Raw genomic sequence first — 56,529 nt, 5'->3', positions numbered from 1 at the left:
ACGCCGATCTGCAGGCCGATGGTGGTGATGACCGGGATCATCGCGTTGCGCAGCGCATGGATGCCGACGACGCGGGCGGACGACATGCCCTTGGCGCGGGCGGTGCGCACATAATCCTCACCCATGACTTCCAGCATGGCCGAGCGCGTCTGGCGCGCAATCACCGCCAGCGGAATAGTGGCGAGCACGACGGAGGGCAGGATGAGATGCGAAAAGGCCGACGCGAAGGCGCCCTTCTGGCCCGAAATCAGGCTGTCGATCAGCATGAAACCGGTGACGGAGGGGAAGAAATACATCAGCGAGATGCGACCCGACACCGGCGTCCATTGCAGGATGCCGGAGAACATGATGATGAGCAGCAACCCCCACCAGAAGATCGGCATGGAGAAGCCGACGAGCGCGGTCGTCATGGAAATCTGGTCGAACCAGGAACCGCGACGGATGGCGGCGATGACGCCGACCGGCACGCCGATCAGGGTTGCGATGATGATGGCGACGAGACCAAGCTCGACCGTCGCGGGGAAGAGCGACAGGAACTCGGTAAGAACCGGCTTCTTGGTGACCAGCGAATTGCCGAGATCGCCTTGAAGCAGCCGTCCGAGGAAATGAAGATATTGCTGCCAGATGGGCTGGCTGAAGCCGAGCTGTTCGGCAAGCTGCGCATGCCGTTCGGGTGAAATGCCGCGTTCGCCCGCCATCAGCAGCACGGGATCTCCCGGCAGGACGCGCACGAAGGAGAAGGCGACAAAGGTGATCCCGAGAAATGTCGGAACGAGGTAGAGAAGTTTGCCGAGAATGAACCGGATCATGGCTTTTTCCTGAAAAGACGCGCGGAAGAACAGGGTCCTTCCGCGCGTCCGTTGTTTGGGATTATTCCGCGATGTCGACGTTTTCGAAGGTGAAGTCGCCAAGCGGGCTCATGGTGAAGCCGGAAACCTTGGCGGACATCGGAACGAACTGCGTGGAATGCGCAAGCGTCGCCCACGGAGCCTGTTCCTTGAAGATCACCTGCGCCTGCTCGTAAAGCTTGGTGCGCTCGGCAACGTCAGTCGCCTGCTTCGCCTTGGAAATCAGCTCGGAGAACTCCTTGTTGCACCACTGCGCACGGTTCGTGCCGCCTTCGCCTGCCGAAGCGCAGGAGAGCAGAACGCCCATGAAGTTGTCCGGGTCACCGTTGTCACCGGTCCAGCCGAGGATGACGGCGCCGTCGCGGTTCACTTCGGTCGACTTCTTGAGGTATTCACCCCATTCATAGGAGACGATCTCGGCCTTGACGCCAACCTTGGCGAAATCCGCCTGGATGAGTTCGGCGGTGCGGCGTGCGTTCGGCATGTAAGGACGCTGAACCGGCATTGCCCAGATCTTCATCGACAGATCCTTGACACCGGCAGCTTCGAGAGCCTTCTTGGCCGCTTCCGGATCGTATGCGTCGTCCTTGATGCTGTCGTTATAGGACCACATCGTCGGCGGGATCGGGTTCTTGGCGACCTGACCGGCGCCCTGGAACACGGCGTCGATGATGGCCTGCTTGTTCATCGCCATGTTCAGCGCCTTGCGGACTTCCGGCTTGTCGAAAGGCGCAACGGTGGTGTTATAGGCGAAGTAGGCGACGTTCAGACCCGACTGTTCATCGAGCTTGAGGTTCTTGTCGGCGCGGATGGCGGCAAGATCGGCCGGTGCCGGGTAAGGCATTAGGTGGCATTCGCCGGCCTTCAGCTTCTGCAGACGAACGGCCGCGTCCGGCGTGATCGCGAAGATCAGGTCGTCGATCTTCGGCGCTTCGCCCCAGTAGTCGGCGTTCTTCTGGTAGCGGATGACCGCGTCCTTCTGATAGGCGACGAACTTGAACGGGCCCGTGCCGATCGGCAGGTTGTTGAAGTCTTCCTTGGTGCCGGCCTTTTCCAGCGTATCGGCATATTCCTTCGACACGATGGAGGCGAAAGGCATGGCGATATTGGCGAGGAACGGCGCTTCCGGACGCGTCAGCACGAACTTGACGGTGTAATCGTCGACCTTGACGATTTCCTTGATCAGCGACGGCATTTCCATGGAGTTGAAATATTCGTAGGTAATGCCTGCGATATACTGGTTCCACGGGTTCTTCGCATCGCGCTGGCGGTCGTAGCTGAAGATCACGTCATCGGCGTTGAATTCGCGGCTCGGCGTGAACTTGTCGTTGGAGTGCCACTTCACGCCCTTGCGCAGGTGGAAGGTGTATTCCAGACCGTCGCTCGAAACTTCCCATTTTTCGGCAAGGCCGGGCTCAACTTCTGTCGTGCCCTTCTTGAACTCGGTCAGGCGGTTGTAGACCGGATGCGCGGAAGCGTCGAAGGTGCCGCCAGCGGTGTAGGGCGACGGATCGAAGCCTTCCGGCGATGCCTCGGAGCAATAAACGAAGGTCTTCGCCATGGCGGGCATGGCGGAAGTGATCGCAATCGCAGAGGCGATAAGCAAACTGCGGGTCAGCGTTTTCATCTGGTGGTCCTTTCCCTCTTTTTCTGAGTTCCTGCGGCCCCGTCCCGGGGCCTACCTCTTCTGGTCAGCAGCGACGCGGGAGCCCCGTGTCGCCGTTCGGTCCTTTGCCTCCCGACCAATTACCCGGCGACCGGTTGAAACAACCGGTCGAGGTTCTTCTCCGGTGGGCAGAACCAGCGCGGTCCCGCCTCCGTCATATAGGCTATATCCTCGAGACGGACGCCGCATTCGCCATAAACGCACAGCATCGGCTCGATGGAAAAACACATGCCCGGCTCCAGCGCCGTGGCATTTCCTGCAACGATATAGGGTTCTTCGTGAATATCCAGCCCAAGCCCGTGGCCGGTGCGGTGCGGCAGGCCGGGAAGCTGATAATCCGGGCCGAAACCGGCCGCTTTCAGGCTGTCGCGCGCGGCCCTGTCCACATCCGAGCAGGCAGCGCCGACCTTTGCTGCGGCAAAGGCCGCCGCCTGCGCGTCGCGCTCGGCGTTCCAGAGGAAACGCTGCCGTTCCGTCGGTTTGCCGAAGACGTAGGTGCGGGTGATATCGGAACGATAGCCGTGAAGAATGCCGCCGAGATCGACCAGCACCATATCGCCTTCGCTGAGCGTCTGCGCATGGGGCACGCCATGCGGATAGGCCGTCGCCTCGCCGAACTGCACCGCCACGAAAAGTGGCTTCAGGCCAAGGGCAATATGCGCCGCATTGACGAAATCGGCGACTTCCGTGGTGGAAACGCCGGGACGCAACCCCTCGAACACGGCCTTCTGTACACCGTAGCTCGCGTCCATCGCCGTCTGGATGATGGCGATCTCGGCTGCGGATTTGACCTGCCGCTGGGCGACGATCATCGGCTGGGCGGAAATGATGCGCCCTTCAAGACGCTGCATGAGAGCCGATGCAAAGACAAAGGGGGTGGCGGGATCGATGGCGACAAGATGGCCGGGACAGGTCAGCGCCTCAATGCGCCTTGCCATCAGGTCGAAGGGGCTTTCATCCTCTTCCCAGACGGCAACCTCACCCGCAATGCGGATGAGTGTCTGAAGCTTCGGCTCCTCGAAGGTCGGGCTGACATAGACCGGCACGCCTTCCGCCGGCACCAGCGCGCCGTGAATGCGCTCGGAAAGACCAAGCGACAGGCCGGTATAATAGGTCAGCGACGATGATGCATCGAGCCAGACCGCCTTGATATTTTGCTGGATCATTCGCGCCTGCAGGCCGCGTAGTCGCAACCTGAACTCGTCTTCAGCGATCGATGAAACCGCGATCGGCTGAAACCGCTTCAGCGCCTCTTGAAAGTCTGCCATTCTCTCCCCGCCGCTTTCGGGCCGCAGACACAGGCGTGCCGGCAACCTCCCAAGCGTTCTTTTGCCCATGCTTAAACACAGGGCGGGGGGTAAGCAATGGCCCGGCAAGGCACGCCACCACAAAACTGTGCAAATTTATCTAGACATAACGAAAATGTGATCGGCGCACGCCTGATTTCAACGCTCGTTGCCTTGACGCAGAAATTCAAAATCCCCCGGAAATCCAAGGGGAGACTGCGGACCGCCTTCAGCACCGAGCCGGTGCGCGGAAAGTCGGCGGCCAAAAATATTCAAGGAAAAGACGCCCAGAAAAGGAAAAAGCCTGCCGCGGGAGGAGGTGCGGCAGGCTTCAAACTTGATCGGTGATTGGGAGGAGGAGTACCACCGATCCACATCGAGCAACGCTGGGAGGAGGAGTGCGTCGCTTCGATGATTTGAATATAGCGGTATCCGTGATTTTTAACAGAGCAAGTCTCGCAATGCAGCATTGCATTTCTGCATAGCTCGAAAATTCCTGCCCGGTTTTTCAGCACTCCCCAAAATCGCGGGAAAATCAGCTTTCCCGATAGACCTGGAAACCGGCGAAGGACTGGTTGACCGGCATGAGTTCGAGGCTGTTGATGTTGATATGCTTGGGCTGCGAGGCGACCCAGTGGATGGTGTTGGCAATATCGTCCGCCGTGATCGGATTGACGCCCTTGTAGAGATTGTCCGAGGCTTCCTGATTGCCGCCGGTGCGCACCAGCGTAAATTCCGTTTCGCACATGCCGGGCTCGATGGATGTCACCCGCACACCCTTGCCATGCAGGTCGGAACGCAGGCCGAGCGAAAACTGCCGCAGGAACGCTTTGGTGCCGCCATATACATTGCCGCCCGTATAGGGGTAATGCGCAGCCACAGACGAGAGGTTGACGACAATACCCTTGCGCCCGATCAGCGTTGGCAGCAGATGGTGGGTGATGTTCAGGAGACCGGTGATGTTGGTGTCCACCATGGTCTGCCAGTCTTTCAAGGGCACCTGCGGTGCGGGGGCGGTGCCGAGTGCGAGACCGGCATTGTTGACGAGAACGTCGATGTCCCGGAAGCCTTCCGGCAATCCGGACAGCGCCTTTCCTGTCGCCTCCTCGTCGGTGATGTCGAAGGCGAGGCCATGAAAGGCGGAACCGAGTTCGGCGGAAAGCGCCTCCAGCCGTTCCGCCCGCCGGCCCGTGCCGATGACCTTCCAGCCTTCCTTGACGAAGCGCCGCGCCGTGGCCTGTCCGAAGCCGGATGTCGCGCCGGTGATGAGGATGGTTCCGCTCATGATGATGCCTCCACTCTATTGGTTTTTTCAGGGTCAATCGGTGTCAGTAATTTTTCGGCCGCCGCCGCGAGACAGCGCCTGTAGGCCTCGAGATCCGTATACAAAGCCTCTTCGGGAGCATCGCCAACGATGATGACGCCGCCGCGCCGCAAAATCCCGCCATGCAGCATGAGATTGTCGACCATGTCGAAATTCTCGATCGACAGCCCGTCCGGCCCGCGATAACGGCCCGTTTCATCCAGGGTGGCGACGCTGCCATAATGCGCCTTGATGCGGGTGAAGTGATTGGCCGCGACATTGGTATAGGCGAAAACCGGCTTGCCCAGCGCACACATGAAGCCCAGCTCATAGCTGGTTCCCGTATCGGCGGCGATGCCGCGGAACGGCGTGAGATTGGCAATCACCGCATCCGCTTCCAGCATCATCCGCTCATCGACGGCATTGATATTGCAGCCGTGACCGACCCTGGTATCCGCCGGCGGAATTTGCAGATCGCCCGGCGAAAGCGGCGTGAAACCGGCTTCCCGCGCCAGCGAGGCCTTGAGATCGAGCATTTCGCGCGCGTTCGGGAGGAAGACTTCCGGTCCGGCGAGATAGATTTTCTTTGTCATCGGGAATTCATGCGATTTGTCAGGAAAGGATTTCCCGACCCTAACCCGGGGACTTTCGCAAAGGCAAGTGCCAAGGGCATGCGGCGTGACGCACTGGGCGAGCCGATAAAACGGTATCGTCCCGCCGCTCTTTCCGTTATAGCCGGAGCAGGAAACTGGAATTTCTGGAGCAGGACATGGCAGCACCCATCCGTTACCACGAGGGCGATATTTCCGCCGAAGATGCCGCGCGTTACACCGGCGCCATCGCAATCGATACGGAAACGCTGGGACTGGTGCCGCGCCGCGACCGCCTCTGTGTCGTTCAGCTTTCGCCGGGCGACGGCACCGCGGACGTCATTCGCATCGCCGCCGGTCAGAGGCAAGCGCCGAACCTCATCCGGATGCTTGCCGACCCCGCCCGCCAGAAGATCTTTCACTATGGCCGTTTCGATATCGCCGTTCTGTTCCACACCTTCGGCGTGACGACAACGCCGGTCTTCTGCACCAAGATCGCCTCGCGGCTGACCCGCACCTATACGGACCGGCACGGGCTGAAGGATAACCTCAAGGAAATGCTGGAAGTCGATATTTCCAAGGCCCAGCAATCTTCCGACTGGGCGGCCGAGACCCTGTCTCCGGCGCAGCTAGAATATGCCGCCTCCGACGTGCTGCACCTGCACGCGCTGCGCGACAAGCTGACAGGTCGTCTCGTGCGTGACGGCCGCCTCGAGCATGCCGACGCCTGTTTCGCCTTTCTGCCGACGCGCGCCAAGCTCGACCTCCTCGGCTGGGAAGAAACCGATATTTTCGCCCATAGCTGAGCGAGCTCGCATCTGCTTTAAGCACTGATTTACCAGAATTGCCTATTCTCGGCCGCAACTTTGGGCGGCCGGGGACTTTGAGGGATGATTACTCCGCTACAGCAGACGGCGGGCATTGCAGTCAGCGGCCTCATGCGCTCGATGGTCGAGACCATCGAGGAACGCCAGCGCGAAGAGCAGGAAAAGGCCCACGGCACCAAAAAGGACGATGCGGTCAAGACGAACCCGCAGCCGGACGAAAGCCAGCGCGCCGCCAATGAGAAGATAAGCGCCTATCTCTTCGGCGTCATGAAGCCGGATGCCGATGCCTTCGCCTCGCTTGTCTCCCGTTTTTCCTCCGCGCTGGGCATCACACAGGAAAAGGACGAATCGAGCTTTTCCTTCGCGCGAAGACTTCAGGATGCGCTGACCCTGACCGACAGTTTCGAAAAAACCGATGCGCAGGGGAAAGCCACGAAGATTTCCCTGAAATCCTTCGGTGTTTCCGAGGCTGAGGTCGTGGAGGTGCTGAACAATGGCGTCAACAGCAAGACCGATCCGATGGCCGCCCTTGCCGCCCGCATCGCAAAGGGTGCAGGCCTCACAGGCACGGAAGAGGATTTCGGCGAGCAGATGTCGAAAGCCATCATGGCCGCGCGCGCGACCCTGCCGAAAAATGTCGACGATCTGGAAGAATCGACCGGCCTCAAACAACTGGGCGTCTCCGCCCGGCAGATGATCTCCGCCATCGCCAACCCCTATGGCGATGAGGCGCGCGCCGTGAAGGATGCCTTGGACGAACAGGCGCAGGGCACCCGCTTCATGACGCGTGAAACCCTGAAGGTCATCCAGCGTCTCGAAGATGTCGCCGATCCGAAAACCAGGGAAGAGTTGCAGGCCGAACGCGGCAAGGATCGTATCGGCGAAATCAACGATGCCGAGGTGAAGGCCGAGCGGGAACAGGATATCCAGGCGCGCGATGCGCAGGGCAAGCTTGAAGACGTGCAGGAGCTCCAGGACGTCGTGAAGGAGCATATCGATGCTTCCGGCGACGAGAAAACGGAAGGCGTCGATCCGCAGGCGCCGGCCGACACATCGTCGGAAACGGCCCTGATCTCCGTGCTTGCGGCTGCGCCTGCTGAGCAAGCCGCCCCGGCGGAAAACGAAAATGAGCCTGCGGAGACAGACGCGGGCACCAATCCGGCCGATGCAGAAGACGACGGCGAAAAACTGCTCGATGCGCAGGCGCTTGTCGAAGATACCCGCAACGCCATTTTGCCGATCTCGATCGACGACAATGGCCTTTATGAACTGCTGAAGAAAAAGGCGGCATGATTGCCGCTTCCGATCGTCGCTTGAGCGAAACATGATGTGAGTTCAGACATGACCGATATTTCCGGCCTATCCGGCAACGCCGTTTACGACACAGAACCCAATGCGGCGCAGGCGCTGCTATCCATGGCCGCCCCGTCGCTCGTTCCGGATGACGCGACCTTCACCGCGCCCGCTGAGGAAGACAGCCTCATCGACCCCGTCAACATTCAACCGGATCGAAATCTTCCCAAGGCAAGCTGGCTCGATGCCATGCCGCCGGGAGCTTTTGAGACGGCGCTCAGCGATCCCGACCATATTTCCTCGGTCAATTCCGACGATAACGGCCTTTACCGCATGTTCATCGGCGTTTCGCCCTGACCGGACGCGCAATTCCTTGGTTAGCCAAATCTTAATATCTGCAAGCCAAGATTGAGCCTGATGATTCTGTATGCGCTGCAACCGGCATTGCGGTGAGAAGCGTATACGGCGCTCCCGCATGAGCGGGCGAGATGACACCTGTCCATCACCGGCGCGGCGATTTTTCAACATTCAAGCCAGAAGCGGATCACAGAGCCAATGGGGATTGGCCCTTTCGCAGCCAGCGGCGGTCACCGATAGAAACGGAGCGCAGCATGTTACCGCCTGTACCGAAAATTGCGGCAACCGATGCCGCCTATGGAACCACGGTTTCACTGACACCGCGCGAGCAGGTGAAACAGACTACGCCGCCGCAACCAAACACTCCCGCCCCTGAAAACAGCAGCCTTTTTGCCCGCGCGGCAATCGCCTCCCTTACCAGCGAATTTCAGCTCTCGCGCAGCACCGCCGTTCTGGCGGAAGCGCTCGGCAAGCTGATGAACCTGCCCCGGCGGGACGGCGAAGCGATCGAAACCTATGTGACGCGGCTGACGGAGGCGCTCCGCACCCTGCCCGCGCCACAACGCCTGGCGCTGGAACAGCAGGTCGGCAAGGCCCTGCAGGGCCTGACCCTTTCGATGCTTGCCGAAATCCTGAAACAGCCGACCGGGCCGGATGCTGCCCGCCTCGCGCTGCTGATCGAGCTTTCCCGTTACAAAGGAACGGACCTTGCGGCAAAGGCGGTGGTTTCCTCCTATCAGCAGAACAATTCCTCCAATTCCGCCCCCACGCAATCGGCCCAGCCGAAACAGCAGAACGCACCGGGCCAGAATGCGGAAGCGCGCCCGTCGCCGGCCGCGACAGCGCAGGCGGCGAATTCCGCCACCGTCAGCCGGCTCTTGCCTCTGCTCATCGGGCCGATCGCCCTCAGTGGCGCAGCGATGAAAGCAACGGTGGCGGCGCTGACGGCGCAACTGGACCCCCGGCCCACGCTTTCTACTCCGCCTGCCGACACACATGATACGCAGACCAATGCCGCAAAGCCGGATGGAAGAGCCGAAAACGTGGCACGTCCGCTTCCGACACAAACCGGCAGCGCGATGAAGGAAGTATCGGCCGAGGCCCGCCCGGCAAATCCGCCCCGCGCCGAAACCGGCGAAGCCCGCCCTGCCCTTCCGCATCGGGAGACGATGAAGCCGGAGCAGAAAGAAATCCGCACGGGCCTTACCCCGCCATCCGGTTTGTTCGCAGACGAGGCCGAGACCGTGAACAGCCTGCTGCTTGCCGCCACCGCCGGCAAACTTCCGCTCAAGCCGACCGGCACGCAAGAGCCTCCGCCCGCGCCGCAGGGGGTTGCGCAGCAACCGCCCGATGATCAGCCCGCCGAAAAATCGGCCCTCGCAACAGCCGCCGCCCGCCCCTCGGGTGAGGAAACGGAAACTGCGGCCCATCGCCCCGAAACCCAGCCGCTGCCTCGGGCCATGCTGGACCCGGAAGCGAGAATGGCGATGCTGGAGCAATCGGCTTCGCAATCATTGATCGCCGCGGCTCTGGTAAAGGACGGCACACCGCTGCCGCTCGTCGCCTATCCGCCGGCGGATGAGGACTATGAATCGGAAACGCCGCCGCGCGGAGGCGGCCCGTTTTCCGAGGATGAGACGGACGGCGAGGCCGAAGCCGACGCTGATAATTCCGACGCTCAGGACGAAAAAGAAGAGCGCATCGCCGCCAATGACGGGATCGACACGCAGGAAAGCCTGACGGCGGTGGCTTCTGATGACAGCGCGGAAAATTATTATCTGAAGATGAGCGGCATGCTCTGAGAACCGCGCCGCTGCCCGTTCGCCGGTGCGAACTGAAACCAACAAAAAACCCGCCGGAAAATTCCGGCGGGTTCTTCATTTCAAAGGATCGAAGCGATTATTCGCCGCGGTTCTTCAGAGCCGCGCCGAGGATGTCGCCGAGCGAAGCGCCCGAGTCGGACGAACCGAACTGTGCGACGGCTTCCTTCTCTTCAGCGATTTCCAGAGCCTTGATCGAAAGCATGACCTTGCGGTCCTTCTTCGAGAAGTTGACGACGCGGGCGTCGACAACCTGGCCAACCGAGAAGCGCTCAGGGCGCTGCTCGTCGCGATCACGGGAAAGGTCAGCGCGACGGATGAACGAGGTGAGGTCTTCGTGGTTGACGAGCTTCACTTCGATGCCGCCATCGTTGACGCCGATGACTTCAGCGGAAACGACTGCGTTCTTGCGCAGGTCGCCGGAAGAAGCGGCTTCGCCGACAGCATCCTTGCCGAGCTGCTTGATGCCGAGCGAGATGCGTTCCTTCTCAACGTCAACGTCGAGAACGACAGCCTTGACGACGTCACCCTTGTTGTACTCTTCGATGACCTGTTCGCCCGGACGGTTCCAGTCGAGATCCGACAGGTGAACCATGCCGTCGACATCGCCTTCGAGGCCGATGAACAGACCGAATTCGGTCTTGTTCTTGACTTCGCCCTCAACTTCAGTGCCGGCCGGATGGCTGTAGGCAAATGCCTGCCACGGGTTTTCCAGCGTCTGCTTGAGGCCGAGCGAGATACGGCGCTTGGACGGATCGACTTCGAGAACGACAACGTCGACTTCCTGGCTCGTGGACAGGATCTTGCCGGGATGTACGTTCTTCTTGGTCCAGGACATTTCGGAAATGTGGATCAGGCCTTCGATGCCCGGCTCCAGCTCGACGAATGCACCGTAGTCGGTGATGTTCGTGACCGTACCGGAGATCTTCTTGCCAACCGGGTACTTGGCGGAGATGCCATCCCACGGATCGGACTCGAGCTGCTTCATGCCGAGCGAGATACGGTGGGTTTCCTGGTTGATGCGGATGATCTGAACCTTGACCTGCTGGCCAATGTTGAGGATTTCCGAAGGATGGTTGACGCGGCGCCATGCCATGTCGGTAACGTGCAGCAGGCCGTCGATGCCGCCGAGGTCAACGAACGCACCGTAATCGGTGATGTTCTTGACGACGCCGTCAACAACCTGGCCTTCTTCGAGGTTCTGAACGATTTCAGAACGCTGCTCGGCACGCGACTCTTCGAGAACCGTACGGCGCGAAACAACGATGTTGCCGCGACGCTTGTCCATCTTGAGGATTTCGAAGGGCTGCGGGTTGTGCATCAGCGGGGTAACGTCGCGGATCGGACGGATGTCGACCTGCGAACGCGGAAGGAAGGCAACAGCGCCGTCCAGATCGACGGTGAAACCACCCTTGACCTGGTTGAAGATAACGCCTTCGACGCGCTCGCCAGCTTCGAACTTGGCTTCGAGCTTGACCCAGCTTTCTTCGCGGCGAGCCTTCTCGCGCGACAGAACGGCTTCGCCGAGGGCGTTTTCGATGCGCTCGACGTAAACTTCGACTTCGTCGCCGACCTTCAGCGTGCCGTCCTTGGACTTCGCGCCGAATTCCTTCAACGGTACGCGGCCTTCAACCTTGAGGCCGACGTCGACGATGGCAACGTCCTTCTCGATTGCCGTTACGATACCCTTGGCAACATAGCCTTCGGCAAGATCGTTGGAGGCAAAGGATTCTTCGAGAAGCGCTGCGAAATCTTCGCGCGTGGGGGTAGATACTGACATGAAATCTCCTGATTGCATCCGCACTAGGGCGAATACAAAAGCGCCGGTGGGCTAGTGTTGTTGATACCCGAACCCATGCCCGCCTTTTCAAAAGGCTTTCCGGCGCAAGGACATGTCTTCGGGCAATTCCGGACTAAACGCGGACCGAAATGAAGCGGTTCCGCGAAAAACCTATTTCCTCAGGGCGGCGTCGATGATCGCCCGCGCGGCCTGAAACGCCGCCTCTATACTCATTTCCGACGTATCTAGCAAGTGCGCGTCTTCAGCCGGCTTCAACGGGCTGTCGGCGCGGCCCATGTCGCGCTCGTCACGTTTTTTCACTTCAGCGAAAATGGCATCATAATCGCCGCTGCCGCCATTGGCCAGAATTTCATCGTAACGGCGTCGCGCCCGCACATCCGCAGAGGCCGTGACATAAAACTTCACCGGCGCCTCAGGGCACACCACCGTGCCGATGTCGCGGCCGTCGAGCACCGTGCCCGGCTCCTTTGCGGCAAAACGCTGCTGCGCCTTCACGAGCGCGCGCCTCACCGGCGTCATCACCGCGATTTTGGATGCGGCCTCGCCAATATCGTGCCGGGAAAGAACGGCGCGATCCAGCCCCGCAAGATCGACTTCCAGCGCGATCTTCTCAGCCACGGCCTCATCATTGAGCGGCAGGCCAGCATCCAGAAGCGCCTTGGCGGTCGCCCTGTAGGTCAGCCCGGTATCGAGATGGTGGAAACCATAGGTCTCGGCAATCCTGCGCGACAGGGTTCCTTTGCCCGCCGCAGCCGGCCCGTCTATGGCGATCGTGAAGGTCATGAAGCTTTCCGCCTGTGCATTCGTCATTCATATAATAGAGTGCGCAACGCCTTCATATTTATATCAGCATCCCCGCATAGGGGTTGCGCCGAGGCGGGCGGCACCCGAAGTTTGTCTTTGACACGAAAGAGCGCAACGATTAAGGGGACCGGCTATAAATTTTACCGTCTATGCCGGTTTTACGGCGTACACACCGAAACTCATTCGACAATTTGAGGCTTAGACAGTGGCAAAAGCGGAACTTGGTACCAAGCGCACAGACCCCGATACCGGCAAGAAGTTCTACGATCTGAACCGCGATCCGGTCGTTTCTCCCTACACCGGCAAGTCCTGGCCGCTCTCCTTCTTCGAGGAAAGCACCGCCCAGGCCAAGATGGAACAGGCTGAAGAAGAGGAAGTGGCGGAAGTCGATACCGAAAACACGGAAGTCGAACTCGTCTCGCTGGAAGATGCCGATGGCGACAACAACGGCGACGATATCCCCGATCTCGGCGACGACGATGATGTCGAAATCGACGATGACGACGACACCTTCCTCGAAACCGACGACGAAGATGACGACGACGACATGTCCGGCATCATCGGCGTATCGGGCGACGACGAAGAAGCTTGATTTTACTTGATAATTCGGCCCGACGACAAAAAAATGACGCCGGGCCGTTTTTTATGCTTGCACTCGTCGGAAAGCCGCAGTAGTAAGCCGCCACCGAACGGAACAACAACCGCTTCGGTTCCCGGAACCGGAAGAAATGCCGGAACCCTTATGGGGCTATAGCTCAGCTGGGAGAGCGCTTGCATGGCATGCAAGAGGTCAGCGGTTCGATCCCGCTTAGCTCCACCAAACCTTCCCAGACAGAAAGTATCTTCCCTTCGGCCAGTCGCTCTCGCGCATCTTGCAAGCCGTTCGAGCCGATCGCCTATTGCAGCAACGCCCGCACATCCTGCCCGTTGATCCGGCACTCCACGGAACCGCCAGCACCACCCTCCTCCACCGTCCGACATTCCAGATATCTGCCGCGCAGCCGGTTCTCCAGCGCTTTGAAAGCGTTGAGGCCGCAGGCGAAACGGCGGCCGTCGGGGCCGGTGCAGACGCGGTTGCGCTCAACATCCTCCACGCCGGCGAGGCGGAATTCCTTACCCTTGAAGGTGAAGCGGCTGCTGGAAATCACGCGCAGACGCTGGTCCGCATGCATTTTCAGCGGATAAAGATCGGGAGGCATCGGAATGCGCTCGTAATTTTGGCTACGCGGATCGACCCGCACCGGTGAGGTCGTCCACAGCAGTTCCGTATTGGCCGCGAGGCCTGCTGGCGCCGGGGTCGCCTCGCCATTGACGAGCGAGGCGATGCGGATGCCGGCTATGCCGAGGCCGATGACCAGGACGATCTGAAACAGCAAAATTGCGATCTGCCGGACCATGTCACCGCAACATCAAAACAATGAACGACATAAAATAAATCGGCCGTCTCGCTACGAAAGAGACCGGCCGCATGTCACATCAACAAAACCTTGCCTGCACTCACATCCCGCACCGTACCCATGGCCATGATCGGAATCCGGTCGCTGTCCAGGATTACCCGTCCCGTTGTCCGCAGCCAGCGAAAACCGCCTGCCTTGAGCTGAATGCGGTATTCCTGATCATAAAACACGCCATTTGTCAGCGAATTATAAACCGCCTTGGCGACACGCGCCCGCGAGCCGCTTTCGATCTGCGCGATGAAATGTTCGACGGGAATGCCGCAGGCGGCCTTATCGGGTGAAACTTCGCGCAGGTGAGCGGCCACGGCATCGAGATAAATCAGGTTTTGCCCGATGTTCCAGCTATAATAACCTACAAGTGTCTCTTCCAGCGATATATTCTCCAACATCGGCCTTCTACCCGTCTGAAATGCTTGTGCGGGTCTGTAACATACCAGACGATAGACGGCTAACCACAAGAATTCATCCTTTTGTCTGATGCGACGCGGTTTTGCGGTCGGCGGATTATCGACAGCCCTTTTTGGTCGCCATGTTGGCGAAGCAACCTTCCTGTGCCAAAGAAGATTGATCTTGCGCCAACGACCAGAGGAGCCGCCGTGACCATCGGGCTTGCCCATGCCGAACTCATCGCCGTCGTCACCGCCATCACCACGGATGAGCCGCGGGTCATGACCGTTCGGGAAGGTGCAGCGCTTCCGTCGGGACCATTCGAATTCGGGCACAGAACGCTCCAGAGCGGCTTGCGGGAATGGATTCACGAACAGACTCATCACCCCGTCGGTTATCTCGAACAGCTCTATACTTTCGCCGATCGCGACCGCAACAACGACATTTTAGGCGGCAGAACCATCTCCATCGGTTATCTCGGGCTGGTTCGCGAACAGGAAGCCTCCGGCGGCAAACGCCCGCTCTGGCACGGCTGGTACGAATATTTCCCCTGGGAGGACCACCGCCAGGGACGCCCGGAAGTTCTGGACAGCATCATCGACAGGCTGCGCGCCTGGGCGGATTCCGATCCCGCCTCCAAAAGCCAGCGCCATTTGCGCGCCGATTTCACCTTCGGCCTCGATGGCGGCGGCTGGAACGAGGAATTGACCCTGCAGCGTTACGAGTTGCTCTATGAAGCCGGGCTGGTCGAGGAAGCGCAGGGCGAACCGCGGATCAATTTCGGCAGGCCGATGTTTGCCGATCACCGCCGCATCCTTGCCACCGGCATCGCGCGTCTGCGGGCCAAGATCAAATATCGACCGGTGGTGTTCGAACTGATGGCCGACGCCTTCACGCTCCTGCAGCTACAGCGCGCCATCGAGGCGCTGGCCGGGCTGACCCTGCACAAGCAGAATTTCCGTCGGCTGATCGAACAGCAGCAGCTGGTGGAAGAGACCGGCGACATGGCGACCGAAACCGGCGGACGCCCGGCAAAGCTTTTTCGCTTCCGCCAGACCGTTCTCGATGAACGCGCCCTTTCCGGAACGAAACTGCCCCTCTCCCGCAATTGACATATGCTCACGATGAGAATATGTCTTTGCCCTAGATATACTCAAAAAGAGTATAAATGGGAGAGCACCGTGAACGAGCAGATTTCCGCCGCAAGCCTTTACGACCGCGTTGCCCGCGTCATTCCCAAGGCCGAATGGATGGGCTTTGAGGACGATGTGGATGCGATCCTCGAGTTGAAGCGCAAGCGCAACGCCGTCATCCTCGCCCATAATTACCAGACACCGGAAATCTTCCACGGCGTCGCCGATATTGTTGGCGACAGCCTCGCCCTTGCCCGCAAGGCAATGGAGGTGGAAGCGGATGTCATCGTTCTGGCCGGCGTGCATTTCATGGCCGAGACGGCAAAGCTGCTCAATCCGGAAAAAACCGTGCTCATTCCGGATATGGCCGCCGGCTGTTCGCTGGCCGATTCCATCACGCCCGAGGACATCGCGCTTTTGCGCAAGGCCTATCCCGGCGTTCCGGTCGTGACCTACGTGAACACCTCCGCGGCGGTGAAGGCGGCATCTGACATCTGCTGCACCTCCGGCAATGCCCGCCAGGTGGTGGAATCGCTGGGCGTGCCGCGCGTGCTGATGTTGCCGGATGAATATCTGGCGAAAAACGTGGCGCGGGAAACCAATGTCGAGCTGATCGCCTGGCGCGGCCATTGCGAGGTGCACGAGCTTTTCACCGCCGATGACATCCGCGAATTGCGCGAAAGCCATCCGGGCGTCACCGTGCTGGCGCATCCGGAATGTCCGCCCGATGTCGTCGAGGCTGCGGATTTTTCCGGCTCCACCGCCGTCATGTCGGATTATGTCGGCCGCGAGCGCCCCGCCCGCGTGGTGCTTTTGACGGAATGCTCGATGAGCGACAATGTCGCCGTGCATCACCCGGATGTCGAATTCATCCGCCCCTGCAATCTCTGCCCGCATATGAAGCGCATCACGCTTGGCAATATCCGCACGGCGCTGGAGGAAAACCGCCACGAAGTGACGGTCGACCCCGCCATCGCTGTCGCCGCCCGCCGCGCCGTGGAAAGGATGCTGGAAGTATGAGCGAACGCCTCCCGTCGCATACGGGCTGGACGGTCATTGTCGGCAGCGGCATTGCGGGCCTGATGGCGGCGCTGACGCTTGCGCCGCAGCCCGTGCTGCTTCTCACACGCGGCGTTCTCGGCGGCGAGACGTCCAGCGCCTGGGCGCAGGGCGGCATTGCCGCCAGCCTCGGTCCGGATGACCGCGCGGCCCTGCATCTTGCCGATACGCTCGCTGCGGGCGATGGCCTTTGCGATGAAGATCTGGCAGTTGAGATTATATCCGCCGCCCCCGCCGTCATCGATGCACTGGAGCGGGCGGGCGTTCGCTTCGACCGTGACGCCTCAGACAACTATGTGTTCGGGCTCGAAGCCGCCCATAGCCGACGACGCATTCTCCATGCCGAAGGCGACGGGTCGGGTGCGACGATTGTGAGGGCACTTGCAGCCGCCGTTCTTCGCGCGCCGTCCATTACGGTTCTGGAAGGCACGGAGGTTCGCCGCCTGCTGACGGAAGACGGCGTCATCGCCGGTCTCGCCTGCATCGGGCCAAAAGGCTGCTTCACTTTGCCGGCAAGCCAGGTCGTTCTCGCCACCGGCGGCCTCGGCGGGCTTTATGAAGCAACGACCAATCCCTCCGGCAATTTCGGGCAGGGCATCATGCTCGCTGCCCGCGCCGGCGCCATCCTCGCCGATATGGAATTCGTGCAATTCCATCCGACGGCGCTTTCCTCGCCCAGACGGCCGCTGGCGCTGGTGAGCGAGGCGGTGCGGGGCGAAGGCGCGCTGCTTCTCAATGAAAACGGCGAACGTTTCATGGCTGCCGTTCCGGGTGCGGAACTCGCCTCCCGCGATATTGTCGCCCGCGCCATCGACCGCGAAATCCTGCGTGGCGGCAAGGTCTTTCTCGATGCCCGCAAGGCGCTCGGCTCCGGCTTTTCCGCCCGCTTCCCCTCGATCGACCTGCTCTGCCGCGAAGCCGGGATAGACCCCGCCCGTGAGCTCGTTCCGGTGCGCCCGGCGGTGCATTACCATATGGGCGGCGTCGCCACCGATGGCAGAGGCCAAAGCTCGGTGCCGGGCCTTTGGGTTGCCGGCGAAACCGCCTGCACGGGTCTGCATGGCGCAAACCGGCTTGCCAGCAATTCCCTGCTGGAAGCGGCGGCCATGGGCATGCGCGCGGCAGAAGACATTGCCGGCAGGCAGGCATATGCGGGAAAACAGGCAGCGGATATCGCAACGCTCCCCGTGCCCGATTTCCCGGTAGCCGACCTCTCCCCGGTCCGGCCCATCGTTTCCCGCCATCTCGGCATCGTAAGACATGCCGAAGGATTGACCGGCGCGATCCGCGATCTTCTGCCACTGGCTGAGCGGAACGGCCCGGCATCCGATCCTGCCCTTGTCGCGCTGGCCATCGCCGTCTTTGCGGCGCTGCGCACGGAATCGCGCGGCGCGCATTTCCGCGACGATTTCCCTGAAAAACATGCGACGGCCACAAGGCGCAGGCTGAACCTCAGCGACGTTCTCACCATCGCCCATGAATTTTCCTCTTCCAGCCATTCTTCGGCCAGCCTTGCGCGGAGCGCCTGACATGACCCTTTCACCCCTGCCACGCCTCATCATCGAACCGCTCGTGCGCAACGCCCTTCTGGAAGACCTCGGGCTGGCGGGCGACATCACGTCCGCCGCCGTCATTCCCGCCGATCATCGCTCGGTCGTCGTCATGGCCGCGCGCGAACCGGGCGTTATTGCCGGTCTCGACGCGGCGGAACTTGCTTTCCAGCTCGTAGACCCGGCCATCGCGATGAAACGGCATGTGCAGGATGGGGCCGCCGTGACGCCCGGCGATATCATCGCGACGATCGAAGGCCCCTCGCGCGACCTTCTGACGGCGGAGCGCACGGCGCTGAATTTCCTCGGCCACCTGTCGGGCATCGCTTCCGTCACCGCAAAAATCGTTGCCGCCATTGCCGGCACCAGGGCCTCGGTCGCCTGCACCCGCAAGACGACGCCGGGGCTGAGAGCCCTGGAAAAATATGCCGTGCGCGCCGGCGGCGGCACGAACCACCGTTTTGCGCTTTATGACGCTGTTCTCATCAAGGACAACCATATCGCCGTGGCCGGCGGCGTGCGCGACGCCATCCGCCGCGCCCGGCAGGGCGTGGGGCATCTCGTCAAGATCGAGGTGGAGGTCGATACGCTTGCGCAGTTGCGCGAAGTCATGGATGAGGGCGTCGATGCGGTCCTTCTCGACAATATGACACCCGAACAGCTGCGCGAGGCGGTGGGGATCGTCGCCGGTCGCGCCATTACCGAAGCGTCGGGCCGCATCAATCCGCAGACGGCCGCAGCCATCGCCGCGACCGGCATCGATCTCATCTCCGTCGGCTGGCTGACCCACAGCGCGCCGGTTCTCGATATCGGCCTCGACTTTCAAAGCCAGAGCTAAAGAATATGCGGCGCATGGTTCGCCGCACGGAACCAATCGCCCATATCGTCGTTATTGCTCCGCCTGAGGTCTATTCAAGGCGGGGGGATCAGTGCGCGCAAAAGCCTGTCCATATGCCTGCGGACCTCTCTCACAAAGGAAAGGCTTGTTATGGAAGACGCACAAGTTGGCTGGATTGCAGCAATCATCATCGGCGGCGTAGCCGGTTGGCTCGCCGAACAGTTCATGAAAAGCAATATGGGTCTTTTCATGAACATTATCCTCGGCATTGTCGGCGCCATCGTCGCCAATTTCCTTCTGGGGCTCGTGGGCATTTCGCTCGGAGGCTGGATTGGCTATCTCATCGCCGGTTTCATCGGCGCCTGCATTCTCATCGCCGTCGGGCGGGCATTTCGCCGCTAAGGAGAGGACACCATGAGCTTTTTCGACAAGATCAAGAACGCTATTTTCGGCAAGGCCGAGGCCGCACCGCAGACTTCGGCTCCGGCCGGCACGCCGGCACCCACGGCAAGCCCGGCCGCACCGGCAGCACCTGCTCCGACAGCCGCGGCTCCGGCTCCCACCGGCAATGTCGACGTCGCTTCGATTCTGGATGCGGCGGTCAAGCAGAACGGCCAGAAACTCGACTGGAAACATTCGATCGTCGACCTTCTGAAAGCGCTCAATCTCGACAGCAGCCTCAGCGCCCGGAAGGAACTGGCTGGCGAACTCGGCTATACCGGCGACACCTCGGATTCGGCGACCATGAACATCTGGCTGCACAAGGCCGTCATCAAGAAACTGTCCGAAAACGGCGGCAAGGTTCCAGCCGACCTTCTGGATTGAACCGATAAACGGGAGCGCCGCGATGGACGACTATTCCAGCCTTCGAGAGCAGATCGGCCAGGACCTCGACACCCTGCACAGGACCGAGAATCCGAAATCGATCTTCGAGATCGCCGACGACTATCTTCTGGGAAATCCAAATCTCAAGAGGGCCATCGTTGAAGACATCATCAAGGAAGAAGCGGACAAGCGCGGCATCGCGATCCACTGACGCCGCGCATCGCACGCACGGCTGTTGTACCCAAAAGGGCGGCATCCCAACCGGATGCCGCCCTTTTTATATCTGGCGGAGTTACATCATCCGAACTCCGTCACCCCGGATCCAGTCCGGCATGACGGAGGAGAGGCTTCCGCCAAAGCCCTATTTATCCAGCTTCGCTTCGGCCTTTTTCGCGTTTTCTTCCATCAGCTCATACCACATCGCGTTCATGACGGCGAAGATGGCGGCGAGAGGCAGGCCGAGCAGCCAGGCGAAATACCACATGTTCGATCTCCTTCTTTCTCAATCAATAAGCATGACCGCTGTCGTCGCGGATCGCCTTTTCATCCACCTTGCCCCACAGCACGCGATAGACCCATGACGTATAGGCGACGATGATCGGGATGAAGATGAGGGCGACGACCAGCATGATGAACAGTGTCATATGGCTGGACGATGCATCCCACACCGTCAGGCTCGATTTCGGATCGACCGAAGACGGCAGGATGAAGGGAAACATCGTCAGCCCCACCGTTGAAATGATGCCGAAAATCGCGAGCGAGCTGGAAAGCAGCGCCAGCACTTCCCTGCGGGCCCGGAGCAAGACGAAAGCGACGAGCGGGAAGACAAGACCGAGCGCCGGCGCCAGCATCATCCAGGGATGCGCCGCATAATTGGCAAACCAGACACCGCCCGCAACCTCGACCGTCTTCGACAGCGGGTTGGACGGGCCGTCGGTCACGACCTCCGAGGTGAAGCGATAGCCATCGATACCGAGCCACAGAAAGACGCCGCCGAGCGCAAAAAGAACGGTGGTGGCAAGCGCCGCGATGCTGCCGAAACCGCGGGCACGGGCTGCGACCGGACCATCCGTCTTCAGCACCAGCCATGCCGCACCGTGCATGATGAGCATGCAGACTGATACGAGGCCGCAGAGGATGGCGTAAGGGTTCAGAAGCTCGAACAGCGTCGTGCCATCGTAGAAAATCCTGAGGTCGTCATTGAGGTGGAAGGGAACGCCCTGCAGCACATTGCCGATGGCCACGCCGAAGATCAGCGCGGGAACGAAGCCGCCGATGAACAGAGCCCAGTCCCAGCCGGTGCGCCAGGCGGCGCTTTCACGCTTGGAGCGATATTTGAAACCGACCGGCCGCAGGATCAGCGCAAACAGGGTGGCGAACATCGCCAGGTAAAACCCTGAAAACGACACCGCATAAAGCGGCGGCCAGGCGGCGAAGATCGCACCGCCGCCAAGGATGAGCCAGACCTGATTGCCTTCCCAGACCGGGCCGATGGAATTGATGACGACACGCCGCTCGATATCCGTTTTCGCGACGAAGGGCAGGAGCGCGCCGGTGCCGAGATCGAAACCGCCGGTCACGGCAAAACCGATCAGCACCACGCCGAGCAGCAGCCACCAGATGACGCGGAGGATTTCGTAGTCGATGAGTTGGTGCAATATCATGATCGTTTACTCCGCAGCGACGAGTTTTTCAGGAACGAGCGGCGCTTCCGGCTCATGGTCCGGCTCGGGGCCCTTGCGGATCGCCTTCAGCATCAGCCCCATTTCGACGATGAACAGCACCGTGTAGATGGCGATGAAACACAGGAGCGTGATGAGGACCGTGGAGGCGCTGAGGCTGGAGACGGCGGCGGCCGTGGGCAGCACGCCTTCGATGATCCACGGCTGGCGGCCGAATTCGGCCACCACCCAGCCCATTTCCGCCGCGATCCACGGCAGGGGAATGGCGAAGACCGCCACTTTCAGCAGCAGCGGATAATGATCCAGCCGGCGGCGGGCCGAAAGATAAAAGAACGTCGCCGTCAGCAGGATGAAGAAGATGCCAAGGCCGACCATGATGCGGAACGACCAGAACAGGGTCGGTACATGCGGAATGGTATCCGCCGCCGCCTTGGCGATCTGCTCTTCATTCGCCTGGCGCGGATCGTCGACATATCGTTTCAGCAGCAGGGCATAACCGAGCTCATGGCCGAGTTCGGCAAAGGTGCCGCGCACCTCTTCGGGCAACTCCGCGCCCTTGCCGGTGGCGCGTATCTGCATCAGCGCGTCATAGGCCTTGATACCGTCACGGATGCGGGTCTTGGCCTGCTCAACCAGATCGTTGATGCCCGGAATTTGCGTGTCGAGCGAGCGGGTGCCGATGAGGCCCATCACCCACGGGATCTTCACGGCGAAATGCGTTTCGCGCGCTTCCTGATCGGGAAACCCGATGGCCGTGAAGGGGGCCGGGGCCGGCTCGGTTTCCCACATGGCCTCGATGGAGGCGAGTTTCATCTTCTGGTGTTCGGTGGAGAGATAGCCGCTTTCATCACCCAGCACGACGACCGACAGCGCGGACGCCAGACCGAAGGAGGCGGCAACCGTCATCGAACGCTTGGCGAGATCGACATGACGGCCCTTCAGCACATACCAGGCCGAAACGCCGAGCACGAAGATGGAGGCCGTAACATAACCCGCAGACACCGTGTGAACGAACTTCGCCTGCGCCACCGGGTTGAACAGGACCTCGAAGAAGTCAGTCACTTCCATGCGCATGGTCTGGGGATTGAAGGCGGAGCCCGTCGGGTTCTGCATCCAGCCATTGGCGATCAATATCCATAGCGCCGAAAAATTCGAACCGAGCGCCACGCACCATGTCGCGACGAGATGGCCGAGTTTCGACAATTTATCCCAGCCGAAAAAGAACAGCCCGACGAAGGTGGCTTCCAGGAAGAAGGCCATCATGCCCTCGATGGCCAGCGGCGCGCCGAAAATATCGCCGACATAGTGGCTGTAATAACTCCAGTTCATGCCGAACTGGAATTCCATGACGATACCGGTGGAAACGCCGAGCACGAAATTGATGCCGAACAGGGTGCCCCAGAATTTCGTCATCTGCCGCCAGACCGTGCGGCCGGTCATGACATAGACCGTTTCCATGATGGCGATCACCACCGATAGTCCGATCGTCAGGGGAACGAACAGAAAGTGATATAAAGCCGTCACTGCAAATTGCAGGCGCGACAGCGCCACTATGTCGAGTTCCATAGTCCTATCCACCTTTTCCGGAAGGCCGGCCTTCCATTTCAAAGACGACGCCGGCTCTCAAAAAATCTCAGTCCGGGCGCAGTGTCTCCAGCACTACGCCGTATTCCGGGGTGCCGCTTTGACATTCATCAAATTGACGCCCCTCTTTCAGCACGATGACGCGATCGGCAAATTCCGCCTCGCGGCGATTATGGGTGATCATCACGACTGTCTTTCCCGCTGCCCTCGCAAACAGCCGAGCGAGCACGTCACGGGCGGTCTCGCCGTCCAGCCCTTCCGTCACCTCGTCGAGAAGCCAGAGCGGCCGGTTAGCCAGCAGGAAACGGGCGAGCGCCAGCCGGCGCGACTGACCGCCGGAAAGCCCCTGGCCCGCCTCGCCGAGCCTTGTCTCCAGCCCGGCGGCCAGGGATTTGACGTGTTCGGCAAGGCCTGCCGCATCGAGCGCGTCCCATAACTCGGCCCCGGTTGCGGCGGGTTTCGCCAGCCGCAGATTGTCGGCGATGCTGTCGCGGAAAAGCTGGCTGCGCTGCGTCATGAGAGTGGACGGCAAGGCGTTGACCGTGCCCGCAGCCGGCCGCAATTCACCCGCCAGAAGCTGGATGAGGCTTGTCTTGCCCGCACCGCTCTGGCCGATGATGGCAACCCGTTCCCCGGAAGCGATTGCAAGGCTGATATTCGTCAGGACGGGGTTGTCGTTCCCTTCCCGCTCCAGACGCACGTTTTTGAGCTCTGCCGCCATGCCGTTGACCGGCGAGACGGGACAGCGGCCCTCAGCCGTTGCTGAAAGACGCGGCGCGATGCGCCTTGCGGAAAACAGCGTGCGCCCAAGCTCCATCGCCCCACGACGAAGCGCCGTGAAAGGCTCCAGCGCGGCAAAACAGACGAGCAGCCCGAGCGCCGCGGCCGGCGCGCTCACCGCCCCCTGTTCCGCAAGCCAGGCCATGCCGAGAAGGGCTGTACTCAAAAGAACGGCCGCTGAAACCCCGAAGGAAAAACCGGCACTGGTCTCGATGCGGTTCAGGGTATCATCGCAGGCAGAGAGGTAATCATCCGCCCGTTTCACCGCCGCGACCTGCGCGGAAAGGCGGCCGGTGGTCAAGAGCTCCGTCTGCCCGCTCACGAGGTCGGCCGTGCGGGCACGAAGGGCTTCCAGCCCGATTGCCCGGCGGCGCGAGAATGTTTCCGCCCGCAAGGCGGCGCGAACCGAAATTCCAAGCCCCGCCGCGACGAGGAAAACCGCCGCCAGAATGCCCGCCAGAGGATGGAGAAAAGCAAGCCCGAGACCTGTCGCGATTGCGGCAAGGATCGCGACAGCGGCGGGAACCAGCACGCGCAGATAAAGCGAATCCAGCGCATCGATATCCGCCGTAAGCCGGTTGAGCAGGCGCGCAGGCCTCGCCTCCAGGGATTTCGCGGCCTGCGGCGCGGCAAAGCCGCGAAACAGCTTTTCCCGAAGGGCTGCAAGCACGGAAAGCGTGGCGTCATGGGTCGTCATGCGTTCGCCGTAACGGGCGGCGGTGCGCGCCAGCGCCAGAAGGCGAATGGCGGCCGAAGGCGCAAAGACATCGAAGGCATAGGCCGTTGCCGGCAGAAGACCGGCAATCGCCGTTGCGGTGATGAACCAGCCGGAAACACCGAGAAGGCCGATGCCCGCCAGCACCGTCATTACCGCCAGAGCCGCACCCGCCATCAACATGCCGCGCCGTGCCGACCAGAACAGGCCGATAATGGGTTTCAATATCGCAAAACGTGCGATCATGGCTGCCCCCTCGAATGGATCGCCGTCATATCCACGATCCTGTCCATGCGCGCCGCAAGCACCGGATCATGGGTCGCGACGATCAATGTCCTGCCATTTGCCAGTTGCAGCAGGTTATCCGTGACGAGAGCCGCCGTTTCCCGGTCGAGGTGGGCTGTCGGCTCATCGGCCAGAACAAGCTGCGTTGCGGGGTCAGCGAAAGCACGCGCAATGGCAAGCCGCACCGCCTCCCCGCCCGAGATTCCATATCCGCCATCGCCGATCTGCAGATGCCGGCGCGCATGTGACAAGCCATCGAGCCCGGTGCGGCGCAGCGTCTCTTCCACCATGCCCTCAGTGACAACCGAACGGCCGAAGCGAATATTCGCCTTCAGCGAACCGGCAAAAAAGAACGGCTTCTGGCTGACCCAGCCAATCGTCCTGCGCAGCCCATCCGCCGTCGCATTATCGAGCTTGACGCCGCCGATCCTGATCGAGCCCTCTCCAGCCTCGGCCAGCCCGGCAATCAAGGAGAGTACAGTGGATTTGCCACAACCGGAAGGCCCAAGAATTGCTACCCGCTCACCCTGTTGAACGGTCAGGTTGAGATTTTGGATGACAGGTGGGTTGCTCGGATAAGCGAAGGAGAGATTATCTATCTCCAGCAGGCCGGGCGTCGGGGCTGCGACAGACGCCACATCCACGCCCTCGCCTGCGATGGCCGCACCGCCGGCCGTCAATTTGCCGAGCGCATCGAGCGCCGCTTCACCGGCCGCGCGGTCGTGCCAGACGGCGGAGAGTTCCCGCAGCGGTTCGAAAAAGGCCGGCGCCAGCAGCAGGATGAAGAGGCCTTCGGCAAGCGTCAGCTTGTGACCCCAGGCTCCGAAATCGAGAAAACCGAGCAGATGAAAACCGATATAGACGGCGGTCATGGCAACGCCGAGCGCTGCGAAAAGCTCCAGCACCGCCGAGGAGAGAAAGGCGATCCTGAGCACCGCCATCGTCCGCTTCTTCAGGTTCTGCGCATCGGCGTTGAGACGCTCCGCCGTCAGATCGACGGCTTCAAGCGTGCGGATTGTCTCCAGCCCGCGCAGGCGATCGAGCAGGAAGGCATTCATATTGCCCGTCTCGGCAAGCTGCTTCTCGCTGGCGGCCTTGGCCTGCCAGCCGATGAGCGCCATGAAAAGCGGGATGGTTGGCATGGCGAGCAGCAACACCAGCGCCGCAATCCAGGTAAAGGGCAGGATCGCCAACACAAAAACCAGCGGCACGACGGTCGCCTTCATCCGCGCCGGCTGGAAACGGGAAAGATAAGGCACCAGCGCTTCTGCCGCCTCGGCCACGACGCCTGCCGCCTCACCGGAGGCGGTGCGCGACAGATCGAGCGGGGAAACCTTCGCCACGGCCTGCAGCGCTTCCAGCCGCCGCTGCGACAGCGCCGCGCGAGCGGCACGAAACGACAGCCGCGCCGCGATCTTTTCCAGCCATGCCTTGATGAGGCCGAGGATGAGAACCGCCGCCGCAGCCGGCACGATCACCATCATCGGCGCGCCATCGGCAATTCTTCCGACTGAAAAGGCGAGCAGACCTGCCTGCGGCAACCAGAGTAAAGCCGCCAGCACATGCAGCAGGGCAACGGATCTCCCAACCGCCGGCGGGCGTGTCATTTTCGCCCGGCCGGCAGCCCTGTCGTGGGGGGTTTTGCGATTGGCATTGCTGAAGAAGCGCCGACTCGTCGCGTCGGATGAGACTCCAACCGGAGCGGGACAGACTGCCCCGTCACCATTGGCCCCCTGGCGGATTTCCACGGACACGCTCACGGTAGATCTCCTCACCCGTCCTTCTTCGCGCCACGGGGTCTGGCGAGGGAGACGATCTTGTCCTTGGCCTCCAGAAGCTTCGTGACCTTCGAACCGAGCGCCAGAAGCGAAGCCAGCCTTTCCGTCTCCAGCCGCTTCACATCGTCATACCAGCCGGTCAGTTGCTCGATCAGCGTCCTCATCTCGTCGATGCGCTTTTGCGCATGCCGCTCATCTTCGTTTTCCGGCGTTTCCATCAGAATTTCGCGCAGCACGCTGAGCGTCGGATCGATCTCGCGCTTCTTGCGCTCTTCGGCAAGGGTGCGCAGAATTTGCCAGACATCGTCAGGCGTCGTGAAAAAATCGCGCCGGTCGCCGGGAAAATGCTTGAGAATTGCAAGGTTCCACGCCTGCAACTCCTTCAGGCTCATCGACACGTTGGAACGGGAGATGCCGAGCGCCTCCACAATCTCGTCCGCACACAATGGCTGCGGCGAAATATAAAGCAAAGCATAGACTTGGCCGACAGTGCGGTTGATGCCCCAGCGGCTGCCCATCTCACCGAAATGCAGCACGAAGGACTGAACGAGCGGGGAAAGGCTGGTTGGCATTTTTACGTTTCCTGAATTTTCAGTAATTTCTGAAATTTCGATAACGCAAAAAACGACGAGCGGCAAATCACCTTTTTGACCTGCGTCAAAATGTGCAAATGGACAGAGACGACCTCGGTAAAGACGGTCGTGGACGCAGCCAGGAGCCAAATATGCGGCGATCGTGTTAGGGGGTATGACAGGCTGGGGCGTTTGCTGGCGTCCGTCACTTTCCCTCCGTCATTCCGGCCTTGAGCCGGAATCCAGCCAGCCCAAGTCCTTGGGCTGAAAGGACTCTCTCGCCGCGCAGACGCGCGTCGGCTAGATTCCGGCTCAAGGCCGGAATGACGTACCTAAAGCAGTTGATGATATCGATAACATCTTCACGAGTCTCCACGGGCAAGAACCCGCCGAAAAAATCGGCGGCGGGAGGACCCGCCGCCGATCGAAACGTCGGCGCATTCGCGCGTAGAAACCCTGCTTACGAAAAAGCGATCTGCACCTTCATTGCGCGGCTGCGGTCCGAGGCGAATTCGAAGGCCGAGATGGCGTCGGCGAGATCGACGGTCTGGGTGATGAACGGCTTGACGTCGATCAGGCCCTTGCGCATCAATTCCACACCGGTGGCGAATTCCTCGTGGAAGCGGAAAGAGCCGCGCAGATCCAGTTCCTTGGCGGTGATCGCCATCATCGGCAGGCTCATATCGCCGCCAAGACCGAGCTGGACGATGATGCCGCGCGGACGAAGCGCCGCAATGCCGCCGGCAAGCGCCACGGCCGCGCCCGAGCATTCATAGAGAACATCGAAGGTTCCCTTGTTCGCGCCATAGGCGGCAAGTGCGTCGGGCTCATGCTTGCTGTTGATGACACGATCCGCACCCGCTTCTTTCGCCTTGGCGAGCGTGAAATCCGAAAGGTCTGTGGCGACGATTTCAGCGGCGCCGGCGCGGCGCGCGGCCAGAATGGACAGAATGCCGATAGGGCCGCAGCCGGTGACGAGCACACGTTTCCCCAGCAAATCACCGGCGCGGCGCGTGGCATGCAGCGTCACCGCCAGCGGCTCCGCCATGGCGGCCTCGCCGGCGCTGAGCCCATCGGCCGGCACGCATTGCAGGGCGTCCGCCACCAGAACCTCGCGAAAAGCGCCTTGAATATGCGGGAAAGGCATGGCGCTGCCATAAAAGCGCATGTTGAGGCACTGGTTGTGCAGGCCTTCCTGGCAGAAACGGCAGGTTCTGCAAGGGCGGGACGGCGAAACGGCCACCAGGCCGCCGACCTTCAGCCCTTCCACGCCCTCGCCCATTTCTTCGATGACGGCGGAGACCTCATGGCCGAGCACCATGGGTTCACGAAGCCGCACCGCGCCGAAACCGCCATGGTTGTAATAATGCAGATCGCTGCCGCAAATTCCGCCCCGGACCAGACGAAGCCGCACTTCTCCCGGCCCCGGCGCTTCCTCCGGCCGCTCCTCGATGCGCACATCCTTTGCCCCATGGGCAACAATCGCTCTCATAAATATCTCCCGTTCGACATCGTGCCTGAGCGGCGCGACAAAATAATCCGCATCCCTGTCACCGCCGCCTGCCGCGCATTTGCACGTCGTGCGGCCTCCCCGCCCGCCCGATCCGTACCGAAACCGGGCGTTTAAGCCTTGACATCCACGTCTGAAAGGGATGAATGTTATCGATAACATAAACCTGTATGAATGCAATGTCGAGAGACTGGAGGAAACAGTGGGCCTTAAATTGTTCGATCTTTCCGGCCGCCGCGCCCTGATCACGGGTTCGTCCCAGGGCATCGGCTTCGCGCTTGCGCAAGGGCTGGCGGAAGCGGGAGCGGAAGTGGTGCTGAACGGGCGCGACGAGGCGAAGCTGAAAGCCGCCGCCGCCGGCATCAAGGGCGCCAAAACGCTTGCCTTCGACGCCACCGATCATGAAGCGGTACGCAAAGCCATCGACGGTTTCGAGGCGGAAGTCGGCCCCATCGATATTCTGGTCAACAATGCCGGCATGCAGCACCGCACGCCGCTTGAGGATTTTCCGGCGGATGCCTTCGAGCGCCTGCTGCAGACCAACATCGCCTCGGTGTTCCATGCCGGACAGGCGGCCGCGCGCCATATGATCAGCCGCGGCCGTGGCAAGATCATCAACATCGCCAGCGTTCAGACCGCCCTTGCCCGCCCCGGCATCGCGCCCTACACCGCCACCAAGGGCGCCGTCGGCAACCTGACGAAAGGCATGGCGACGGACTGGGCCAAATACGGCCTGCAATGCAACGCCATCGCACCCGGTTATTTCGATACGCCGCTCAACGCGGCCCTGGTGGCGGACGAGACCTTCTCGGCATGGCTTGAAAAGCGCACGCCCGCCGGTCGCTGGGGCAAGGTCGAAGAGCTTGTCGGCGCCTGCATTTTCCTGTCGTCCGATGCCTCGTCCTTCGTGAACGGGCATATTCTCTATGTCGACGGCGGCATCACCGCTTCGCTTTAAAAACACCGAAACGACGACACCACGACACTTTGGGAGGAGGCCGTGAACACCATGACCGAGAAGAACAAAGTCGCCCTGATCGGCGCCGGCGCCATGGGCGGGGCAATCGGCACACGGCTCATCGAGACCGGAAATCAGCTGACGGTTTTCGATCTGGATGCGGAAAAGGTGGCGGCGCTGACGAGCCTTGGCGCGCAGAGCGCGGGTACGGCGGCGGAAGCGGCTTCGGTTTCCGATGTGGTGATCCTCAGCCTCAATTCGCCGAAAATCGTTCGCATCGCCGTCTTCGGCAAGGATGGCGTGGCGGCGGGGGCGAAGCCGGGCACGCTCATCATCGACATGTCCTCCATCGACCCGGAAGCGACGAAGGAACTGGCTGCCGATGCTGCCGAAAAAGGCCTGCGCTGGGTGGACAGCCCGCTTTCGGGCGGCGCGCCCAAGGCGCTCATCGGGCAATTGACGCTGATGGCCGGCGGCAGCGAAACGGATGTGGCCGATGCGCACCGCGTGCTGCAGCATGTGGCCAGCAATTACACCCACATGGGACCCTGCGGTGCGGGGCAGACGACGAAACTCATCAACCAGGTTCTGTGCGGGCTGAACTTCCTTGCGGTGGCGGAAGCAACGCAGCTTGCGCTGGATGCCGGCGTCGATGCCGCCAAAATCCCGCAGGCGCTGAAGGGCGGCCGCGCCGACAGCGCCATCCTGCAGGAATACATGCCGCGTTATGTGGCCAAGGATTACCGCCGCACCGGCCGCATCGACAACATGGTGAAAGACCTCAACGGCGCGCAGGATCTCGCCCGGCGCACCAACACGGCCATGCCGCTGACGGCGGTTTGCGCCGAGGTGCACCGCATGCTGACGGCGGCCGGGCTGGGTGGAGAGGACCAGGCCGCGCTGATGGAATATTTCAGCGGCGCGAAACGGACCTTTCCGGACTGATTGCCCGACAGACATGGGATGGCAGGAGCCTGTTGATACAGCCCTTGCGGACCCTTAACGGCCATTGCGAAATTGTCCTTCACCGAAGATGATCGGGCGAATCGGCACGGCAGCTGCCCCGATGACCGCAGACGCATGCATGCAAAGGACAATTTCCCGATGACACCCTCCACCACAGGCACGGGGATTGCCGGTCTGACCGTTTCTGGAAACGGTTTCATTGCCGAAATCGCTTACGAGGGCGCGACGCTTCTAAGCTGGCAGCCGGTCTCTGCCCATGGCGGCGAAGGCGAAAATCTTGTCGACGGATATTCGACGCCTGCCGAAATGCAGTCGCAAAACGGCGTCAGAAACGGCATTCTCGCACCCTTCACCAATCGCATACCGGATGGTCGGTTCAGTTTTGGCGGGCAGATGCACCGCATTGAGCCGGTGCTTGCCCATGAAGCCCTCGTCTTCCACGGATTTGCCAGAGCCCTGCCCTTCGCGCTTGCGCAGTCTTCCGAGAAAAACGGCGCTCACATTCTCGTCTTCCGCGCCGAAATAGCGCCTGCGGATTTCAAGGGTTATCCCTACCGTCTCGCCATCGAGGTGGAATATCGTTTCGCCGGCCATGAGATCACCATCGACATACGCGGCATCAATCGCGACGACCGGCTCCTGCCTTTCGCCGCCGGCTGGCATCCCTATTTCCGCCTGCCCGGCACGACGTCTATCGACGATCTTCTCCTCACGCTGCCCTCGCGAACGGCGATTGAAACAGACGAGGACCTGATCCCCCTGCGCAACCCACAGGGCGGGATAGTCAAACGGGACGACACCCGCTTTCTCCATGCGCCGCTGGCAGGCCATGTGCTTGATGTCTGCTTTACCGACCTCATCGCATCCGAAAACGGGCTTTACGAGACGAGGCTCGAAAACCGGCACGACGGTTCGAGCCTGACGGTATGGCAGGAGCGCGGGCACATGCATGTCTTCACCGGCGATACGCTCGCCCGCAACAGGCGGCAATCCATCGCGCTCGAACCGGTGGAAACGCCGACCAACGCCTTCAACCAGCCGGAACTCGCGGATGCGATTGCGCTGCAACCGGGCGAGACGCGAAGCTTCCGCTTCGGTGTTCGTTTCGTGGCGGGGCGCTGATCAAGGCTCTAGATATGTGTCGTCGGCAGCGAAGACGACAACTTCACGGTCTCCATGGAGATATAGGCGGACATGTCGTAAAGCTCGACGCGGCGCAGGATCTGTTTGTAGATCGTGTCGTAATATTCGACATTCGGCAGCACGAGTTTCAGAATATAGTCGAAATTGCCGGTCAGCCGGTGAACCTCGACAATTTCCGGTATGGTGCTGACGGCGGCATGGAACCGGTCCAGCCAGTCCTCCGCATGCAGGCCGGTTCTCACCAGCAGGAAAACCGTGGTCGGCAGGTTGATCTTGCGCCGGTCGAGCAGCGCCATCGTACCCGTCACATAACCTTCCGCCCGCAACCGCGTGATGCGCCGCGAACAGGCCGATAGCGACAGCGACACTTCCTCCGCAATGTCGGCAAGCGGCGTTTCAGCATTTTCCTGGAGAATCGCAAGGATTCGGCGGTCCCGATCATCAATCATCGGTGAAGAATGCACAGGTTAACGCAATGGCGCAAGAAGTTTGCGATATTTTGACAAATAGCGCCTCAACTTTGCATATATGCCGCGAAATCCCTGCAAAAACGCATGCCGTTTTCGCCCCGACGATGGCATTCTTATTTCCAATCAAACTTGATAAGGGAACTCTTATGAAACGGATCGGCCTGATCGGCGGCATGAGCTGGGAATCCACCGCAACCTATTACCGCATGATCAACGAGGCCGTGCGCGACAGCCGCGGCGGGCTGGTTTCGGCCGACATCGTCATGCATTCGCTCGATTTTTCCGAGGTCGTCGCCCTTCAGAAGGCCGATCGCTGGGATGAGGCTGGTGCGCTTCTGGGTGCGGCCGGCGCGCGCCTTGCCAATGCGGGCGCCGATTGCGTGCTGATCTGCACCAACACCATGCATCTGGTCGCGGACACCGTGGAGAAGATGTCCGGCGTGGCGCTGATCGACATCATCGATGAAACCGCCGCAGCCCTGAAGGCGGACGGACGCCGCAAGCCGCTGCTGCTCGCCACCCGCTACACGATGGAACACGGTTTCTATACCGACCGCATGCGCCGCCACGGCGTCGAGGTGGTCGTGCCCGATGCGGAAGACCGGGTTGCGATCCACGACATCATCTTCGGCGAACTTTGCCAGGGCGAAATCAAGTCCTGTTCGCGCGAGCGCTATCTCGCGGTCATCGAGAAGGCCCGCGCACTCGGTGTCGATTCCGTCATCCTCGGCTGCACCGAGATTTCACTGCTGATCGACCCCGACGCGTTGCCGCTGCCGGGTTACGATTCGACCGCCATTCACGCGAAGGCCGCCGTCGGCTTCGCGCTCGGAAACAAGGCCCTGAACAGAGCCGCATGAATGTGCCGCCTCTTTGCCTATTCCGGTAAACCGGACTGGCTCGACAGTCTGCTGATCGAGCCGGAAGCATCGCTGGTCAGCCAGTCCATGGCCGCAAGGGAAGCGAAAACCGTCGTCAATGGCGATGGTTGCGGCCTTGGCTGGTATGGCGAACGCGGAACGCCCGGCGTTTTTCGCGATACGAGGCCCGCGTGGTCCGATGCCAATCTGGCGGCGCTTTGCCACCAGCTCCGCTCGGGCATGTTCATGGCCCATGTCCGCTCCGCCACGTCAGGCGAAGTGTCCCGCGCCAATTGCCATCCCTTTGCGCATGAGCGATACCTGTTCATGCATAACGGCCAGATCGGCGGTTACGAGCAGATCAGGCGCGATATCGATTCCCTCATTCCCGACGATATCTATGCATCCCGGCGCGGCACCGGCGACAGCGAAGCCCTTTTCCTGATTGCCGCCGGGCATGGCCTCGACACCGAGCCGGTTCGCGCCATTTCCACCGCGCTGCGGCTCTGCCAGGAAAAGATGACGGCGGCAGGCGTGTCTTCCGCGCTGCGATTCAGCGCCGTTCTTATGGATGGCGATTGCCTGCATGCCTTCCGCTGGTCGAGCGACGACAAGCCGCCGACACTCTACTGGCGAGGGCTCGATGACGGCATCGCATTGAGTTCCGAACCCTTTTCCTTCGATTGCGCACCCTGGTGCGCCGTTCCCCCGAATACCAGGGTGACGATCCGCGCCGGCGAGATGGCGATGGAGCCTTTTCTCCTGCCGTAAACAGCGCCATTGGCGACAATCGCAGCCGGTTTTTACGCCCGCGCCACCACGGGTCGGCGCAGCAGTGGCGCTGCCCTGTTTATTTTCCCTGTTTATTTTCATTGAATTTTCGCAACCGCGAAGGCTAGTGTGTGATCCGATAGTTCGAAACAGATTTCAGGACCGGTGAACCATTTCAGAAGTATTGCAGCCTCTTCCCCTTTTCCGCGCGATGCCCGGCATCGCAAGGACCAAGAAAATCCGCTGAAGAACGGCGCAGACAGGGCGATCAATGCCTTCGGCGATCCTTTGGACGCCGAGAAAAACACTTATTTTTCATTGCGCTAAGCTGTTCAATTTTCCGAAAAAATTGCTGTTGCCACGCCTCCATATCGATGCATAAACTGGCATCAGCAAAGGCAAACCGGATCGACCTCATCAGACCCTCTCCTCCCACCAAGGTGCTGACCGACCAATGATCAATAATCTTAACGCCGCCGATCTTCCCCGTCCCGCCCCGCGCAGTTCCAACCCGGAAATCATGGCGTCGGAAATCATCGAACGCCTCACCTACCGTATCGGCAAGGATGTCAAGGTTGCCAAGCCCCATGACTGGCTGACCGCAACCATCCTCGTCGTGCGCGACCGCATCATCGACAAGTGGATGGAATCCACCCGCAAGGCCTATGCCAACAATTCCAAGCGCGTTTATTACCTGTCGCTCGAATTCCTGATCGGCCGCCTGATGCGCGACGCCATCTCCAATATCGGCCTTATGCACGAAATCCGCGATGCCCTGTCTTCGCTCGGCGTCGATCTGGATGTCATCGCCGGGCTGGAGCCGGATGCGGCGCTCGGCAATGGCGGTCTCGGCCGGCTTGCGGCCTGTTTCATGGAATCCATGGCAACGGTCGACATTCCCGCCTATGGCTACGGCATCCGTTACGTGCACGGCCTCTTCCGCCAGCAGATGGCGGATGGCTGGCAGGTGGAACTGCCGGAAACCTGGCTGGCGCACGGCAACCCCTGGGAATTCGAGCGCCGCGAAAGCTCCTATGAAATCGGCTTCGGCGGCTCGGTGGAAACCATCGGCGGTTATGAAGATCCGCAGCGTTTCGTCTGGAAACCAGCGGAACGCGTGATCGCCATGGCTTACGATACGCCGGTCGTCGGCTGGCGCGGCACCCGCGTCAATACGCTCCGCCTGTGGTCGGCGCAGCCTATCGACCCCATTCTGCTGGCCGCCTTCAACGCCGGCGACCATATCGGCGCATTGCGGGAAAGCAACAAGGCGGAAAGCCTGACGCGGGTTCTCTATCCTGCGGACGCGACGCCCGCCGGTCAGGAACTGCGCCTCAGACAGGAGTTCTTCTTCTCCTCGGCCTCGCTGCAGGACATTCTGCGCCGCCATTTGCAGCAATATCCCGATTTCACCTCGCTGCCCGAGAAGGTCTCGATCCAGCTCAACGATACGCATCCGGCCATTTCCATCGCCGAAATGATGCGTCTTCTGTGCGATGTGCACGGGCTGGAATTCGAGGAAGCGTGGAAGATCACGCAGGGCACGTTCTCCTATACCAACCACACGCTTCTGCCGGAGGCGCTGGAAAGCTGGCCGGTGCCGCTGCTCGAGCGTCTTCTGCCAAGACATATGCAGATCGTCTATGCGATCAACGCCAATACGCTGGTCTACGCCCGCAAGGAAAAGAAGATGGCCGATCAGCAGATCCGTTCGATCTCGCTGATCGATGAAGGCGGCGAACGCCGCGTGCGCATGGGCAACCTCGCTTTCATCGGCTCGCATTCCATCAACGGCGTTTCCGCCCTTCATACAGACCTGATGAAGGAAACGGTCTTTGCCGACCTGCACAGCCTTTATCCTGACCGTATCAACAACAAGACCAATGGCATCACACCGCGCCGCTGGCTGATGCAGTGCAATCCGGGCCTCACCAGCCTGCTGCGCGAGGCGATCGGCGACGATTTCCTCGACGATGCGGAAAAGCTGACTGCGCTCGACCGTTTTGCCGACGATGCCGGTTTCCGCGAAAAATTCGCCGAGGTGAAGCGTCTGAACAAGGTGCGGCTTGCCAATACGGTGGCGCAGCGCATGGGCATCCGCGTCGATCCCTCGGCCATGTTCGACATCCAGATCAAGCGTATCCATGAATATAAGCGCCAGCTTCTGAACCTCGTGGAGACGGTCGCGCTTTATGACCAGATCCGTTCTCACCCGGAACTGGATTGGGTGCCGCGCGTTAAGTTCTTCGCAGGCAAGGCGGCGCCGAGTTATCACAACGCGAAGCTGATCATAAAGCTTGCCAACGATATTGCCCGGGTCATCAACAACGATCCGGCCGTGCGCGGGCTTCTTAAAGTGGTGTTTGTTCCGAACTATAACGTCTCGCTTGCGGAAATCATGGTTCCCGCCGCCGATCTTTCCGAACAGATATCGACGGCCGGCATGGAAGCTTCCGGCACCGGCAACATGAAATTCGCACTCAACGGCGCGCTCACCATCGGCACGCTCGATGGCGCCAATGTCGAAATGCGCGATCATGTCGGCGCGGAGAATATCGTCATCTTCGGCATGACGGCGGATGACGTGGCCAAGGCGCGTGCCGAAGGCCACAATCCCCGCGCGATCATCGAAGGATCGGCCGAGCTGTCGCAGGCGCTGTCTTCCATCGCCTCCGGCGTCTTCTCGCCGGATGACCGCTCCCGTTTCGCCGGCCTGATCGACGGTATCTACAACAGCGACTGGTTCATGGTCGCCGCCGACTTCGACGCCTATGCCAATGCGCAGCGCGAGGTGGACGCGATCTGGAGCGATCCGGACAGCTGGTATGCCAAGACAGTGCGCAACACGGCGCGCATGGGCTGGTTCTCGTCCGACCGGACAATCCGCCAATATGCCACCGAGATCTGGAGAGCCTGATGAAAAAACCGCTCAATTCGGCCGAAGAGAAAAAGACTGGCGAAATCACGAAGGCTGAAATCGAGGCGATCAAGAGCGGTTTGCATTCCAATCCCTTTGCCCTTCTCGGCGTTCACGAAACGCCGGAAGGGTTTTCCGCCCGCTGTTTCATTCCGGGCGCCGAGGAGGTTTCCGTCCTGACGCTGGACGGAAATTTCGTGGGCGAATTGAAGCGGCTCGATCCGGACGGCTTTTTCGAAGGCCGGATCGATCTTTCGAAGCGCCAGCCGGTGCGGTATCGCGCCAGCCGCGACGATGCCGAATGGGCGGTGACCGACCCTTACAGTTTCGGCCCGGTTCTCGGCCCCATGGACGATTATTTCGTCCGCGAAGGATCGCATCTGCGGCTCTTCGACAGGATGGGCGCGCATCCGCTGAAGCTCGAGGGCGTCGAAGGCTTCCACTTCGCCGTCTGGGCTCCCAATGCGCGGCGCGTTTCCGTCGTCGGCGATTTCAACAATTGGGATGGCCGCCGGCATGTCATGCGGTTCCGCAAGGATACCGGCATCTGGGAAATCTTCGCGCCTGACGTCTATGCCGGCTGTGCCTACAAGTTCGAAATCCTCGGCGCAAACGGAGAGCTTCTGCCGTTGAAGGCAGACCCCTATGCACGCCGCGCCGAGTTGCGGCCGAAGAACGCCTCCGTTACCGCGCCGGAACTCACCCAGAAATGGGAAGATCAGGCTCACCGGGAACATTGGGCGCAGGTGGACCAGCGCCGCCAGCCGATCAGCATTTACGAGGTGCATGCCGGCTCCTGGCAGCGCCGCGAGGACGGCACGTTCCTGAGCTGGGACGAACTCGCCGCCCAGCTCATTCCCTATTGCACGGATATGGGCTTCACCCATATCGAGTTCCTGCCCATCACCGAACATCCCTATGACCCTTCCTGGGGTTACCAGACGACCGGGCTTTATGCGCCATCCGCCCGTTTCGGCGATCCGGAGGGCTTTGCGCGTTTCGTCAATGGCGCCCACAAGGTCGGCATCGGCATCCTGCTCGATTGGGTTCCGGCGCATTTTCCAACCGACGAGCACGGCTTGCGCTGGTTCGACGGCACGGCGCTTTACGAACATGCCGATCCGCGCCAGGGTTTTCACCCCGATTGGAACACGGCCATCTATAATTTCGGCCGCATCGAGGTAATGTCCTACCTCATCAACAATGCGCTTTATTGGGCCGAGAAATTCCATCTCGACGGCCTGCGTGTCGATGCGGTCGCCTCGATGCTCTATCTCGATTATTCCCGCAAGGAAGGCGAGTGGATCCCCAATGAATATGGCGGCCGCGAGAATCTCGAATCCGTCCGCTTCCTGCAGAAGATGAATTCCCTCGTCTACGGCACCCATCCGGGTGTCATGACGATTGCCGAGGAGTCCACCTCCTGGCCGAAAGTATCGCAGCCCGTCCACGAGGGCGGCCTCGGCTTCGGCTTCAAATGGAACATGGGCTTCATGCACGACACGCTGAGTTATTTCTCGCGCGAGCCGGTGCATCGCAAGTTTCACCATCAGGAACTAACCTTCGGCCTGCTTTACGCCTTCAGCGAAAATTTCGTGCTGCCGCTTTCCCATGACGAGGTGGTGCACGGCAAGGGATCGCTGATCGCCAAGATGTCCGGCGACGACTGGCAGAAATTCGCCAATCTGCGGTCCTATTACGCCTTCATGTGGGGTTATCCCGGCAAGAAGCTGCTGTTCATGGGGCAGGAATTCGCACAATGGAGCGAATGGAGCGAAAAGGGCTCGCTCGACTGGAACCTGCGCCAATATCCGATGCATGAGGGCATGCGCCGCCTCGTGCGCGATCTCAACCTCACCTACCGTTCAAAACCCGCTTTGCACGCCCGCGACTGCGAACCGGAAGGTTTCCGCTGGCTTGTGGTGGATGACCACGACAATTCCGTCTTTGCCTGGCTGCGCATGGCGCCGGGTGAAAAACCGGTGGCGGTCATCTGCAATCTCACGCCGGTCTATCGGGAAAATTACTATGTGCCGCTTCCGCTTGCGGGGCGGTGGAGGGAGATTCTCAACACCGATGCCGAAATTTATGGCGGCAGCGGCAAGGGAAATGGCGGACGCGTTCAGGCGGTCGATGCCGGGGGAGACATCGGGACAATGCTCGTGCTGCCGCCACTCGCAACGATCATGCTCGAGCCGGAAAACTGACAGACAGAGAGGGAGGACACCATGTCGGAAAAAAGAGTTCAGCCTTTGGCACGCGATGCAATGGCCTATGTCCTCGCAGGCGGCAGAGGAAGCCGCCTGAAGGAATTGACGGACCGCCGGGCAAAACCCGCCGTCTATTTCGGCGGCAAGGCGCGCATCATCGATTTTGCGCTCTCCAACGCGCTCAATTCCGGCATTCGCCGCATCGGCGTCGCCACGCAATACAAGGCGCACTCGCTCATCCGCCACCTGCAGCGCGGCTGGGACTTCTTCCGTCCCGAGCGTAACGAAAGCTTCGATATTCTGCCAGCCTCCCAGCGCGTTTCCGAAACGCAATGGTATGAAGGCACGGCCGACGCCGTCTACCAGAACATCGACATCATCGAGCCCTATGCGCCGGAATATATGGTCATCCTCGCCGGCGATCATATCTACAAGATGGATTATGAATACATGCTGCAGCAGCATGTCGATTCCGGCGCCGACGTGACGATCGGCTGCCTTGAAGTGCCACGCATGGAAGCGACCGGCTTCGGCGTGATGCATGTGAATGAAAAAGACGAAATCATCGATTTCATCGAAAAGCCGGCCGATCCGCCGGGCATTCCCGGCAATGAAGGCTTCGCTCTCGCCTCGATGGGCATTTACGTCTTCCACACGAAATTTCTGATGGAAGCCCTGCGCCGCGACGCTGCCGACCCGACTTCCAGCCGCGACTTCGGCAAGGACATCATTCCCTATATCGTCGAGCACGGCAAAGCCGTCGCCCATCGCTTCGCCGATAGCTGCGTGCGTTCGGATTTCGAGCATGGCCCTTACTGGCGCGACGTCGGCACCATCGACGCCTATTGGCAGGCCAATATCGACCTGACGGATGTGGTGCCGGACCTGGATATCTATGACAAGTCCTGGCCGATCTGGACCTATGCGGAAATTACCCCGCCGGCGAAATTCGTGCACGATGACGAGAACCGCCGCGGTTCGGCCGTGTCTTCGGTCGTCTCCGGCGATTGCATCATTTCCGGCGCCTCCCTGCAGCGCAGCCTGCTGTTTACCGGGGTGCGCGCTAATTCATACTCCCGCCTTGAGAATGCCGTAGTACTGCCGAGTGTGAAGATCGGGCGTCATGCCCAGCTCAGCAATGTCGTCATCGACCATGGCGTGGTCATTCCGGAAGGACTGATTGTAGGAGAAGACCCAGAACTGGATGCCAAACGTTTCCGCCGCACCGAAAACGGCATTTGCCTTATCACCCAATCGATGATCGACAAGCTGGACCTGTAGAGCCCATGAATGTCCTTTCGGTTTCATCCGAAATCTATCCCCTGATCAAGACCGGAGGGCTCGCCGACGTTGCCGGCGCGCTCCCCATCGCGCTGGAAGCCCATGGCGTCAAGACGCGCACATTGATACCCGGATATCCGGCGGTAAAAGCCGCCGTGACGGACCCCGTCAAATGTTTCGAATTTACCGATCTGCTCGGCGAAAAAGCCGATGTGCTCGAAGTGCGGCATGAGGGGCTCGATCTCCTCATTCTCGATGCGCCCGCCTATTACGAGCGCTCCGGCGGCCCCTATCTCGACCAGACCGGCAAGGATTACCCTGACAACTGGAAGCGTTTCGCGGCGCTGTCGCTGGCTGCGGCCCGCATTGCCGCCGGCGCGCTTCCCGGCTGGCGGCCGGATATGGTGCATGCCCATGACTGGCAGGCCGCCATGGCGCCGGTCTATATGCGTTATGCCGAAACGCCCGAGATTCCGAGCCTTCTCACCATCCACAACATCGCTTTTCAGGGCCAGTTCGGCGCGAATATCTTCAGCAAACTTGCATTGCCCGCCCATGCCTTCGGCATGGAAGGCATCGAATATTACAACGATGTGAGCTTCCTGAAGGGCGGCCTGCAGACGGCAACGGCGCTCAGCACTGTCAGCCCGTCCTACGCCGAGGAAATCCTCACCCCGCAATTCGGCATGGGGCTGCACGGCGTCATCGGCAGCCGCGCCCATGTGCTGCACGGCATCGTCAACGGCATCGATGCCGATGTCTGGAACCCGGCGACGGACCATCTGATCCACGACAATTATTCGGCGGCCAATCTCAAGAACCGCGCCTTGAACAAGAAGGCTGTCGCCGAACATTTCCGCATCGACGATGATGACAGCCCGCTTTTCTGCATCATCTCCCGCCTCACCTGGCAGAAGGGCATCGATCTCATGGCGGAAGCCGTGGACGAGATCGTTTCCCTCGGTGGCCGCCTCGTGGTGCTGGGCGCAGGAGAAGTGGCGCTGGAAGGCGCGCTTCTGGCGGCCGCGTCCCGCCACCATGGCCGCGTCGGCGTTGCCGTCGGTTATAACGAGCCGCTGTCGCATCTGATGCAGGCGGGCTGCGATGCGATCATCATTCCCTCGCGTTTCGAGCCCTGCGGGCTTACCCAGCTTTATGCGCTGCGTTATGGCTGCATTCCGGTCGTCGCCCGCACCGGCGGCCTTGCCGACACGGTGATCGACGCCAACCATGCCGCCATCGCCAATAAATCGGCGACCGGCGTGCAATTTTCACCCGTCACGCTCGATGGTCTGAAACAGGCGATCCGCCGGACCGTCCGTTATTACCACGACCCGAAACTATGGACACAAATGCAGAAACTCGGAATGAAATCCGATGTTTCCTGGGAAAAGAGCGCCGGTCTTTACGCCGCGCTTTACAGCCAGCTTATTTCGAAAGGCCATTGAAACAATGATCAAGACCGTTCAGACGAAGCCCTATCAGGACCAGAAGCCGGGCACATCCGGCCTGCGCAAGAAGGTGCCAGTCTTCGCCCAGGAAAATTACGCCGAGAACTTCATCCAGTCGATCTTCGACGCGCTTGAGGGCTTTGAGGGCCAGACGTTGGTAATTGGCGGTGACGGCCGTTATTACAATCGTGAAGTCATCCAGAAGGCGATCAAGATGGCCGCCGCCGCCGGTTTCGGCAAGGTTCTGGTCGGTCAGGGCGGCATTCTCTCCACGCCTGCCGCCTCCAACGTCATCCGCAAATACAAGGCCTTCGGCGGCATCGTGCTTTCCGCCAGCCACAACCCCGGCGGACCGAACGAAGATTTCGGCATCAAATACAATATCGGCAATGGCGGCCCCGCACCGGAAAAGATCACCGATGCGATCTATGCCCGCTCGAAGGTCATCGACAGCTACAAAATCTCCGACGCCGCCGATATCGATCTCGACAGGGTGGGCAGCTTCAAGATGGACGACCTGACGGTCGAGGTGATCGATCCGGTTGCCGACTACGCCGCCCTGATGGAAGAGCTGTTCGATTTCGCCGCCATCCGTGCGCTGATCGCCGGCGGTTTCAAGGTCGTAGTCGATTCCATGAGCGCCGTCACCGGCCCCTATGCCGTGGAAATCATCGAAAAACGCCTCGGCGCACCGAAGGGCTCCGTCCGCAACGCAACGCCGCTGCCGGATTTCGGCGGCCATCACCCTGACCCGAACCTTGTCCATGCCAAGGAGCTTTATGACGACGTCATGAGCCCGGAAGGCCCCGATTTCGGCGCCGCTTCCGATGGCGATGGCGACCGCAACATGGTGGTCGGCAAGGGCATGTTCGTCACCCCGTCCGACAGCCTCGCCATCATCGCGGCCAATGCCAAACTGGCCCCTGGCTATGCCGCCGGCATTTCCGGCATCGCCCGCTCGATGCCGACCAGTGCGGCAGCCGACCGTGTTGCCGAAAAACTCGGCCTTGGCATGTATGAAACGCCGACCGGCTGGAAATTCTTCGGCAATCTCATGGATGCCGGCAAGGTAACGATCTGCGGCGAAGAAAGCTTCGGCACCGGCTCCAACCATGTGCGCGAAAAGGACGGCCTGTGGGCCGTGCTCTACTGGCTGAACATCGTCGCCGCGCGCAAGGAAAGCGTGAAGGACATCGTCACAAAACACTGGGCCGAATATGGCCGCAACTATTATTCCCGCCATGACTACGAGGAAGTGGATTCGGACGCCGCCAACACGCTGGTCGCAACCCTGCGCGAAAAACTCGCCACACTTCCCGGCACCAGCTACGGCAATCTGAAGGTCGCGGCGGCGGATGATTTCGCCTATCACGATCCGGTCGATCAGTCGGTGAGCAAAAATCAGGGTATCCGTATCCTGTTCGAAGGCGGTTCGCGCATCGTGCTGCGCCTCTCCGGCACGGGTACTGCGGGCGCCACGCTTCGCCTCTATGTCGAGCGTTATGAGCCGGATGCGGCCCGTCACGGCATCGAAACGCAGGAGGCGCTTGCCGACCTGATTTCCGTTGCCGATACGATCGCCGGCATCAAGGCCCATACCGGCCGCAACGCACCGAGCGTTATTACGTAAGGGCTTGCCGCCCGCTCATGAGGGACGCACTGAAAGCGTCTCTCACTCGGCCTTGCCTCCCTTTCCATTCTGGAAGAGAAACACCATTTCCCGGAGAGACAGACCATGCAGACACCTTCCGTTTTCCCCAAAGGTGCAATCCAGACGGAAAACGGAACGGAATTCACGGTCTATTCCCGGCACGCCTCGCAGATCGATCTCTGCCTTTTCGATGCGAAGGGCGAAAAAGAAACGGCCCGTTTGCCGATGACGCGCGGTGAAGATGACGTTCACCGGTTGGCCGTCTCCGATGCCGGCCCTAGCACAAGATACGGCTTCCGCGCTCACGGCATTTACGCCCCCGAACACGGCCTCTGGTTCGATCCTGCGAAACTGCTGCTCGACCCCTATGCCACGGAGATCGACCGCCCCTTCCGGCACGATCCCGCGCTTTACGCCTTTGGTGCGGAAACCGGCGGGATCATGCCGAAGGCGATCCTTTCGCAGCATGAGCCGGTCCGGCGTCAACCGCCGCTTTTTGCCGAAGGCGGGCTGATTTACGAACTCGCCGTCAAATCCTTCACCCGGCTGCATCCTGAAGTGCCGGAAGAGATCAGGGGCACCGTTGCCGCCCTTGCCCATCCCGCCATTGTCGCGCACTTAAAAAAAATCGGCGTCGATGCGGTGGAATTGATGCCGATCACCGCCTGGATCGATGAGCGCCACCTGCCGCCGCTCGGCCTTTCCAATGCCTGGGGTTATAATCCCGTCGGCTTCATGGCGCTCGATCCACGCCTCTGCCCCGGCGGCGTGCGGGAATTGCGCGATACGGTTGCGGCACTGCATGCGGAGGGCATCGGCGTCATTCTCGATCTGGTCTTCAACCATACCGGCGAAAGCGATATCGAAGGTTCTATCCTGTCGTTGCGCGGGCTCGATAACCTCACCGCCTTCCGCCATCCGCCGGGAAAGCCGGGTGTGCTGGTCAACGATACCGGCACCGGCAACACGGTTGCCTGCGATCATCCCTATATTCGCCAGATCATTGTCGATTCCCTCCGGCATTTCGTTCTGAATGCCGGGGTGGACGGCTTCCGTTTCGACCTCGCGCCCGTGCTCGGGCGAACGGCCAATGGCTTCGACATGGCAAGCGAAACGCTCGCGGCCATGCATTCGGACCCCTTGCTTTACGACCGCCTGCTGATCGCCGAACCATGGGATATCGGCCCCGGCGGATATCAGCTGGGCAATTTCCCCGAAAGCTTTCTGGAATGGAACGACCGCTCCCGGGACGATATGCGCCGCTTCTGGCGCGGCGACGCCGGCACCACCGGGGCGCTGGCCGACGCGCTTTCCGGGTCTTCGCCGATATTTTCCCGCCATGGCCGCTTAAACAGCCGCAGCGTCAATTTTCTCGCCGCCCATGACGGTTTCACCCTGTTCGATCTCGTCAGCCACGAACACAAGCACAATGAAAAAAACGGCGAGAATAATCGCGACGGCCACAATGAAAACCACTCCTGGAACAATGGTTTCGAAGGCCTGACTGATAACCCTGCCATTGTCGCCGCCCGCATTGCGGATGTGAAGGCGCTGCTTTCCACCCTGTTCGTCAGCCGCGGCGTCTTGATGCTGACCGCCGGCGATGAGGGCGGCCGCAGCCAGCATGGCAACAACAACGCCTATTGTCAGGACAATGACATCACCTGGGTCGACTGGTCTTCGCTTGCCCCCGAACTGATCGATCACACCGCATTTCTCGCAGCGCTTCGCAAACGCTTCGGCGTCTTTTCCGAGACCGGCTTCTTTTCCGGCAGCGGCGATGTGACATGGCTTGCCCCGGGCGGGGAACCCATGACGGTTGCGGACTGGGAAAACCCGAATGGACCGGCCTTCGCCATGGTGCTTTCAACATCGGACCGGGAAACGGGCGACGAGGTCGAGCTTGCGGTTCTCATCAATCGCGGTCGCGAAGTCGTTCCTTTCACGCTGCCCGGCAATGGCTGGCATGCGATCGGCACGGATTTCGGCAATCCCGCCTTCCTGCCAGCCCGCTCCGTGGTGTTTTATCTGCGCAGTTGATCCCTTCGCGTCGCCAGCCGTATAAGTCCCTGGAAACAATGCGGACGAGGTAACATGACAAAAGAAATTGCGCTGGCGGAGATGAAAAATCTGGTCGGCACGGAAATGGGCGTTTCCGACTGGATCACCGTCGATCAGACGATGATTGACGCCTTCGGAAAAGCGACGCTGGACGAACAGTTCATCCACACCGACCCGGAGCGCGCCAAAGCGGAAAGCCCCTTTGGCGGCACCATCGCGCATGGATTCCTGACGCTGTCTCTGCTTTCGGCGTTGAATTACGATGCCCTGCCCCGCATCCGCGAACAGACCATGGGCATCAATTACGGCTTCGATGCGGTTCGTTTCGTTACGCCGGTCAAAAGCGGTGCGCGGGTGCGCGGCCGCTTCACGCTGGCGGAGGCGCGTTTTCGCGGCGCGGCCATGTTGATGACGACCTATGACGTGACGGTGGACATCGAAAACGAGAAAAAGCCGGCGCTTACCGCCCGCTGGACCACCATCAGCCAGTTCAACCCGGAGGACAGGCCGGAAGACGCCTGAAACCGCAGCAAGGGAGAGACCGCATGCATGACGAAGCCGTAAGGAATGCGTTTCTCGTGCAGGCAAGAGCCTGCGACAGCCTCGGCTCGCCCTTTACCGCGCGGCTCTGCCGCGCCATGGCAGCAAGACTCGACCGCGATACCGAGGTGGGCGAGCGGATTTTATCCTGGCCCGGCGATGTCGGCCCCTCGGGCGATTCCGTTCCCCTGCGGCTGGCAGGCGCCCTGCATGCGCTCGCCATCGAAGAAAAGATCGCGCCGCTTGCCGATATCCCGCCGGAAGACGAAGAAGCGCTCTGGCAGGCCTGCGCCAGCGCCCTGCGGTTTCATTCCGCCTTCATCCTCGAAAGGTTGAAATCACCGCCGCAGACCAACGAGGTTCGCCGTTCCGCCGTTCTGCTGCCGGGCTTTCTTTCGATTGCGGCACTGACCGGCAAGCCGCTGGTGCTTTCCGAAGTCGGAGCGAGCGCTGGCCTCAACCTGCAATTCGACCGTTACCGATATCGCCTCGGCGACCTCACCTGGGGTGAACAATCCGATGTTTTCCTGTCACCGGAATGGCGCGGCGACACGCCCGCCCATGAGCGGATCGAGGTTATCGAGCGCGCCGGCTGCGATCTCAACCCGCTCGACCCGTCATCCGCCGAAGATCGCCTGCGGCTGATGTCCTATGTCTGGGCCGACCAGACAGACCGGCTGGAGCGAACCGCCGCCGCCCTGCGGATAGCGGTGGAGCATGGTCTGCATGTCGAAAAGGCAGACGCGGTCGACTGGCTGAAACGCCGCCTTGCCACGCAATATGCGGGTGCTGTCCACGTCGTCTATCACTCAGTCGCCTGGCAATATTTGCCCGATGGACTGAAACAGGCAGGCGAGGCTGTGATTGCCGAAGCTGGAACCCGCGCCACGCCGGATGCCCCGTTTGCCCGGCTGCAAATGGAGGCGGACGCGACACCGGGCAGCGCCGCCATTACCCTGCAGATCTGGCCGACCGGCGAAAAGCAGGAAATCGGCCGAGCCGATTTCCATGGACGATGGGTGGAATGGCGGGGGTGGATGGCCGGTTAAACCGCCACGTCCTCAGCCGCTTCCTGCAACAGCCCGCCGACATATTCCGCAAAGGAACGCCAGCATTCCACCCGGAACGTATCGTCCGCCGTGCGCAGCAGCACCACTTCCGCCTTGCCGAAAACGGTGCGTGAGCACGCGCCGACAGGGAACTTTGCGAGAGAAAGATCCTGCGGGCAGCCGGCATTGAGTGCCGCTTCCGCACCGGCACCGGAGACGATGACGGCCGTGTTACGGTGGGAAATATCGGTTGCCGAAAACAGGCCGGAAACGCCGGAGAGAGCCGCCATCAGGTCGCTTTCGCCCTGATCGATCACCAGCCATTCATCCGGGCCGAGCCACAGGGCGGACCGCAGGCCCGAGGTGATGGAGCTCTTCGGACGGGCAGGCAGGGCAAGACCGAGCGCTTCCGAAAGTACCGGCAGGGCGCTTTCCCGGGCGCGCAGCGACAGCCGCGATGCGGAAGCCGCGGGCTTCAGCGAAACGAAGGGAGAGCCGCCGTGAAAATCCTCGAGCACGGATTTGCGTTTTGCGTGAAGTTTGTCAGCCATTGAGACGGGCTCCTTCCTTGTCGAGGAAGACCATGTCGGTCACTTCGACGGCAATGGTTTTATCGGCGAGCGGAATATAGAGCGTTTCGCCCATGCGCGCCCTGCCATCCGCCACCAGCGCGAAAGCGATGGAATGGCCGAGATTTTCCGACCAGTAGGCGGAGGTGACATGGCCGAGCATGCTCATGGGTTTCGGCTGGTTTGGATCGACAACGGTCTGGCCGCCCTCGTCCGGAACGGTCAGCCGGTCTTTCGTCTTCAGCCCGACAAGCTGTTTGCGGCCGGAGCGCGTGAGATCGGGGCGTTTCAGTCCGCGAATGCCGACGAAATCCGTCTTCTTCTTGGAAACGGCCCAGGCAAGCCCGGCATCGTCTGGCGTCACCGTGCCGTCCGTATCCTGGCCAACGATGATATAGCCCTTTTCCGCACGTAGAATGTGCATGGTCTCGGTGCCATAAAGGCAGCCGCCCACGGCTTCCGCCCTTTCGCGGATCGCCGACCAGACGGCTGCGCCGTAATCAGCCGGAACGTTGATTTCGAAACCCAGTTCGCCGGTGAATGACACGCGGAAGAGCCGCGTCGGCACACCGCAGAATGTGCCTTCGGCCACCGCCATATGCGGGAAGGCCTCCGGCGAGAGATCAATGCCCTCGACGAAGGGCGCGATAACCTCGCGCGCCTTCGGCCCCTGCACGGCAATCACGGCCCATTGCTCGGTGGCCGAGGTGAGCCAGACATTGAGATCGGGGAATTCGGTCTGAAGATAATCTTCCATGTGCTGGAGAACGCGCGGCGCGCCACCCGTGGTCGTCGTCACGTGGAAACGGTCTTCGGCAAGACGCCCGACAACGCCGTCGTCGTAAACGAAGCCGTCTTCGCGGGTCATGATGCCATAACGGCAACGGCCGGGTTTCAGCGTGTCCCAGGCATTGGTGTAGATGAGGTTCAGGAACTTCGCCGCATCCGGGCCGACCACTTCGATCTTGCCGAGCGTGGAGGCATCGAACACGCCAACGCTTGTCCGAACCGTCTTGCATTCGCGGTTGATCGCCTCATGCATATCCTCGCCCGCCCGCGGGAAGAACCAGGCGCGCTTCCAGTTGCCGACATCCTCGAACACCGCACCAGCCGCAAGCTCTTCCTCGTGCATCGGCGTCTTGCGGGCCGGGTCGAACAACGCACCGCGCGAATGGTTGATGAGCGTGCCGAAGGTGACCGGCGTATAGGGCTGGCGGAAGGTGGTGAGACCGACCTTGGGCAAATCCCGGCCAAGCACTTCAGATGCGATGGCAAGGCCATGCATATTGGACATCTTGCCCTGATCGGACGCCATGCCATTGGTGGTGAAGCGCTTGATATGCTCGACCGAATGCATGCCTTCGCGCACGGCAAGGCGAATATCCTTGGCGCAGACATCGTGCTGGAAATCGATAAAGGCCTTGACGCCGGTGCCCTCACCCGCGCCTTCGGCCGCACCGATCATGCCGCCTGTCCAGGTCCTGGCATTCTCGCCGGAAAACTCCACGACGCCGCCACCGGCAGCCGCGGCCTCGGCAATCAGCGCGGAAAGATCGTCCGTGCCATTGCAGGCGCCGATGGAGACACCGTTCTGCACATGGATATCTGGCAGGAAACGTTGGTTAGCCGCGTCAAACTTCAGCTTGCCACGCGATTGCGAGAAGAGATGCACCGAAGGCGTCCAGCCGGCCGAAACCACAAGCGCATCGATGGCGATCTTGCGCTTGTTGGAGCCGCCATTGCGGCCGACGGTCATCGAGGAGACGCGCAGGCGGCCGGCGGTGTTGTAAACGCTGTGGCCCGCCAACACTTCGATGCCAAGCGCGCGCGCCTCATCCAGCAGGCGCTGATCCGGGTTCTCGCGGCAATCGACGATGGCGGCGATCTTCACCCCGGCCTTCTTCAGATCGAAGGCCGTCTCATATGCCGAATCATGGGCGGTGTAGACCCCGACATTTTGTCCGACGGCGACGCCGTAATGGTTGAGATAGGTGCGTGCGGCCGAGGCCAGCATGATGCCGGGGCGGTCATTATTGGCAAAGACCATGTGGCGTTCGATCGCACCCGCCGCCAGCACGACCTTTTTGGCGCGCACCTGCCACAGCCGCTCGCGCGGCTGGTGTCTGGCGGGCGTGGCGAGATGATCGGTCACCCGCTCGGCCAGCGCCACGAAATTGTGGTTGTAATAACCAAAAGCGGTGGTGCGGGTCAGAACCCGCACATTGGGCAGGGACTTCAGTTCGGCAAAAACCTTCTGCGCCCATTCGTAACCGGGCAGGCCGTCGATGACAGTACCAGTGTCGAAACGCAGCGCGCCGCCGACTTCCGCATTTTCATCGACCAGAATGACGCTGGCGCCGGTTTTCGCGGCAGCAAGCGCCGCGGTCAGACCAGCGACGCCGGCGCCGGCCACCAGCACATCGCAATGGGCATAACGGCCGGAATAATGATCCGCATCCGGCTCGCCCGGCGCCTTGCCGAGACCGGCGGCGCGGCGGATCAGCGGTTCGTAAATCCTGTGCCAGGCGGCCTTCGGCCACATGAAGGTCTTATAATAAAACCCGGCCGCGAACATCGGCGACAGGAGGTCGTTGATCGCACTCAGATCGAAGGATAGCGACGGGAAACGGTTCTGCGAGGCGATGATCGCGCCGTCGAACACTTCCTGCACCGTGGCGCGCACATTGGGCTGCTTGCGCAGGCTGTCGCGGGAAACGTCGATCAGCGCATTCGGCTCTTCCGGCCCGGCCGACAGGAAACCGCGCGGCCGGTGATATTTGAACGAGCGGCCGATCAGATGCACGCCATTCGCCAGAAGCGCGGAGGCGACCGTGTCCCCCTCCAGCGCCTGATAAATCTTGCCATCGAAGGTAAAGCGCGCGGTTCTGGCCGGGGTGAGACGACCGGCCCCCTTGATACGAAAATCGCCACTCATTGCCCGGCTCCCTTTTCTGCGGAAAGGACCGTCTCAGTGTCGGGTTTCGGCTCACCCGCCTTGTAGGTCATCAGGAATTTGTCGCTGACCGAATCGCGGGCGGCGTTGAAGAAGCGGCCGCAGCCGTGAATGTGACGCCAGCGCTCGAAAACAAGGCCCTTGTCATTGTCGCGGATGAAGAAATATTCGGCGAAGGCCTCGTCGGAAATATCGGCGATGTTTTCCGGTCGGGCAATATGGGCTTCGCCCGCCCAGCGGAATTCCAGTTCGGAACGGTCTTCCCCGCAATAGGGGCAATGGATCAGAAGCATCGTCGCTCCACCTAGAGAGAATTTTCCGGAAGCGCTGTTCCGGCGGGTTGGTCACACAGCCGCTTTCCCATTGCTACGAAAGGGGAAAGCCGCTTTAAAAGCTGCTCGAAATTATCGAATGGCCTGAGCGCCGAGGCCCGGCCCATATTGACGATGGCAACCGCCATCATGTCGGTGTCGATTGCGAAGGGGTAATCCTGCTCGCCATCCTCCTTCTCGCCGACAAAATAAACCATTTTGTTCGCGAGACTCGGAGCACAGAGAAGCAGGCCTTTTTCCGCCGTGAAGGGCCAGTCTTTCTCACCCTGCATCTTCGCAATCTTCTGGCTGCGAAAATCCCTGGCCTCGGGAATGACGCTGCCGGCGGGCACGGCCACGGCCGCGCCTGATATGTTGATCGCAAGCATGGCCGCCGCCAGCATCAATGCGCCACCGCGGCAGCGGCAGCCTCATCGATAAGACGGCCGGTGCGGAATCGGTCGAGCGTCAGCCCCGCCGCCAGACGATGCGGTTCGCCGCGCGCGATGAGATGCGCGAAAAGATTGGCCGAACCCGGCGTCGCCTTGAAGCCGCCCGTGCCCCAGCCGCAATTGACGAAGAGGTTCGGCACCGGCGTCACGCTCTGGATCGCCGAGCGGTCGGGCGTGTTGTCGGTAATGCCGCCCCATTGGCGCATCATCTTGACGCGGCGGAAGATCGGGAACAGCTCGCAGATCGCGTCCAGCGTATGGGTGATGATCTGCAGGCCGCCGGTCTGAGAATAGGAGTTATATTGATCGGTGCCCGCGCCGATGACCAGCTCGCCCTTGTCAGATTGCGAAATATAGGCGTGGACCGTGTTGGACATGACGACGCAAGGGAAGATCGGCTTCAGCGGCTCCGAAACCAGCGCCTGCAGCGGGTTGGAATGCAGCGGAACGCGCACATCCGCCATTTTCATGATGACGGAGGAATGACCGGCGGCGGAAACGCCGATTTTCTTCGCGCCGATGAAACCGCGATTGGTCTCCACACCCGTCACCGCCCCGTCCGGCCCACGGCGAATGCCCGTAACCTCGCAGTTCTGGAGGATGTGCACGCCGCGATCGGAAGCCGCGCGGGCATAACCCCAGGCCACCGCATCGTGGCGCGCCGTGCCGCCGCGGCGCTGGAGTGCTGCGCCATTAATCGGATACCGCGCATTGCCGGAAATATCGAGCGGCGGGCAATAGGCTTTCGCCTGCTCCGGCGTCAGCCACTCATTGTCGATGCCGTAAAGACGGTTGGCATTGATATGGCGGCTGAAGGACTGCCGGTCATGGATATTGTGCGACAGCATCATCACGCCGCGCGCCGAATACATGACGTTGTAATTGAGATCCTGGCTCAGGCCTTCCCAGAGTTTCAGGGAATGCTCGTAAATATCCATGCTCTCTTCATAGAGATAGTTGGAGCGGATGATGGTGGTGTTGCGGCCGGTATTGCCGCCGCCGAGCCAGCCTTTTTCCAGAACCGCGACATTGGTAATGCCGTGTTCCTTGGCAAGATAATAGGCAGCCCCGAGCCCATGGCCGCCGCCGCCGATGATGATGACATCGTAATCCTTGCGCGGCTCGGGCGAGGCCCATTGCGCATCCCACCCCTTATGACCCCTGAGCGCCTCACGCGCCACGGCAAAAACGGAATATTTGCGCATTCGCAATCTGCTCCTTAAGAACCGGCCAGAGGCCGGAAACATGGCTTCGGCCCCTCATCATACACATGGCAAATCGGGATGGGAGGCAATATCCATTTTGCGACGTCGCAATGATTTTGTTTCGACATCGCAGGCACAATTCCGGGCAAGCCGCATTTTGCTGGGTGATTATGCGCTACCGGCTGGACTTGCTGCAAATGATCTGTTATTGCACGTCACCAATCGCCCGGCTCGACAGCCGAACGAACGATTTTTTATTTGCGTGCGAATGCCTTATTCACATAGCAAATTAACCAAACCAAAGGAACGGGATTCACGTGCAGGTACTAGTCCGCGACAATAACGTTGATCAGGCGCTCCGCGCCCTGAAGAAAAAGATGCAGCGCGAAGGCATTTTCCGTGAAATGAAAATGCGCGATTACTACGAAAAGCCCTCCCAGAAGCGCGCTCGCGAAAAGGCCGAAGCCGTTCGCCGCGTTCGCAAGCTGGCACGCAAGCGTGCACAGCGCGAAGGTCTGGTTGCAGGCCCCCGCGCAGGCCGTTAATAGGCCGTCTTTTGGACGTTTTTGAATGCTTGTTGGGCGGGGGCGATCAATTCGCCGCCGCTCTTTGTGTTTGTGGCCGGAGAACGCTCTTGAAAACGACCGTGAGACCGGCCTGCGAGGGAACCCACACCGAATGATCGCTGTCGACGCCTGTGTTGTGAAAAACTCCGATGCCTCCACGCGCCGGGTGCCATTGAAAAACAACAGAGGGTTCCGCGCTTCTCTGGTCGTCTGTACCGTCCTTGCCGGTCTTTCCGGCTGCGCGACATCCAACCAGACGGAAGATGTATTCAGGATCGACCGTGCCCAGGGTTCGCAGGAAAACATCGCCTCGCTCACCTCGGTCATCAACGCCAATCCGCAGGATCCCGAAGGCTATAACGTCCGTGGCTCGGCTTACGGCCGCGCCGGCGATTCGCGCCGCGCCATCGAGGATTTCAACAAGGCGCTGCAGCTCAACCCGCGCTTTTATCAGGCCTATGCCAACCGCGCGCTGGTCTATCGCAACTCCGGGCAGCAGCAGCAGGCCCTGCAGGACTACAACGCCGCCCTGCAGATCAATCCGAGCTACGATGTGGCGCTGATCGGCCGTGGCAATCTTTACCGCCAGTCCGGCCGTGTGAACGAAGCCTTCAACGATTTTTCCCGCGCCATCGAGCTTGAAACCACCGACGGACGCGCCTGGCACAATCGCGGCCTGATCTACCAGCTGCGCAACCAGCATGCCCAGGCCATCGAGGACTTCTCCAAGGCAATCTCGCTGTCATCGACCTCGCCGGAGCCCTATAACGGCCGCGGCCTTTCCTATGTCGCCTTGAACGACGATGAAAACGCCTTCGCCGATTTCAACCACGCCATTTCGCTGGATGGCAATGTGGCGGAATCCTGGGCCAACCAGGCGCTGGTTTATGAGCGTCGCGGCGAGATGGCCAAGGCCGCCAAGTCCTATGGCCATGCGGCCCGGCTCGACCCGAAATACAAGCCCGCACTCGATGGCGTTGCCCGCACACGCGGCGCCAGCGCTTCCTGATCAAACGGGGCATAAACAAAAAGCCGGCAGGTTTGACACCTGCCGGCTTTTTTTATGGAAAACGCTGAGGCCTCAATGGCTGTCGCGGCGTGCCTCTGGCGTGGCGTCGCCCGCCCACAATTCCGCCTGCACCGCGTTTTGAAATTCCATGACCTCACGCCGCATGGCGGCGTCCTCATAGCCAAGCGCCGTCAGACGGGCGGCCAGCTCGCGGCACTCCCTGCGCCAGAAATCATTCGCCTCCACACCATGCAGCCGGTCGAGCATGGTTGCACATCTTTTTACGTCGGCAATACGGTTCTTTGCCGGAAAGGCGATTACTTCTGAACTCGTTGTCACGCGGGCACCTTGCTCTTGCTGAGGAATCAATACCGACTTTTTAAAGGCGAGATGGTTAACGAAGTCTGCAGAGGGCGTGAGACAGCCGATAATGGCCGCAAGAGAACGATTTTATGCCTCTCAAAAGCAGGAAATCGCCTGGCAAGGCAGCCCCGTTTGGGGGAAGTCATCGATTACCGAGGAATTTACCAATCAAGATTACCGAAATTTCATGCCGCAACCGTTAGAAGAAGTATATGTGTGTTGAAACAGCACCGGTCTCATCGTATATTTCTTGCAAAGAAGAAAAATGCCGCAGCGCAGTCAAAAATGGAGAAATCGTTCTCGGGAGGAGAGCACCATGTATGCACCTCGTGTTTTTTTCAGCATGATCGGTGCATTGCTTACCTTTGCGGTTGCGACATATTTCATCCACGGCTCGTTCTATACGGCATTCATCCAGACCCTCATCTGCGCGGTCATTCTGCAAGTCGGTTATTTTGTTGGGATTGTCGTTCTGGTCGCCCGGGAAAAGCGGCGGATGCGCGAAACCTTCGCGCGGGATCGTGGCGCCGAGGCAATGCAGGCGGACGCCGTAAAAAGCCCGCCGCCGCACGGTGCAAAACTGACCGATATGTGAGCTTTCACGCAGCTTCATTTATTGCGTCGCAAAAAAATCGCTTGCATCCATACCCGTGACACTTTCTGCTGGCCAAATCCTGACGGTTGGTCAAAGCAGAAGGACAATCCATGGTGAGCGGTTCACAGCCCATTTGCGTCATCATCGCTGCGAAAAATGCATCCGAAACAATCGATATCGCCATACGTTCCGCCCTTGTGGAGCCGGAGGTCGGCGAAGTCGTGGTGATCGACGATGGTTCCACCGACACGACGAGCGATGTGGCGCATGCGGCGGATGACGGCACGGGCCGTCTGCGGGTCGTGCGATTCGAGGTCAATCGAGGCCCTTCGGCTGCGCGCAACCACGCCATCTCGATTTCGTCGGCGCCGCTCATCAGCATTCTCGATGCGGACGACTTCTTTTTCAGGGGCCGTTTCGCCGCCATGCTGGCCGATGACGAGTGGGATCTGGTGGCCGACAATATCGCCTTCATCCAGCAATCGGTCCCTGGCGCATCCTCCATGCAGCCGGCCCGTTTCGAACCGCAGGCGCGGTTTCTGTCGCTGACGGAATTCGTGGAAGGCAATATTTCCAGGCCCGGCGTCGAACGCGGGGAAACCGGGTTTCTGAAGCCAATCATACGCCGCGCTTTTCTCGACAAACATGCGCTGCGTTACGATGACGGCCTGCGGCTCGGTGAAGATTACGAGCTTTACGTGCGGGCGCTGGCCGCCGGCGCGCGTTACAAGGTCATCCGCCATTGCGGTTACGGCGCGATCGTGCGCGGCAACTCGCTGAGCGGCCGCCATCGCACCGAAGATCTTCGCCGCTTATACGAGGCGGACAAGGCCATTCTCGCCGGCTGCCGGCTTTCCGCCGAGGAAACGGCGATCCTGCGCGAGCATGAAAAACACATCCGCGCCAAATTCGAGCTTCGCCATTTTCTCGATGCGAAAAAGCAGAAGGGCATGGGCGGCGCGCTGAGCCATGCCCTTGCGCGGCTCCCCGCCCTGCCCGCCATCACGCGCGGCATCTGGAGCGACAAGACCGCCCGGTTCCGTAAATCGCCGCCGGTGCGGGATGTGCGTTATCTGCTGGACGGTACGCCGGTTTCGTAAGGGAAAAGACGACCTCCGCCAATTCTTTTCCGTCATCCTCGGGCTTGTTGTAAAGACCGGAGACGTCCCTGACAGATGTTCGGAGACATCCCTGACAGTTTTCATGGGTTTTCGAGGTTTATTTCTGCGACCTGAGTTGCGCCGAAGAAGACGCCATAGAGGCCGGTCTGGTTGAGGGATCGTATGGCGAGACGTTCGTTCCGGAAGGCGTTCGGCACCCGCCAGGCTTTGCCCTTGAAACTGACATAGCCCTTTGTTGAGCTGACGCATCGGATGGTTTCGCTGCTGTCGTAGGCCGGCTCTGGAAGTGCATCTGGAAAAGGACGCG

The 56,529-nt window shown here is 60.7% G+C and carries 54 protein-coding genes, 1 tRNA gene and 1 pseudogene (1 of these 56 only partly in view); 32 read left to right on the top strand and 24 right to left on the bottom strand.

The window, feature by feature from the left end:
- The 3 genes from EM858_RS20990 to EM858_RS20980 form a co-directional block, all read right to left on the bottom strand.
- Positions 1-809, bottom strand: partial view of an ABC transporter permease subunit gene (locus EM858_RS20990; RefSeq protein WP_003522483.1) — the 5' portion only. Its footprint begins 199 nt before the window's first position; the window shows 809 of its 1,008 coding nt (coding positions 1-809); its start codon is at positions 807-809; its stop codon lies off the left edge, out of view.
- A 61-nt stretch (positions 810-870) separates the two neighbouring features.
- On the bottom strand, positions 871-2,475 hold the full coding sequence (locus EM858_RS20985; RefSeq protein ID WP_080819995.1) for an ABC transporter substrate-binding protein: 1,605 nt from the start codon (positions 2,473-2,475) through the stop codon (positions 871-873).
- 119 nt (positions 2,476-2,594) lie between these two features.
- Positions 2,595-3,782 carry a Xaa-Pro peptidase family protein gene (locus tag EM858_RS20980; protein WP_127757859.1) on the bottom strand — a complete coding sequence of 396 codons (1,188 nt, stop codon included), beginning with the start codon at positions 3,780-3,782 and terminating at the stop codon, positions 2,595-2,597.
- A 96-nt stretch (positions 3,783-3,878) separates the two neighbouring features.
- Between EM858_RS20980 and EM858_RS27215 the strand changes: the two genes are divergently transcribed.
- Positions 3,879-4,148, top strand: coding sequence for a hypothetical protein (locus tag EM858_RS27215; protein WP_164865508.1), 270 nt, complete (start codon positions 3,879-3,881; stop codon positions 4,146-4,148).
- Between the two features lie 187 nt (positions 4,149-4,335).
- Here the strand turns inward: EM858_RS27215 and EM858_RS20970 are convergent, their stop codons facing one another.
- Together EM858_RS20970 and EM858_RS20965 are read right to left on the bottom strand one after the other, a co-directional pair.
- Positions 4,336-5,085 (bottom strand): SDR family oxidoreductase, encoded by a 750-nt coding sequence (locus EM858_RS20970; RefSeq protein ID WP_003522480.1) that lies wholly within the window; start codon positions 5,083-5,085, stop codon positions 4,336-4,338.
- The gene (locus tag EM858_RS20965) at positions 5,082-5,696 is read right to left on the bottom strand and encodes a nucleoside 2-deoxyribosyltransferase (RefSeq protein ID WP_164865507.1); all 615 of its coding nucleotides are present in this window, start codon (positions 5,694-5,696) and stop codon (positions 5,082-5,084) included. The genes EM858_RS20970 and EM858_RS20965 overlap by 4 nt, the downstream gene beginning before the upstream one ends.
- Before the next feature lie 176 nt (positions 5,697-5,872).
- Here EM858_RS20965 and EM858_RS20960 point away from each other — a divergent pair, with 176 nt between their 5' ends.
- The 4 genes from EM858_RS20960 (at position 5,873) to EM858_RS20945 (ending at position 9,972) form a co-directional block, all read left to right on the top strand.
- Complete coding sequence (locus EM858_RS20960; RefSeq protein ID WP_127757858.1) at positions 5,873-6,499, top strand: ribonuclease D; 627 nt, start codon at positions 5,873-5,875, stop codon at positions 6,497-6,499.
- Positions 6,500-6,583: 84 nt separating this feature from the next.
- Positions 6,584-7,813, top strand: a complete 1,230-nt coding sequence (locus EM858_RS20955) for a hypothetical protein (RefSeq protein WP_127757857.1) — start codon at positions 6,584-6,586, stop codon at positions 7,811-7,813.
- A gap of 48 nt (positions 7,814-7,861) precedes the next feature.
- Positions 7,862-8,170, top strand: coding sequence for a hypothetical protein (locus EM858_RS20950; RefSeq protein WP_127757856.1), 309 nt, complete (start codon positions 7,862-7,864; stop codon positions 8,168-8,170).
- 254 nt (positions 8,171-8,424) lie between these two features.
- Positions 8,425-9,972, top strand: coding sequence for a hypothetical protein (locus EM858_RS20945; RefSeq protein ID WP_127757855.1), 1,548 nt, complete (start codon positions 8,425-8,427; stop codon positions 9,970-9,972).
- A 97-nt stretch (positions 9,973-10,069) separates the two neighbouring features.
- Here the strand turns inward: EM858_RS20945 and rpsA are convergent, their stop codons facing one another.
- Both rpsA and cmk read right to left on the bottom strand, forming a co-directional pair.
- Positions 10,070-11,770, bottom strand: a complete 1,701-nt coding sequence (rpsA, locus tag EM858_RS20940; RefSeq protein ID WP_003522474.1) for a 30S ribosomal protein S1 — start codon at positions 11,768-11,770, stop codon at positions 10,070-10,072.
- 171 nt (positions 11,771-11,941) lie between these two features.
- On the bottom strand, positions 11,942-12,601 hold the full coding sequence (gene cmk / locus EM858_RS20935; protein WP_164865506.1) for a (d)CMP kinase: 660 nt from the start codon (positions 12,599-12,601) through the stop codon (positions 11,942-11,944).
- A 199-nt stretch (positions 12,602-12,800) separates the two neighbouring features.
- On the opposite strand from cmk, the gene EM858_RS20930 reads away from it, so the two are divergent.
- Both EM858_RS20930 and EM858_RS20925 read left to right on the top strand, forming a co-directional pair.
- Positions 12,801-13,187: a TIGR02300 family protein gene (locus tag EM858_RS20930; RefSeq protein WP_003522472.1), complete on the top strand. Its 387-nt coding sequence runs from the start codon at positions 12,801-12,803 to the stop codon at positions 13,185-13,187.
- A gap of 152 nt (positions 13,188-13,339) precedes the next feature.
- Positions 13,340-13,415 (top strand) — tRNA-Ala (locus EM858_RS20925).
- Between the two features lie 76 nt (positions 13,416-13,491).
- Here EM858_RS20925 and EM858_RS20920 read toward each other — a convergent pair.
- Both EM858_RS20920 and EM858_RS27465 read right to left on the bottom strand, forming a co-directional pair.
- Positions 13,492-13,992, bottom strand: coding sequence for a thermonuclease family protein (locus EM858_RS20920; RefSeq protein WP_127757853.1), 501 nt, complete (start codon positions 13,990-13,992; stop codon positions 13,492-13,494).
- Positions 13,993-14,066: 74 nt separating this feature from the next.
- Positions 14,067-14,669 carry a PAS domain-containing protein gene (locus tag EM858_RS27465; RefSeq protein ID WP_245483033.1) on the bottom strand — a complete coding sequence of 201 codons (603 nt, stop codon included), beginning with the start codon at positions 14,667-14,669 and terminating at the stop codon, positions 14,067-14,069.
- Here EM858_RS27465 and EM858_RS20910 point away from each other — a divergent pair.
- From EM858_RS20910 to EM858_RS20880, 7 genes are all read left to right on the top strand, one after another.
- The gene (locus EM858_RS20910; RefSeq protein ID WP_080819982.1) at positions 14,649-15,551 is read left to right on the top strand and encodes a hypothetical protein; all 903 of its coding nucleotides are present in this window, start codon (positions 14,649-14,651) and stop codon (positions 15,549-15,551) included. The genes EM858_RS27465 and EM858_RS20910 overlap by 21 nt on opposite strands.
- Before the next feature lie 69 nt (positions 15,552-15,620).
- Positions 15,621-16,592 (top strand): quinolinate synthase NadA, encoded by a 972-nt coding sequence (nadA, locus tag EM858_RS20905; protein ID WP_080819980.1) that lies wholly within the window; start codon positions 15,621-15,623, stop codon positions 16,590-16,592.
- On the top strand, positions 16,589-18,160 hold the full coding sequence (locus EM858_RS20900; protein ID WP_127757851.1) for an L-aspartate oxidase: 1,572 nt from the start codon (positions 16,589-16,591) through the stop codon (positions 18,158-18,160). Before nadA ends, EM858_RS20900 begins: the two co-directional genes overlap by 4 nt.
- Position 18,161: 1 nt before the next feature.
- A complete protein-coding gene (gene nadC / locus EM858_RS20895; protein ID WP_127757850.1) occupies positions 18,162-19,019 on the top strand; it encodes a carboxylating nicotinate-nucleotide diphosphorylase in 858 nt (285 codons plus the stop codon).
- Between the two features lie 150 nt (positions 19,020-19,169).
- Positions 19,170-19,421, top strand: a complete 252-nt coding sequence (locus EM858_RS20890; RefSeq protein ID WP_003522465.1) for a GlsB/YeaQ/YmgE family stress response membrane protein — start codon at positions 19,170-19,172, stop codon at positions 19,419-19,421.
- Positions 19,422-19,433: 12 nt separating this feature from the next.
- Positions 19,434-19,844 carry a DUF3597 domain-containing protein gene (locus EM858_RS20885; RefSeq protein WP_127757849.1) on the top strand — a complete coding sequence of 137 codons (411 nt, stop codon included), beginning with the start codon at positions 19,434-19,436 and terminating at the stop codon, positions 19,842-19,844.
- A gap of 22 nt (positions 19,845-19,866) precedes the next feature.
- Positions 19,867-20,055, top strand: a complete 189-nt coding sequence (locus tag EM858_RS20880; RefSeq protein ID WP_003522463.1) for a hypothetical protein — start codon at positions 19,867-19,869, stop codon at positions 20,053-20,055.
- 150 nt (positions 20,056-20,205) lie between these two features.
- Here EM858_RS20880 and cydX read toward each other — a convergent pair whose 3' ends face one another.
- The 7 genes from cydX to EM858_RS20840 form a co-directional block, all read right to left on the bottom strand.
- Complete coding sequence (gene cydX / locus EM858_RS20875) at positions 20,206-20,328, bottom strand: cytochrome bd-I oxidase subunit CydX (protein WP_003508602.1); 123 nt, start codon at positions 20,326-20,328, stop codon at positions 20,206-20,208.
- 22 nt (positions 20,329-20,350) lie between these two features.
- Positions 20,351-21,508: a cytochrome d ubiquinol oxidase subunit II gene (cydB, locus tag EM858_RS20870; protein ID WP_127757848.1), complete on the bottom strand. Its 1,158-nt coding sequence runs from the start codon at positions 21,506-21,508 to the stop codon at positions 20,351-20,353.
- 6 nt (positions 21,509-21,514) lie between these two features.
- Complete coding sequence (locus EM858_RS20865; RefSeq protein ID WP_059756945.1) at positions 21,515-23,092, bottom strand: cytochrome ubiquinol oxidase subunit I; 1,578 nt, start codon at positions 23,090-23,092, stop codon at positions 21,515-21,517.
- A gap of 67 nt (positions 23,093-23,159) precedes the next feature.
- Positions 23,160-24,851, bottom strand: coding sequence for a thiol reductant ABC exporter subunit CydC (cydC, locus tag EM858_RS20860; protein ID WP_127757847.1), 1,692 nt, complete (start codon positions 24,849-24,851; stop codon positions 23,160-23,162).
- Positions 24,848-26,644, bottom strand: a complete 1,797-nt coding sequence (cydD, locus tag EM858_RS20855) for a thiol reductant ABC exporter subunit CydD (RefSeq protein WP_127757893.1) — start codon at positions 26,642-26,644, stop codon at positions 24,848-24,850. Before cydD ends, cydC begins: the two co-directional genes overlap by 4 nt.
- 17 nt (positions 26,645-26,661) lie before the next feature.
- On the bottom strand, positions 26,662-27,240 hold the full coding sequence (locus tag EM858_RS20850; RefSeq protein ID WP_127757846.1) for a GbsR/MarR family transcriptional regulator: 579 nt from the start codon (positions 27,238-27,240) through the stop codon (positions 26,662-26,664).
- A gap of 460 nt (positions 27,241-27,700) precedes the next feature.
- Positions 27,701-28,732 carry an L-idonate 5-dehydrogenase gene (locus tag EM858_RS20840; protein WP_127757845.1) on the bottom strand — a complete coding sequence of 344 codons (1,032 nt, stop codon included), beginning with the start codon at positions 28,730-28,732 and terminating at the stop codon, positions 27,701-27,703.
- A gap of 220 nt (positions 28,733-28,952) precedes the next feature.
- Here EM858_RS20840 and EM858_RS20835 point away from each other — a divergent pair, with 220 nt between their 5' ends.
- The 3 genes from EM858_RS20835 (at position 28,953) to EM858_RS20825 (ending at position 31,796) form a co-directional block, all read left to right on the top strand.
- Positions 28,953-29,708, top strand: a complete 756-nt coding sequence (locus tag EM858_RS20835) for an SDR family oxidoreductase (RefSeq protein WP_003522158.1) — start codon at positions 28,953-28,955, stop codon at positions 29,706-29,708.
- Positions 29,709-29,759: 51 nt separating this feature from the next.
- A complete protein-coding gene (locus EM858_RS20830) occupies positions 29,760-30,653 on the top strand; it encodes an NAD(P)-dependent oxidoreductase (RefSeq protein WP_127757892.1) in 894 nt (297 codons plus the stop codon).
- A gap of 159 nt (positions 30,654-30,812) precedes the next feature.
- Positions 30,813-31,796: an aldose 1-epimerase gene (locus tag EM858_RS20825; RefSeq protein ID WP_127757844.1), complete on the top strand. Its 984-nt coding sequence runs from the start codon at positions 30,813-30,815 to the stop codon at positions 31,794-31,796.
- An 8-nt stretch (positions 31,797-31,804) separates the two neighbouring features.
- Here EM858_RS20825 and EM858_RS20820 read toward each other — a convergent pair whose 3' ends face one another.
- A complete protein-coding gene (locus EM858_RS20820; protein ID WP_003522155.1) occupies positions 31,805-32,266 on the bottom strand; it encodes an Lrp/AsnC family transcriptional regulator in 462 nt (153 codons plus the stop codon).
- 167 nt (positions 32,267-32,433) lie between these two features.
- Here EM858_RS20820 and EM858_RS20815 point away from each other — a divergent pair, with 167 nt between their 5' ends.
- From EM858_RS20815 to EM858_RS20765, 11 genes are all read left to right on the top strand, one after another.
- Positions 32,434-33,147 (top strand): aspartate/glutamate racemase family protein, encoded by a 714-nt coding sequence (locus EM858_RS20815; protein ID WP_080819962.1) that lies wholly within the window; start codon positions 32,434-32,436, stop codon positions 33,145-33,147.
- Positions 33,148-33,918 carry a class II glutamine amidotransferase gene (locus tag EM858_RS20810; protein ID WP_127757843.1) on the top strand — a complete coding sequence of 257 codons (771 nt, stop codon included), beginning with the start codon at positions 33,148-33,150 and terminating at the stop codon, positions 33,916-33,918.
- A gap of 165 nt (positions 33,919-34,083) precedes the next feature.
- Entirely contained in the window at positions 34,084-34,245 is a 162-nt protein-coding gene (locus EM858_RS27210) for a hypothetical protein (RefSeq protein WP_164865505.1), read from the top strand.
- A gap of 127 nt (positions 34,246-34,372) precedes the next feature.
- A complete protein-coding gene (locus EM858_RS20800) occupies positions 34,373-36,835 on the top strand; it encodes a glycogen/starch/alpha-glucan phosphorylase (protein ID WP_127757842.1) in 2,463 nt (820 codons plus the stop codon).
- Positions 36,835-39,042 (top strand): 1,4-alpha-glucan branching protein GlgB, encoded by a 2,208-nt coding sequence (gene glgB / locus EM858_RS20795; RefSeq protein WP_080819957.1) that lies wholly within the window; start codon positions 36,835-36,837, stop codon positions 39,040-39,042. Before EM858_RS20800 ends, glgB begins: the two co-directional genes overlap by 1 nt.
- A 21-nt stretch (positions 39,043-39,063) precedes the next feature.
- Positions 39,064-40,326, top strand: coding sequence for a glucose-1-phosphate adenylyltransferase (glgC, locus tag EM858_RS20790; protein ID WP_003522150.1), 1,263 nt, complete (start codon positions 39,064-39,066; stop codon positions 40,324-40,326).
- Between the two features lie 5 nt (positions 40,327-40,331).
- Positions 40,332-41,774: a glycogen synthase GlgA gene (glgA, locus tag EM858_RS20785; RefSeq protein WP_127757841.1), complete on the top strand. Its 1,443-nt coding sequence runs from the start codon at positions 40,332-40,334 to the stop codon at positions 41,772-41,774.
- A 4-nt stretch (positions 41,775-41,778) separates the two neighbouring features.
- Positions 41,779-43,407, top strand: coding sequence for an alpha-D-glucose phosphate-specific phosphoglucomutase (locus tag EM858_RS20780; RefSeq protein ID WP_127757840.1), 1,629 nt, complete (start codon positions 41,779-41,781; stop codon positions 43,405-43,407).
- Between the two features lie 105 nt (positions 43,408-43,512).
- A complete protein-coding gene (gene glgX, locus EM858_RS20775) occupies positions 43,513-45,468 on the top strand; it encodes a glycogen debranching protein GlgX (protein ID WP_127757839.1) in 1,956 nt (651 codons plus the stop codon).
- A 54-nt stretch (positions 45,469-45,522) separates the two neighbouring features.
- Positions 45,523-46,011 (top strand): MaoC family dehydratase, encoded by a 489-nt coding sequence (locus tag EM858_RS20770; protein ID WP_020809754.1) that lies wholly within the window; start codon positions 45,523-45,525, stop codon positions 46,009-46,011.
- Between the two features lie 23 nt (positions 46,012-46,034).
- A complete protein-coding gene (locus tag EM858_RS20765) occupies positions 46,035-47,078 on the top strand; it encodes a DUF2332 domain-containing protein (protein ID WP_127757838.1) in 1,044 nt (347 codons plus the stop codon).
- Here the strand turns inward: EM858_RS20765 and EM858_RS20760 are convergent.
- From EM858_RS20760 to EM858_RS20740, 5 genes are read right to left on the bottom strand one after another with little or no spacing between them, the layout of a single operon-like run.
- Positions 47,075-47,629: a sarcosine oxidase subunit gamma gene (locus EM858_RS20760; RefSeq protein WP_127757837.1), complete on the bottom strand. Its 555-nt coding sequence runs from the start codon at positions 47,627-47,629 to the stop codon at positions 47,075-47,077. The two genes, EM858_RS20765 and EM858_RS20760, sit on opposite strands and share 4 nt — an antisense overlap.
- Complete coding sequence (locus EM858_RS20755) at positions 47,622-50,582, bottom strand: sarcosine oxidase subunit alpha (protein WP_127757836.1); 2,961 nt, start codon at positions 50,580-50,582, stop codon at positions 47,622-47,624. The genes EM858_RS20760 and EM858_RS20755 overlap by 8 nt, the downstream gene beginning before the upstream one ends.
- Positions 50,579-50,893, bottom strand: coding sequence for a sarcosine oxidase subunit delta (locus EM858_RS20750; RefSeq protein ID WP_003508553.1), 315 nt, complete (start codon positions 50,891-50,893; stop codon positions 50,579-50,581). The genes EM858_RS20755 and EM858_RS20750 overlap by 4 nt, the downstream gene beginning before the upstream one ends.
- Before the next feature lie 11 nt (positions 50,894-50,904).
- Positions 50,905-51,315: a hypothetical protein gene (locus tag EM858_RS20745; RefSeq protein ID WP_164865504.1), complete on the bottom strand. Its 411-nt coding sequence runs from the start codon at positions 51,313-51,315 to the stop codon at positions 50,905-50,907.
- Entirely contained in the window at positions 51,315-52,568 is a 1,254-nt protein-coding gene (locus EM858_RS20740) for a sarcosine oxidase subunit beta family protein (RefSeq protein WP_127757834.1), read from the bottom strand. Before EM858_RS20740 ends, EM858_RS20745 begins: the two co-directional genes overlap by 1 nt.
- Positions 52,569-52,885: 317 nt before the next feature.
- Here EM858_RS20740 and rpsU point away from each other — a divergent pair, with 317 nt between their 5' ends.
- Positions 52,886-53,113, top strand: coding sequence for a 30S ribosomal protein S21 (rpsU, locus tag EM858_RS20730; RefSeq protein WP_003508541.1), 228 nt, complete (start codon positions 52,886-52,888; stop codon positions 53,111-53,113).
- Positions 53,114-53,246: 133 nt separating this feature from the next.
- On the top strand, positions 53,247-54,143 hold the full coding sequence (locus tag EM858_RS20725; protein ID WP_080819947.1) for a tetratricopeptide repeat protein: 897 nt from the start codon (positions 53,247-53,249) through the stop codon (positions 54,141-54,143).
- A 72-nt stretch (positions 54,144-54,215) separates the two neighbouring features.
- Here EM858_RS20725 and EM858_RS20720 read toward each other — a convergent pair whose 3' ends face one another.
- Positions 54,216-54,482, bottom strand: a complete 267-nt coding sequence (locus EM858_RS20720) for a DUF6074 family protein (RefSeq protein WP_077984785.1) — start codon at positions 54,480-54,482, stop codon at positions 54,216-54,218.
- Between the two features lie 340 nt (positions 54,483-54,822).
- Here EM858_RS20720 and EM858_RS20715 point away from each other — a divergent pair, with 340 nt between their 5' ends.
- Positions 54,823-55,101, top strand: a complete 279-nt coding sequence (locus EM858_RS20715) for an exopolysaccharide production repressor protein (RefSeq protein WP_127757890.1) — start codon at positions 54,823-54,825, stop codon at positions 55,099-55,101.
- A gap of 110 nt (positions 55,102-55,211) precedes the next feature.
- Positions 55,212-56,201 (top strand): glycosyltransferase family 2 protein, encoded by a 990-nt coding sequence (locus EM858_RS20710; protein WP_127757833.1) that lies wholly within the window; start codon positions 55,212-55,214, stop codon positions 56,199-56,201.
- A 57-nt stretch (positions 56,202-56,258) separates the two neighbouring features.
- Here EM858_RS20710 and EM858_RS27330 read toward each other — a convergent pair.
- Positions 56,259-56,529 (bottom strand): annotated as a pseudogene (locus EM858_RS27330) (IS481 family transposase); the annotation flags it as partial.

The sequence above is a fragment of the Agrobacterium sp. CNPSo 2736 genome, from assembly GCF_004005385.1.
GTDB lineage: Bacteria > Pseudomonadota > Alphaproteobacteria > Rhizobiales > Rhizobiaceae > Agrobacterium > Agrobacterium leguminum.
This window is presented reverse-complemented; position numbering and strand designations above follow the sequence as displayed.

Bases quoted from the DNA above. Each gene is read 5' to 3' on its own strand.
- EM858_RS20780 (WP_127757840.1), top strand. From the start codon at position 41,779: ATGATCAAGACCGTTCAGACGAAGCCCTATCAGGACCAGAAGCCGGGC.
- glgC (WP_003522150.1), top strand. From the start codon at position 39,064: ATGTCGGAAAAAAGAGTTCAGCCTTTGGCACGCGATGCAATGGCCTAT.
- EM858_RS20725 (WP_080819947.1), top strand. From the start codon at position 53,247: ATGATCGCTGTCGACGCCTGTGTTGTGAAAAACTCCGATGCCTCCACG.
- EM858_RS20880 (WP_003522463.1), top strand. From the start codon at position 19,867: ATGGACGACTATTCCAGCCTTCGAGAGCAGATCGGCCAGGACCTCGAC.
- glgB (WP_080819957.1), top strand. From the start codon at position 36,835: ATGAAAAAACCGCTCAATTCGGCCGAAGAGAAAAAGACTGGCGAAATC.
- EM858_RS20745 (WP_164865504.1), bottom strand. From the start codon at position 51,315: ATGCTGGCGGCGGCCATGCTTGCGATCAACATATCAGGCGCGGCCGTG.
- EM858_RS20715 (WP_127757890.1), top strand. From the start codon at position 54,823: ATGTATGCACCTCGTGTTTTTTTCAGCATGATCGGTGCATTGCTTACC.
- EM858_RS20740 (WP_127757834.1), bottom strand. From the start codon at position 52,568: ATGCGCAAATATTCCGTTTTTGCCGTGGCGCGTGAGGCGCTCAGGGGT.
- EM858_RS20810 (WP_127757843.1), top strand. From the start codon at position 33,148: ATGTGCCGCCTCTTTGCCTATTCCGGTAAACCGGACTGGCTCGACAGT.
- EM858_RS20820 (WP_003522155.1), bottom strand. From the start codon at position 32,266: ATGATTGATGATCGGGACCGCCGAATCCTTGCGATTCTCCAGGAAAAT.
- EM858_RS20765 (WP_127757838.1), top strand. From the start codon at position 46,035: ATGCATGACGAAGCCGTAAGGAATGCGTTTCTCGTGCAGGCAAGAGCC.
- EM858_RS20900 (WP_127757851.1), top strand. From the start codon at position 16,589: ATGAGCGAACGCCTCCCGTCGCATACGGGCTGGACGGTCATTGTCGGC.
- EM858_RS20865 (WP_059756945.1), bottom strand. From the start codon at position 23,092: ATGGAACTCGACATAGTGGCGCTGTCGCGCCTGCAATTTGCAGTGACG.
- EM858_RS20825 (WP_127757844.1), top strand. From the start codon at position 30,813: ATGACACCCTCCACCACAGGCACGGGGATTGCCGGTCTGACCGTTTCT.
- EM858_RS20920 (WP_127757853.1), bottom strand. From the start codon at position 13,992: ATGGTCCGGCAGATCGCAATTTTGCTGTTTCAGATCGTCCTGGTCATC.
- glgX (WP_127757839.1), top strand. From the start codon at position 43,513: ATGCAGACACCTTCCGTTTTCCCCAAAGGTGCAATCCAGACGGAAAAC.
- EM858_RS20980 (WP_127757859.1), bottom strand. From the start codon at position 3,782: ATGGCAGACTTTCAAGAGGCGCTGAAGCGGTTTCAGCCGATCGCGGTT.
- EM858_RS20710 (WP_127757833.1), top strand. From the start codon at position 55,212: ATGGTGAGCGGTTCACAGCCCATTTGCGTCATCATCGCTGCGAAAAAT.
- EM858_RS20890 (WP_003522465.1), top strand. From the start codon at position 19,170: ATGGAAGACGCACAAGTTGGCTGGATTGCAGCAATCATCATCGGCGGC.
- EM858_RS27215 (WP_164865508.1), top strand. From the start codon at position 3,879: ATGGCCCGGCAAGGCACGCCACCACAAAACTGTGCAAATTTATCTAGA.
- EM858_RS20750 (WP_003508553.1), bottom strand. From the start codon at position 50,893: ATGCTTCTGATCCATTGCCCCTATTGCGGGGAAGACCGTTCCGAACTG.
- EM858_RS20850 (WP_127757846.1), bottom strand. From the start codon at position 27,240: ATGCCAACCAGCCTTTCCCCGCTCGTTCAGTCCTTCGTGCTGCATTTC.
- EM858_RS20985 (WP_080819995.1), bottom strand. From the start codon at position 2,475: ATGAAAACGCTGACCCGCAGTTTGCTTATCGCCTCTGCGATTGCGATC.
- EM858_RS20800 (WP_127757842.1), top strand. From the start codon at position 34,373: ATGATCAATAATCTTAACGCCGCCGATCTTCCCCGTCCCGCCCCGCGC.
- EM858_RS20770 (WP_020809754.1), top strand. From the start codon at position 45,523: ATGACAAAAGAAATTGCGCTGGCGGAGATGAAAAATCTGGTCGGCACG.
- EM858_RS20830 (WP_127757892.1), top strand. From the start codon at position 29,760: ATGACCGAGAAGAACAAAGTCGCCCTGATCGGCGCCGGCGCCATGGGC.
- cydX (WP_003508602.1), bottom strand. From the start codon at position 20,328: ATGTGGTATTTCGCCTGGCTGCTCGGCCTGCCTCTCGCCGCCATCTTC.
- EM858_RS20815 (WP_080819962.1), top strand. From the start codon at position 32,434: ATGAAACGGATCGGCCTGATCGGCGGCATGAGCTGGGAATCCACCGCA.
- EM858_RS20965 (WP_164865507.1), bottom strand. From the start codon at position 5,696: ATGACAAAGAAAATCTATCTCGCCGGACCGGAAGTCTTCCTCCCGAAC.
- cydB (WP_127757848.1), bottom strand. From the start codon at position 21,508: ATGATATTGCACCAACTCATCGACTACGAAATCCTCCGCGTCATCTGG.
- glgA (WP_127757841.1), top strand. From the start codon at position 40,332: ATGAATGTCCTTTCGGTTTCATCCGAAATCTATCCCCTGATCAAGACC.
- EM858_RS20945 (WP_127757855.1), top strand. From the start codon at position 8,425: ATGTTACCGCCTGTACCGAAAATTGCGGCAACCGATGCCGCCTATGGA.
- cydC (WP_127757847.1), bottom strand. From the start codon at position 24,851: ATGATCGCACGTTTTGCGATATTGAAACCCATTATCGGCCTGTTCTGG.
- cmk (WP_164865506.1), bottom strand. From the start codon at position 12,601: ATGACGAATGCACAGGCGGAAAGCTTCATGACCTTCACGATCGCCATA.
- EM858_RS20755 (WP_127757836.1), bottom strand. From the start codon at position 50,582: ATGAGTGGCGATTTTCGTATCAAGGGGGCCGGTCGTCTCACCCCGGCC.
- EM858_RS20760 (WP_127757837.1), bottom strand. From the start codon at position 47,629: ATGGCTGACAAACTTCACGCAAAACGCAAATCCGTGCTCGAGGATTTT.
- EM858_RS20970 (WP_003522480.1), bottom strand. From the start codon at position 5,085: ATGAGCGGAACCATCCTCATCACCGGCGCGACATCCGGCTTCGGACAG.
- rpsA (WP_003522474.1), bottom strand. From the start codon at position 11,770: ATGTCAGTATCTACCCCCACGCGCGAAGATTTCGCAGCGCTTCTCGAA.
- nadC (WP_127757850.1), top strand. From the start codon at position 18,162: ATGACCCTTTCACCCCTGCCACGCCTCATCATCGAACCGCTCGTGCGC.
- EM858_RS20955 (WP_127757857.1), top strand. From the start codon at position 6,584: ATGATTACTCCGCTACAGCAGACGGCGGGCATTGCAGTCAGCGGCCTC.
- EM858_RS20960 (WP_127757858.1), top strand. From the start codon at position 5,873: ATGGCAGCACCCATCCGTTACCACGAGGGCGATATTTCCGCCGAAGAT.
- EM858_RS27465 (WP_245483033.1), bottom strand. From the start codon at position 14,669: ATGGGCAAGCCCGATGGTCACGGCGGCTCCTCTGGTCGTTGGCGCAAG.
- EM858_RS20885 (WP_127757849.1), top strand. From the start codon at position 19,434: ATGAGCTTTTTCGACAAGATCAAGAACGCTATTTTCGGCAAGGCCGAG.
- EM858_RS20840 (WP_127757845.1), bottom strand. From the start codon at position 28,732: ATGAGAGCGATTGTTGCCCATGGGGCAAAGGATGTGCGCATCGAGGAG.
- EM858_RS20950 (WP_127757856.1), top strand. From the start codon at position 7,862: ATGACCGATATTTCCGGCCTATCCGGCAACGCCGTTTACGACACAGAA.